The following is a 57671-nucleotide window of genomic DNA, read 5'->3' as shown; positions in this document are numbered from 1 at the left end:
TACAAAAAGCACTTTCTCGCTTAGGGTCAGAATTTGGTGAAAAACACCAAGAAGTGATTGAAGCTCTCACACGAGGAATAGTGAATAAAATTTTACATGATCCCATGGTACAATTACGGTCACAGCAAGATGTTGAAGCTAGACGTAATTGTATGAGAACTCTGCAAATGCTATTTAATTTAGATGCAGAAGAGCAGTTTAGTTAATCAAAGGGAACAGGGAACAGGGAACAGGGAACAGAAAAATCTTTATTCTGACTCCTGACTCCTGACTCCTGACTCCTAAAGTTTGAGTTTCTCTAACTGCTTAGTTTGTTCTTCGAGTCTCACTTGTAGGCGATCGCATACTAAATCACACAATTGAAATAATATCGGATCAGCTATTTCATAAATCACGCTGACTCCTTCGGGTGTTCTTTTGACAATACCCGCTTGAGTTAAAATTTTAAGATGCTTCGATACGTTTGCTTGTCCTAGTCCAGTCTCAGCTATGATTTGGGTTACATTCTTCGCTCCATTTTTTAAACAACACAACACCTGTAACCGACTGACTTCAGATAGCACTTTGAAATATTCTGCAACATGATTAAGAGCGCCCGGAAATATATCTGACATAAAAAACCACAAAAATTTTATAACTTTATGTTGACTATCTTACTATATAGCAATATAATCATTTCGTTAGGTAAATAATTCAGGTGTAAATATGTTATTTCGCCAACTTTTTGACAGAGAATCTAGTACATATACTTACTTAATTGCTGACAAGACAACAAAAGCAGCAGTTTTAGTAGATCCGGTGTTGGAACAGGTAGAACGGGATCTACAGCTAGTTCAAGAGTTAGGTTTAACACTACGCTACTGTTTAGAAACTCACATCCATGCAGATCATATCACAGGTACGGGTAAATTACGTCAACTAACTGGATGTTTGGGAGTTGTACCAGCAAATGCACCAGCGAGTTGCGCGGATCAACAAATGCAAGATGGGGAAATTTTACAATTAGATTCTATTGTAATTGAAGCGATCGCCACACCAGGACATACAGATAGTCATCTAGCTTATTTATTAAACAAAGAAAGATTATTAACCGGCGATTCTTTATTAATTCGCGGTTGTGGAAGAACCGATTTTCAAAGTGGTAATGCGGGAATTTTATTTGATGTCATTACCCAAAAAATGTTTACTCTTCCTGATGCAACTTTGGTTTATCCTGGACATGATTATAAAGGTTTTACAGTTTCAACTATTGGGGAAGAAAAGCAATATAATCCTAGATTTAAAGGACATAATCGGGACTGTTTTATTCAATTAATGAATGGGTTAAATTTACCTAATCCGCAAAAAATGATGGCTGCTGTTCCAGCAAATGAAAAGTGTGGAAATGCTATTGCAGTTTAATATTTTAGGGTATTTCTCACCCAGAGGCGCAGAGTACGCAGAGTTTTTAATGGCAGAGTTTTTAATATTTAGTAAATAGGATTTTGAGGAGTTTTGAGAAATGAATACTTCAACTAAACAGGAATTACAATTTGTTGATGCTGCTGGTGTTAAGGAGTTAATAGAAAAACAGCAAGTACATTTAATAGATGTGCGAGAAATTTCAGAATATGCAGGTGAAAATATTCCCGGTTCTCAAGTTTTACCACTTTCTCAATTTCAACCAGAAAAAATCAAATTAGTTCCTGGTAAACAAGTTGTTATTTACTGTCAATCTGGAAATAGATCCAATAAAGCAGCACAAAAATTAATTCAATCTGGGTTTGTAGATTTTTGTCAGTTACAAGGTGGAATTACTGCTTGGAAACAGTCAGGATATCCGACTCAAGTTAATAAAAATGCTCCTATTAGTATTATGCAACAAGTACAAATAGTTGCAGGTTCTTTAGTTTTTATAGGAACTGTGTTAGGTGCTTTTGTTTCTCCCTGGTTTTTAATTTTAAGCGGTTTTGTGGGTGCTGGTTTGGTATTTGCAGGGGTGACAAATACCTGTGCAATGGGTATGTTATTAGCTAAGTTACCTTATAACCAACGTGGTTAATTTTTCTTTGTAATAATTCAGGAGTCAGGAGTCAGAATATTTGTTTGTAGTAGTGAGCTACAAAAGTAAGTTTTTGTATCAATTATCAAGAATAAATCGAAAACTCTAATTCATTATTAATCCTTTATTCTGTATCCTGAATACTTACCTAAAAATTACGAATTACGAATTATTATGATGTGGATATTAGGACATATTTTAGCAACGGGAATTGGTATTAGTTTAGGTTTAATTGGTGGTGGTGGGTCGGTTTTAGCTTTACCAATTTTAGTTTATGTAATGGGAGTACCAACAAAACCTGCAATTGCTATGACTTTAGTAATTGTAGGTACTGTGAGTTTAATTGGTTTAATTCCTCATTGGAAAAAGGGAAATATTAATTTTAAAAAAGCATTTATTTTTGGTTCTGCTACTATGTTGGGTGCTTTTTTAGGGGCAAAAATTGCAGGTTTACCATTTGTTACTGATAATTTACAAATGCTGCTGTTTGCAATTATGATGCTGATAGCAGCAAGTTTAATGATTAAGAGAAGTTTGCAAAATTCCACTAAATTATCTTCAGAAGATCACTTAGAAAATATCAAAATCGAAGTTTATCAACCTCCTGTTTGTCAGTATTGTTGGTTATGGTTGTTAACTGAAGGTTTAGGTGTGGGAATATTAACAGGTTTAGTGGGAGTTGGAGGAGGTTTTGCGATTGTGCCGGCTTTAGTGATTTTGGGTAAAACACCTATGAAAGAAGCTATTGGTACTTCTTTATTAATTTTAGTTGTTAATGCAATTTCTGGTTTTTTAGGTTATTTAGGACAGGTGGATTTAGATTGGAATTTAATCGGATCTTTTGTGATTTCTGCTAGTTTGGGTAGTTTTTTTGGTGCTTATTTATCTCAATTTATTGATGGTAAAAAATTACAAAAATATTTTGGTTATTTTTTAATAGCTGTAGCGGCTTTTGTATTATTTCAAAATCAAAGTGCTTCTCCAAGAAAAAAATCAGCGTTAAATTGGCAAGATAAAGTAACTCTTCTGAATCCTGTACAAACTGCCCAGCGGCATCTATAGTAATAGAAAAAGCTGTTAGAATATTAATTGGTGATAGGTAGATAAACATCATTAAATGTAAAATATAAAGTGGACAGATCCCCGACTTCTTGGAGAAGTCGGGGATCTGGATCTTAATTAACTCCTGAGTTATTCAAAATAATGTTTCTATATCTTTCTAAATTACTACCTCTATTTTTTTATCCTTTGGGATTAGCTTGTGTTAGTTTAATAGTGGCTTTGGTAACTTTGTGGAAACGTCCAAAAATTGCCGCTGTTTGTATTTCCCTATCTTTAACTTTATTATTGGTTTGTGGTAATGCTTGGATGGCTAAAAATCTGGTGCGATCGCTAGAATGGCAAAATATCCCCATGACGGAAATACCCCAAGCTGAAGCTATTGTGGTTTTGGGTGGTGCTACTAAATCAGCGGTTTGGCCTCGTCCGACGGTTGATTTAAGTGAAGCGGGCGATCGCGTGATTTATGCGGCTCAACTCTATCGGCAAAAAAAAGCACCTCTAATTATTTTAAGTGGTGGTCGCATTGATTGGCGTGGTAGCGGTTCTCCAGAATCAGCAGATATGGCTACTATTCTTACATCTTTGGGTATACCAGCCCAAGCGATTATTCAAGAACCTGATTCTTTAAACACCTATCAAAACGCTGTTAATGTGCAGAAAATTCTCGGAGAACGAGGAATTAAAAAAGTATTGTTAGTAACTTCGGCTATGCACACACCGCGATCGCTCAAAATTTTTCAGCGCCAAAATATTGATGTTATTCCTGCACCCACTGATTTTCTCGTTAGTCGGGGTGAGTTGGAAGAATTAACCAGCACTCCCAAAGCCGCTATACTAAATTTATTCCCTGACTCTGATAACTTGAATCAATTTACCAGTGCTTTAAAAGAATATATTGGACGTTTTGTTTATGGTTTGCGGGGTTGGTTGTGAGTGACTGGTGACTGGTGACTGGGGACTGGGAAAAATTCACTAATAACCAATGACTAATAACCAATGACTAATAACTAATGACTAATAACCTATGAGTAAAGAACTACCATATATAGTCCCATCACCTCAGCCGGAAGTTGAGGAAGTGTTTGCAGTTCACCAAACAACTGTAGAATTTTACCACGAAGTTCAGACTCGTTCGGAATTTAAACGTTATTGTGAATGGTATTACACAACCGCAGCCGAAAACCGTAGAGACTTAGAAAAAATGCGCGGCGAACTCAATATTATGGGGTGGTTTTTTCGCCGCTGAGGATTTTTGATTTGATTGAGATAGATTTAGTTTAACAATGGACAATTAACAATGGACAATTACAGCAGATTCCATTGCTATGAGGTACAAATTTTAATAATAAAACTCTTGTGGGGTGGGCATCTTGCCCGCCCGTGGTGTACCTCATAACACCAGAAAGTGCTGTAAAAATGGACAATTGACAATTACTTCGCCTTACCTGGAAGTAAGAGGATTGGGAAATAGTAAATTTTTTCTTTTTTTCTTCTGGGAAGGAGAGACTTTGAAGCTTGAATGAAACAATTGTCAATTGTCAATTATCAATTATCAATTGATAACCTCTAATTCATTCTCACGTAAATGAGCTTTAAATTTTTTGCTAAACTGAACTAAAATTGGCAGGTTAGCACTGACAGGTCTGCCTTGCCATTGAGTAACAACAGCAAAAATTTCCCCTTCTGATCCTTTGATGTCAAAACCCTGACCCCGATGCTCAGGATGATGATAAACTATTACCGACTCTTTTACACGAACGCGATCGCCAATATTCATAGTATTATTTATACCTAATTTTCTTGATTACTGAATTGATTGACTTGGTTGATCTTACCATATCTTGACATTCAAGAAATATAGCTTATTGGCGCTGGGGGCAGAATTGTTGTAATTCTGGGGGAAGTTGCTGACACAACCGCCCAAAAGACTGGGGTTGAAGTTGCCACCAAGCAAATAAACCTAAACTTGTACCTCCAACCAACAAAGCTAAAAATCCGCCTAAAACTAAGACCAGTTTACCCCGATTTGCTGCTTTAACAGGAGTAGAAGCTGATTCTTCACTTAGATTCAAATCTATTAAAGCTAGGGAACTCTCTGCTAAATAATCTACTGCTGGTGCTTGCGCTTCAAAGTTTTCTGTTTCTGTGCTTGTGATCCCTACTTCCTCTGTTTCTGACGTTTCTAATACTATTGGTACAGGTGTAACAGGTACTAAATGGGCTTGGGAAGTACGGACAACCGTGAGAACAATAGATGTATTATCTTGACCGTTTTTTTCATTTGCCAATTTTACCCAGTTACGTGCTGCATCTTCCACTGTCAGTTTACCTGTTAACAGGGGAATTACATAATTCTGCCAAGATTTTTCTACCCAATCATGATCACTTAAACCATCGGAACATAATAATAAAATCCCGTCTTCTTCCAAAATAAAGCGTTTGATGGCAAATTGTAGAGATTCGGCTTCTTTTGTTCCTAATGCTTGGGTGAGTGCATGGGCGTTAGCTGTTGTGATTGCTTGACGATACAAACTTTGACCAAAACACACTTCCCTGGTTGCCATATCATCATCTATGGTTAGTAGTTGGCAATAGCTGGGAGTAATCCAATAAGCACGACTATCACCAACATTAGCTATATAAAGTTCATGAGTATTTTCTGATTCCCATCCTGTATTGGTGACTATACGTTGCGGTAATTGTATGGACATGACTAACGTGGTGGCCATGCGTTCTCTACCTTGGCGGTTTTGTTCGTCGTTGCGTGACCAGATCATATTATTTACTACCCGCAAACTAGCCGCTAGTTGTTGCTGCAACAAGTCTGGGGGGACAATTTCTGTTTGTTCGGCTACATCTTGTAACCAAGCACGGATTTGTAATTTTAAGCATTGAACTGCTAGTTGACTGGCAACTTCGCCGCCTTCATGTCCGTCAATACCATCACAAACTACTGATAGATGCTGGTTTAAATAGTTGTCTATTTTATCAGTAGTATTAGGGAAACAACTGTCCTCATTGTGTTTCATCACAAGACCTGCATCTGTAAACCCAGCAACTTTCACCATTAATGGTAATTCTGCTGCTGATGCTAGTAATAATTGATTAAGTTGATGGCTAATGGTAGTAAAATCTACTTCACCTTGGCACATCTGCTGGATGATATTACTTAAACCAGGGGCTATTTCGGCTTTTGCTACCAGTACCCATGAGTGCCAAGATTGCCCTAAGTGCTGCAAGGTAAGTGTTTCTGTTGTTTGGTATAGTTCTAGTAATTTGATACACCAACCTTGAACGAGTATGTTATTTGGTGATAGTAAGCTTGCAGCTACTCCCAGTTCTGATAAGGGTTTCCACAGTTGGAGAATTTGCCATAGCCAGTATAATTGTCTAACTGCTTTTGCTTCTTCCCATACTTCGGTAATGATGGGGTAGAGATTGCCTTTTGTATCTATAGGTGCATTTTCTAATAAGAGAATATCATTTGTGTCTTCTGTGTCTTCGGTTGTAGAAGTTGTAAATCCGTAGGGTTGGGGGATGTGTAACTTTTGTGGATATAATTTTAGGTAGGGGATAACTGCCGGTGGCAGTTCTGATGGTATTTCTGGTGGTTTTCCTGGTTGGGTATCTAGCCAAATTTGCTGTGTAATTACCTCATATCTGTCGGCAATTTTTGTTTCCGGGAGTATGTTGGCTGCGTTTGTGCCGATCGCCCACAGATAGCGGTAAACTATGGGTGTTTGGCAATTTTTACAAAGGCGATCGCCTAGATTATTAATGGGTTTTTCACAGTCGGGATTGATACAATGAATTATCCGTTCAGTAGAAATCATAAATGTATAAACTAAGGAGTTAGGAGTCAGGAGTCGTAGGGGCGAAGCGTTCGGAAAACAACCTTGGACAAAAATTAATAATTTATCACCCGAATGCTGATGCTTCCAGCACGCTTCGCGAACGCCCGTACAGGAGTCAGGAGGAAGAAGAACTAATTTCTGTACTTTGCACTTTATACTTTGCACCCTGCACCCTGCACTGAGTCAAGAGAATAGTTAAGTCAGAAATTATAAAGATTTAATAATTTTAAAAGAAGTTTAAGTATAATACTCAAAGTTTTATTTATGCTACATATTCTATTTTTGAGCTTGAGTTGTGAGTGTATAAATTATAAAGAAATTCAGGTGATTTTAGATCAAATTGGGATGTTAATTACTAGAATAGGAATCAAATATGTTTGTATGCTCTTGTTGATAGGTTTGTACTTGAAAGCAAAAATTTGGAAATCAAAAATTTCTTTCCGTAAATAGTGATGGTTGAGATGTAGTTAATCACAAAATAATATTGGGGTTAAATTTTTTGTTTTTATTGTCTGGGATGGCGTTATGCCAACTTTTACCTTAATCTGGCTGGTAGCAGGAATAATCCTGTGTTTGATGGAACTTTTGTTACCAACTGCCTTTGTAGAATTTATGATGGGAATTAGTGCCTTTGCGGTGGCGCTACTTTCTTATTTGGGTTTGAGCAGTTTATGGCTACAAGTTATTCTTTGGCTGTTGCTTTCCACGGTTTTAGTTGTGTTTTCCCGCAGGTTTTTACAACCACCAACACGCAGATCAAAAATCTCTGATGCAGTGATTGGCGAAACTTTAACAGAAATTTTACCAGGTCAGGCGGGACGGGTACTATATGAGGGTAATTCCTGGCGGGCTAGATGTGATGATGACAAACTCAGTTTAGCACCAGGGCAAAAAGTTTATGTGGTCAGTAGAGAAGGTACGACTTTGATTGTAATGCCAGAAAATATTTTATGACAGGTGACAAATGACAGGTGACAGATAAGAGTTTTCAAAGCACCGTATTTGCGGAGATTTATCAAAATGGGTCAGTTTTTATTGTTACTTGCTTTGGCTTTTGGGGGCGGTACTGTTGTCCTCAAATCAATTAGAGTGATTAATCAAGGTGATGAAGCTTTGGTGGAAAGTTTGGGTAGTTATAAGAAAAAGCTTGGTCCAGGCTTAAATATGATTAATCCTTTTTTCGATAACATTGTGTATAAGCAAACTATCCGGGAAAAGGTTTTAGATATTCCTCCTCAGCAATGTATCACCCGTGACAATGTTTCCATTACTGTTGATGCAGTGGTGTATTGGCGGATCGTGGATATGGAGAAAGCTTACTATAAGGTAGAAAATCTCCAGTCAGCGATGGTTAATTTGGTTTTAACTCAAATTCGCTCGGAAATGGGACAATTGGAGTTAGATCAGACTTTTACTGCCAGAACTCAAATTAATGAAATTCTGCTGAGAGATTTAGATATTGCTACTGATCCTTGGGGTGTAAAAGTTACACGAGTGGAATTGAGAGATATTATCCCATCTAAGGCTGTGCAAGAGTCTATGGAATTGCAAATGTCCGCAGAAAGACGGAAACGGGCAGCAATTTTAACATCTGAAGGTGATCGAGAGTCGGCGGTAAATAGTGCTAGAGGTAAAGCAGATGCTCAAATTTTGGATGCGGAAGCGCGACAAAAGGCGATAATTTTACAAGCGGAAGCGGAACAAAAAGCACTTATTTTAAAGGCGCAAGCGGAAAGACAGCAGCAGGTTTTGAAAGCACAGGCGATCGCGGAGTCAGCAGAAATTATAGCCCAAAGGATGCAAACTAACCCAGATGCACACAAAGCTTTAGAAGTTCTCTTTGCACTAGGTTATTTAGATATGGGTACAACTATTGGTAAAAGTGATAGTAGTAAGGTGGTGTTTATGGACCCTCGCACCATACCTGCTACTTTAGAAGGTATTCGTTCTATTGTCTCTGATATTCCCAATGGTTCTCATTCTTTGTTGGAGAATAGGGACTAGGTTATTATCTCATCTTGTGGGGTAGGCATCCTGCCTGCCCTGTATAATTAGCGGGCAAGATACCCGCACCACAAGAAACACTTGTATATTTTTTTATTTGTCAGTCCCTTAATAAAAACTCTTACCTGTCACCTGTCACCTGTCACCTGTCACCTACTTCCTGACATTTATTACACAGTCCGAAAAATTCTAGGGTGTGGTAAAATACTTTAAATTTATGGCTGGTTTGTAACTCGTTTTCTAGTTCATGGACTGGACATTGATGGATAGGTATGGAAAGACCACATTGTAAACAGGTGAGATGATGTTTATCTTGTTGGGTTAAACTATACAAAGCCTCACCATTAGATAAAGTTCTCACCTGTACTTTACCTTCGAGTTTCAAAGCTTCTAGGGAACGGTAAACTGTAGCTAAACCCATGCTTTGACTACAGTTACGTAATTCTATGTATATGTCTTGTGCGGAAATTCCTTGTTTGATGTTTTTCAATAGGTTTAAAATTCGCTCTTGACTGCGGGTACGTATAGCTTTCATAGTAATTTTGGCTTTTAGATTGGGACTGGAAAATAAAAATTTTTTTGTATCTTATGTGACTAGTTTAAGTTACCATATCTGATATGAGCTTTTTTGATTGGCTGGTTGATAGATTAACTTTAACCAGTCTGTGATTCTATTTTCACTCAGTTGGAACATAAAAGTTATAGGATAGCGATCGCACCATTCAGCAAAAGTTACCCCCCTCATGCAAAGGAAGTATTTAGCTAAAATTTTTGTGACTCTTCGGCCTTCAGTTCTCGATCCTGCTGGTGTCGCCGTACAAACTAGCTTAAAACAAATGGGACATGAAACCGTTGAACAAGTAAGAATTGGTAAATATATTGAATTAACCACGATTGCACCCGATGAAGCTATAGCGAATCAAGATGTGAAAAATATGTGTGAGGAACTGTTAGCAAATACTGTGATCGAAAACTATCGTTTTGACTTGATTGAAGTAGAATCTCAAACTGGTGTTTTTTAGGTAATGGGTAATTGGTAATGGGTAATTGGTAATTGGTAAAAACTTCTTTACTGTCACCTGTCACCTGTCACCTGTCACCTGTCACCTGTCACCTGTCACCTATTCCCTATTCCCTATTCCCTTATTTATGAAATTCGGTGTTTTAGTTTTTCCTGGTTCTAATTGTGACCGTGATTCCGCGTATGTGACTAGAGACTTACTCGGACAACCAACACGGATGGTTTGGCATCAAGAGACGGATATTAGTGATATAGATGTAATTATAGTCCCTGGGGGCTTTAGTTACGGTGATTATTTGCGTTGTGGGGCGATCGCTCGTTTCTCCCCTGTAATGCAGGAAGTTGTCAACCACGCACAAAAAGGTAAGTTTGTCATCGGTATTTGCAATGGATTTCAGGTATTAACTGAAGCTGGTTTGTTGCCGGGTGTGTTAACGAAAAACCGAGATTTGCATTTTATTTGCGATCGCTCTCCCTTAAAAGTTGAGCGTAATAATTTACCTTGGACTCATGGTTATACAGAGGGAGAAGTGATCACTTTACCCATTGCCCACGGAGAGGGTCGATTTTACGCTGATAAGGATACTTTAGCAGCAATTGAAGATAACGGACAAGTGGTATTTCGTTATCACGGAGAAAACCCCAACGGATCATTAAATAACATTGCAGGGATTTGCAATTTGCAAGGTAATGTGTTAGGAATGATGCCACATCCTGAACGCGCAGCAGATCAAGCATTAGGTAATACTGATGGTTTACGCTTGTTTGCGGGTTTGTTGGGGAAGGTTGCAGCTTTGATTTAGTCTTGTATTTGACAAACTCTCAAAAACATAAGGTGGTTAATTTCCACCTTATTTAAGGATTTTTACGTATTGACTTGTCAAATTTACTAGATGTATTATTTTTGATAGTATAATATTAAATCCATCAAGAAAAGCGCAGATGAACAGAATAGCAATAAATCCAGACTTAGCAAATGTGGATTATACTGATTTATTAGATAAAATACTCAGAGTATTAAAAAATCAGCAGATATTTATAATTTCTGCTGATAATAAAAGAGTTAAGGTTGATATTAATGAAGTAGTTAATGAAGTTATTAAATTAACTCCTCATAACCCATTGGGAAACCAAAAAGCAGCACGTTCAGCAACTTTGAATTTTACTCCCGGTACTGAAGTTTCATTTCGAGAGAAAATTAGACAAATTACAGGTTATATTCAATATCAATTAACATTAGCTATTCAGCAAAATCCCAATAGTAAATCAATGGATAGATTTGAATTTATCCAAAATTTACTGACAGACTTACAAACATTTCAAACAGATAGAAAACCAACTAAATTAGACTTGAGTTATGAATTTCTACCCTCTAAAAATTTACAAAAACAAAGATTAACAGTCAAAAAAGACGATAAAGCAAAACAGAAACAACTACTAAAAGCGCATAAAGTTAAAATTTCTGTAGATAAACCAAAAGATTTTTACACAGCATTATTAACCGGATTGAATAACTTTATAGACATTAACTTTTCAAGTTCTAGTGACAGAGAAGAAATAGGATTTATTTTAGAAAACCTCAAACAAAATACAAAGTCTGATATTTATCAACTACAAAACCTAGTCAACCAAGAAACACTAGGAAAACTCAAAAAACTATCACAAATTAAATATTTAGAATTTCTCCTAGAAAACATTGACGAAAAAGCTAGTTCTAAAAACTACCAAGCTAAAATATATTTACAAGACTTGATCAGGAGATTACAAATATTAGAAGATTACATTAATAACCCCAATAAAGCAGATGGAGAATATGAAGTTAGCTATGCACAAGAGAAATTTAATTTGCAAACAGTATTTTCTCGTGGTGATGCTTATGATAAATTACCAATTATTCCCTTAGTCGAGGGTTATTTAGGAGAAAGTGAACATCAACACCAAGAAAAAATAGAATTTACCTTTGGTTTAAAATTAAAATTTGATGGTAAAGTCCAAACCGATGGAGGTAAAAATGTTTTTCAAAGAAATCTTGATATTCTCCTCGCAGATCCAAATAGTGAAGAGAATATAAAAGAATTTGCAGAGAATTTGAATAACAAGAAGAACTTTGTCAACAAAGTTTTAAAAATTGCCTTTCTGTATTATTTTATATTTGCATCAACACAAGATCCAAAAGCAGCAAATTATGATCCAAGAGAAGAATTAAATTACGATCCTCTACGGAGATTTGAAAAGGATATATTATCAGTATTTAAAGGAGATGATGAAAATGCTAAGAAAGAATTACTCGGAAAGTTAAAAAAAGGTTTCGATAAATTTAAAGTCCAGAAAAAAGTAGACATATTAAAAGAAGTCTTAACTAACTTAATTAAAAGAGAAACACCATTTCCTGAAAGACAATATCCGGTACACATCTCTGTCAAAAATAGCATTTTAGAAAACGATATTGAAACAATTACGGAACGAGATACTTTATTTAAAAATACATTGCGTGGTAACTTTAAAGACTGTTTAAAATATATTCATTTAGGAAACCCAAGTACACAAACAAACATCCTTGTCACTCTACCCGCAAACATCACCATTAGCGAAATTCACTTTTTAGAAACTCCAGATGTAGAAACATTTGACATGGAATATGACATTACTTCAGGAATTAAAGTTTTACCAGCAATATTTTTAGGAATAGATAACCAACAATGTAGAAATTTTTATGAAAGCAACTTAAAAAATAGAAACTTATTAGTATTTCCCCATAGGTTGGAAGAACAAAAGCTAGAAAAGCATCAAGAATTTATTTACAAGATTGTGTATAGTTTACTAGCATATCTTTGTCTTCATGTGATTTTAGAAAGACAAATAAAAGAAGATGCAAAACCATTTATACCACTAATTAGAATACACCTCAAAGAAAAAACGGATGAAACTGCAATCATTGAAAAGTTTATAGTTGATCTAACCAAAGTATTATCTCATTTATTGAATGAAAGATATCGCTGCAATGAACAAGGGATAGTGGTTACAAACCCCAAAACAATCAGCTTTAAAATTCCTAATGTTCTCAGTTCATTATATTCCGTAGTTCCCAAAAAATTCACATTCTTACCAACGGATAATTTTAGATTTCAGGAACTTAATAAACTTGCGATCATCGTTGTTTCTAGTCGGGAAAGTGATCGTCGTTTCGGAGTAGATGAAAAAAAATCTAACTTAATAGGTGAAATTATCACCATACAAACAGAAGACAACAAAGTAAGGTTTCAACTCTTCAAAACTTTCTCAGAAAACTACGACGATCATCAAAAAATGTTTGAATATCCTACAGTTGTAGTTGATAATGTGGACAAACTTTACAAAAGAGGGTACAGACACTTTATTTATATTGCAAAAGTTCCCTACAGTAGTACATTACACATTACTCAAGCAGAAAAAGATGAAGAATTATTCTTCATGTCACAAAATGTAATTCAATCTTTGAAAAAAGAAAGACATGATATCAAAATTTACCCGATGTTTTTTGAAAAATACTATGCAGTAAAAGTGGGAAATTTTAAATCTACATCCTTATACATTCAGGATACTTTAGAGTTGACTAATTTAGCGGAGGATAGAAACAAACAATCTGTAATTTTCTTTAATTTATTTAATGGGTTACAGGTTGCTAAGGAGGTTAACTATCATGGAGTCATGTCTTATGCAACTTTATATAATATGTATGAAAGTACAATTTTAGATGATAAGGATATTTTTACAGGATTAATAGATAATGAAAGTAAGTTAAAAAATGAAATTACTCAATGTTTAACTTTGTTTCATTTCTCCCGTTATGAAAAATCTGAAAAATCAGGGAATATGCAATTAAAGTTAGATCCCTATCAAAATTTAATCGGGGATGAATCAGTTAGTGAATCTGCAAGTTTTAAACATATTCGAGATAAAACTGATTTCAATTCTCTTGCTTTTTTAACTCATGTTAAATCAATATTACTAGGTAAGGATGAATAACACTTCTCTTTCTTTACGTCTTTGCGTGAGATTTTTCTTATAAAAACGAACCGCAGAGACACAGAGTTCACAGAGAAAAGAGGTTTTTGAGGGTTTTTATAAGGAGTAAAAAATGACTGCACAAATAGCGGATGATTTGGGAAGATTGTTTGAAATGGGTTTTAATATTGGGATTTTGTCTTATATCCATAAGAATAATATTAAAAATTATTTTGGTGATTTGTATAGTCAGGAGTTGCAAAATCTCAAGTTTGCAGAAATTACAAAAAATATTGTGAAGAAGGTTGTTGGTAAGTTAGAAAGAGAAATTGCAGAAACTTGGTGTCAGTTTTTTGTACAAAAGGGTTTTTTGTGTGGGTTAAATTTCTTTCGGGAGTATCTTAAATCTCTGGGATGTCGTGAAAAAGCAAACTTGCAAAATCTGGAAGTTATTTATTTTCAATGTCGGTTTAATGGTGAAAATAGTATTGGTACTCATGAAGTTGATGAAATACAATGGTTTAAAAATGTTCTCTCTCAGTTTGAAAATGTAAATGTCACTTCTGGGGATATTCAAAATTATAAACAAGGTGGTGATTTTCTCAATGCAGATAGTTTGATGTTGTTGAAATATAAAAATAATTACCGGGTTTTATGTCTTGACTTGTCGGTGTTTTCTATTCACACTGATGAGGATTTACAAAATATTGATTATGTGGAAATTATCAGAGGTTTGTTATTACGAGATATCAATTATTTACGTTCTAAAAGTGTGTTTTCTAAGTTGCGTATTGATACCGAATCTTTGGGTTTAGATTTTTCTCCCAGTTTAAAGGAGTATTTTACCGCTTTTAAATCTAAGGATAAGGAAAGTGCTAAATTAATTCAAGCGGGTAGTTATATTTATAGTTTCTGTCAGTTTTTACAAGCAAATTCTTTTCTTCCTGATATTTCTAGGTTGGTTTGTAATGCGGTGGGATATAGCGATCGCTCTTTTAATACTATCTCTATTCCCGGAAATAATATCCAACTTTTTGAAAGTTGTCATCAAATTTATCAACAAAATTACAAAACAGAAGAAGAAATTAGCGACGCACGTTATCGCGTTTTACAAAAAATCCAAGTTAACGCATATCGCAGTTTTCAACAAGGTAAAAAACTGGTTGACTCTCTCCTCAACATTACTCCTAATACCATCAATATTTTACCACGTCATACAGAAACGATTACCGATTTTTATAACTCTGTTTCTCCCGTACCATCTGAGTTAATTTCTAGTTTAAATTTAACCGAAAATCCCAATTTTAGACAAGCGCACAACCAACTAATTAAAAGATATTTACTTTCTGAAAATACCTACATTTTCTTAACAGGAAATCCCGGAATCGGAAAAACTACCGCTATTGTTGATTTTCTCACTCAATATCAAAATGACGGGTTTCTTTTATTATACGTCAGTCCCCGGAAACAAGTCAATCTTGATATCATTGAAAAATTCAAAGATCGCAAAACTGGAAGATTAGTAAATGATCAAATTTTTGCTATTAATACTCATAGTAATTTGATTCAAGATAACTCTGGTAAACTCTCAGTTGCTTATACATCAAACAAACATGAAGAAGATTTTACTTTGGAAAATGTTGATTTTCTCAACAGTGAAAATATTGAACGAAAATCTCGACGCAAAGACAGACTGCAACAAATTACAGATGATACTTTTCAGGATATGGGAACAAAAAACAAGGGAGTTTTACAAAGTATTTGTGAAGGGTTATATTACCTCATCAAATATCAAACATCTAATCAAATTATCGCTACCGCTTCTACCCAGTCTTTGAAAAAAACAGACTATGGTGATACTTTACAACATTTAGAAAAAATCTTTCAAGACGCATACAGAAAAAGTGACGATAAAGTATTTCCTGAAAAAATGCGAAATATATCCCGTCGCATCAAACATCTATTTATTATGATAGATGAAATTACCGGAGATGAAGGAGGAGTAGAATTTTTAGAGGGAATTAGAAAAATGGTTAAAACTTATAAATTAACAAACCCAGAAAATGGTTTTAATACTAAAATCATCGTCGCAGATGCTTCTATTGTTGATAAAAATGTCATTTGTCAACATTTAGAAGATACTTCCCCCGAACCAAATAAGGTTTATTTTAGAAAAGCAGAATCAAACATTCAACCTCTATCTGTAGAAAGTTTCATATTTAAAGGTTCACCCGCTATCATTATTAATACTAACACCTATCCTGCAAAAAGTCTTACTATTAATTATCAAATAATTGTCGAATCTTGTCGTTTTACTGATAGAATTAAACTAAGAGATAAATCTGATTTAGAGAAAAAATCCCAGGAAGAAATTTTCAAAGATATTAAAATTATCTTCCAAAAATCCGATGTTGAACAATTTATAGTTTACATCCAAAATAAACCTAAATTATCAGAACTGATTGATAAAATTCAGTCAGAGTTAGGAAGAGATAACTTTGTTAAAAATACTCACTTCCTAGAAATACACGCGAATATTTCAGAATTAGAAAAACAGGAAATTAAACAACATCAAGAAAACGTCAAAGTGGTTTTCATGACTGCTTCCGGGAGTCGCGGTTTATCCTTCCCCAAAGCGAAACATATCTTAGTCGAAATTCCGAAATTTGAAATTGAAAAAAACCTGATGGAAATAATTCAGGTTATTTACAGAGGTCGGGGAAATGATATGATAGATAATCAAGATAAATACCTCACATTTTATTTAGCTGAACGTTCAGTTTATTATCAAGATGATCCAGAATTATCTATCAAAGAAAATTGCTTGAGTTTATTAAATCTTCTGTTAATTCTCAAAGCATCTATAATGACAAGAATTCAAGGTTATGGTAATATTGGTAGGAAGAATTATCTACTTATACCCATCGGTGGAAAATCAGTTTTTGCTGCGGGAGAAACCTTTTCTAGTAAAATAGAAAATCTTATTACCCAACTGAAAAAAGAATATAACCGCAATAAAAGTCACACTTCCTTAAAAGACGCATACACCAGACTAGAATTATTAATGGGTGAAGGTGATTTTTGGGTTGCTAAAAATACGGAAGAGAGTTATTTAAAGATTCGGGAAAATTTCAACAACACATTTTTAGAAGTCGCTAAAACCTTTGATAAATTATTAGATTTTACACCCTTGGAATTAGGTTATATTAGTGGAGGTTTATTAATTGTACCCAGTCAAAATATCCAAGAATCTTATCAAATGCGCTTTTTAGATATTCAAAAATATGCAAATACAGAATTATGGAATACTTTAAAAAGCATTAGTCGCAATCAAAATTACCCCGAAAGTCTCACCTCTGCGGTAAAAGATGCAATAGAATTAGTAGAAAAGTTAATCAATGCACCTGCAAAAACCCAGAATTATCTCCAAAAAAGTCAACATACAGATCAATATTACGCTTTACCATTATTTGCGTTTATTAGTGGGGAAGTGATGAAAGAATATTTTGCAAATAAACCAGAAGAACCGGAAGATCAACGTTTTAAAGATATCTTATCTATATATATTCGTTCTTTATCTCCTGTAAGTAATATTTTACCCATAGGACATAATTATCAAGAATTTCCCTTTGTGGTATTTAGAAGTTATAGTTTGGAGGAAATTAGAAATAAATTGTTTACAGAAAAATATCTGTTAAATTCTCAGGAATTAAATGTTCTTAATTTAATTCTGTCTCAAACTTAAAATTAGTAATTAGATCCCCGACTTCTTTAAAAAGTCGGAGTTCTTATTTTATTAATCTTCTTGAAATCTCCCTAATAATTCCTCACGGGATAATTGCAAAAGTAAAGGTGTAAATTCTTCCCTAGATAGGGTAATGATTTTATCAATCACTTTCTCTAACTCAGCATCAACTTTACCAAAACGTACTTGTAAAATACTTTCGGCCATCCCACGACGTTCTCTTTTTTCTCCTTCTTCTCTTCCTTGATATCTACCTTGTTGGAGTCCTTGTTGCAGTCCTTGTTGGAGTCCTTGTTGGAGTCCTTGTTGCAGTCCTTCTCTTCGCGTTTCTTCTTTAATTTGTTCTAATAATTCCTGATACATTTGTGATAATTTCATAATCAACTCCTGATCATCTTGATCAATATCCTTTTCTTTTTGCTGTCTGGCTGATAACATGGCTATTAAGTCATGTACTAATTGTATAACATTTTCTAGCTGTGGGTTATTGTTAGCTAATGCTTCTAACTCTTCCACTGCTTTTCTCTGTACCCTACCCCTACCTAATACCCTTAAAAATAAGGTTTCTGGTGTACTGGGTAACTGGTGAATAACGATAATACCTGTCCTTGATACTTCGTCTAATAAATAAACTCCTTTACCCCATGTTTGATAATCTAAACTCAGATCAATACCTCTGAATATTTCCTCTGATGCAGTAGGTGTGAATATCCATAAAAATGGTAATTGGTTTTCACTAATGCGGGTATTATTGCGTTTTGCTTGTCTTTCTAAGTTTGCATGAATATCAAATAGTTTACCCTTACAACTTCTGATTTCACTTCTATCAACGGGGTTACGAAATGGTTCAAAAACTACGGAAGTTGCATGAATTCCCATTTTTCCCAATAGTCCTAATTTTTCGATGTTTTCAGGATTTGAAGATGGGGTAAATAATACGTCTATCTGTCTTTTTTCTGAGATAATATCTTGACTGACTTCTACTTTTCCGTAGGGTGTAAATATCTCTGTTAGATATTGTTTTGCAAACTGATCATGAATAAACCGAGTCATGGAATTTTAGATTTTGGATTTGGTATTTTAGATTGATTAAAGATTGATTATAAACAATTTGATTATAATTTAATTATCTCCATTCGTTAAATTCTTCGCACACACATCAACCAACTCACAAACATCACAACCAGGAGAACGTGCTTTACAAACTGCACGACCATGATATATTAAACGAATAGACCAATTTTCCCATTCTGGTTGGGGTAATAATTTCATTAAATCTTTTTCAATATTAATAGGTTCAGTATTTTTTGTTAACCCCAATCTTTGACTTAACCGCTTGACGTGAGTATCTACAGTCACCCCTGCATTAATACCATAAGCGTGCGCTAAAACCACATTTCCAGTTTTTCTCGCAACTCCGGGAAGTTTTAATAATTCTTCCATTTTATTGGGAACAACGGAGTTAAAATCATCAACAATCATCCGACAAGCAGCTTTGATATTTTTCGCTTTATTGCGATAAAAACCCGTAGAACGGACTAATTCTTCTAATTCAAAAATATCCGCATTTGCTAAACTTTCTGCATCAGGAAACCGACTAAATAAAGCTGGAGTAACTTTATTCACTCGTTCATCTGTGCATTGTGCAGAAAGAATTGTTGCTACTAATAATTGTACAGGAGTTTGATAATTTAAAGAACAAGTCGCATCAGGATAAAGACGATGGAGACGAGAGAGAATTTCTAAAGCGCGTTGCTTTTTTGATGATTTTGATAATTTTGATAATTTTTTAGTAGTCACATCAATAATATTTGAATTTATTTTATTTGAAATTTAACTTATTTCTCGTTCCCATACTCTGTATGGGAATGAATTGTATAAGACTCTGCCTTTTTTGTCAAATAGAGGTAGAACCTCTAGATCACATTCCCAGTCTGAGACTGGGAACGAGATGATCACATTCCCAGTCTGAAACTGGAATATACAAGCTAAAATTTGCTTACAATTTCTGGAATATTTGTTGCACAAATTCTAGTTGCAGAGTTTCTTTGAAAATTAAGAAAATACCTAATCCTAAAAGTAGGACTAAACCTGTTTGCATGACACCTTCTTGAATTTTTGCTGGTAAGGGTTTACCAAGTAAACCTTCAATCAAAAGAAAAGCTAATTGTCCACCATCTAAAGCAGGGAGAGGTAAAATATTGATGATGGCTAAATTAATACTAATTATTGCTGCAAAAGATAGCAAATTTGCACTATTATCTGCTGCTAATTTAGCACCAATTTTCACAATATTCACAGGTCCTGAAACCTGACTTGCTGTTTGTTGAAAATTAGTTATTAGCTGTCCAAATCCTTTGATTGTACCAATAAATAGCTGTTGAAATCTATCAGCAGCAACGCTGAAAATTTCTATGGGATTTTGGGGACGACGATAAACAGCTTCTCCATTTGGTCCTAGTTCAATTCCTACTAAACCTTTACCATCAGCACTTTCTGTAGGAGTTAATTTTAAAGCTATTTCTTGATTTTGACGCTGAATTTTCAGGTTAAGTTGTTGATTTGGATGGGTTTGAATTTCTTTAGTCAGCAATAAGGTAGAATCTTTACTAGCAGCTAATTCCTGACCATTGACGCTGATAACAATATCACCTGCGCGAATACCAGCTTGGTAAGCTATTGATTGTTCATTAACAGGTTTGACAAGTACACCAGGTTGATATTGAAATTCTTGGGGTATACCAACAATACCTATTTGCAAAGCGAGAACAAAATAAGCAAATATTAAGTTTGCTATCACACCGGCGCTAATAACGATCGCCCGATCTAAAATAGGACGATTCCGCAATAAGTTGGGATCATTGGGAGGAATTGCGCTATCTGGATCATCGTCGGGAAAACCAACAAACCCACCCAAGGGGAAAGCGCGAATGGTGTATTCTGTCTGTGATCCTTGGTACTTTAAGAGGGTGGGACCAAAACCCAAAGAAAAGCGGTTAGCGTAGATACCTTGAGAACGTGCGGCTATAAAATGTCCTAACTCGTGTACTAAGATCAAAATAGCCAAAACTGCGATCGCTGCTAAAACTGACATAGAGCAAATAAGTCAAAATATTTCGGATATATATTTCTATTGTAGTTTGGGAATGGACTCAGAAACAAAATCTGCTGTTATTTATTGTCAATTGCAAAGAAAAGCGCGAGTTATGGTAATTTTGCTAATTTCCAGGTTTTGAGCGAAACTTGTCTGATAGCGTAGCGCAAGCCATATCAGGATATCCAGGATTTGAGGATTTACAGGATGATTCATTTATTTTTCATCCTCCCACATTGTATAATTTTCTTCAAAAACCTCCTCCCAAGTTAAAGCAGTAATTTCTGGCTTTTTCCCCATTTCATCCCTAGCATCTTGTTTAGCAGATGTAAAACACTTATCCCAAATAGACTCTAAAAACTCTCTATTAAGACTAGGCATTTCTTCCTGACTATCAGCAATTTCTCTCCTTGCTGAACGAATGGAAATTACCCAACTAGCACTGCGTTTTTCAGGTTGACATTTCCATTTAATTATATGTAACATCAATCGAGTTAATTGACTAATAACTGCCCTTTTTTCGGATCTTCCCATTGACTCTGCTAAACTCTCTAAAATCTGATCAACTTCTGCCATTTTTCCCTCCTTTAGCAATTCCTTTGCTTTTTCCACTGCTAAGTATGGTGATTGAAATACTAATTCATCCCATGTTAATGTCATTTTAAAATTCCTCTCTTTTATCAATAGGAAGTTGATCTCTAGTATTCATAAAATCATCAGAAAATTGATCTAAGCTATCAATTAAACTTTGCCACGGGTTATCTTTACTAATCAGAACAATAGGACTAACAATATCACCTAATGTTTTACCTTTACCAGCAATGGAACTAGGAGGAATGCGACATTTTTTTCTTGGTAATTTATGTTTGATAAATTGAATAAAATCTAAAACTTCTTGTTGTTTATCTGCTGGTAATTCTCGCAAGTTTTCTAAAACTGCTTGTTCAATAGTCATAGTTTTACCTTTAGGATTATAATGTAATTATATTATAGATTATAACTTTTTGTCTGAATCAGGATGTGCAGGATGTTTTTTTATATTCATCTATATTTTCATAAATTGCATTTTGTCTGAATCAGGATGTCCAGGATTTGAGGATGTACAAGATGGTTTTTTAATATTCATCTGTATTTTCAGAAGTTGCGCTAATTTTAATATCCCAGAATATCAAAATCAAATATTATCCTGTTAATCCTTTAATCCTGGTTATCCTGATTCTGACAGTTAAATTTTCATAAAAAACGGTGCATTACATTTCATTAACGCACCCTAAAAAATCAGCGTAATTTTACCACTGTCTTCAAGGGAATAGAAATAATCTGTCTTCCACTGGTTGCTTGTTTTTTTCTTAAATCAGCACAAATAGTGGCTAAATCATAATTAAATGACTTAGCTTCTTCATCTCTGATTTTCCGAATTTCTGCCAAAACTTCATCATTCATAATAAATTAATCTTTGAGAGATACTTCAAAAGAAAGTTGAGAACGATAAAAACAAACATTAAATTCCATAAAAAAATTAACTTGTCCCAAAATTAAAGGAACATTAGTTGCTTGAGTCCAAGCAAATACTAATTTTACAGGTTCAAAATCTGCTACTTTAGCTGATACAACCAGTACACGCGCTTCAAATTGAGCAAGATTACCTGTCAATTGTAAAGAGGTTGTTAAATCTTCCCAATTTGCACCAATATCTAATCCTAATTGATAAGGTAAAACATTAATAGTTGCTCCCGTATCCAGTAAACCAGTAGTCTGTAATTCTTGTCCACGATAAGTTAAAATAATTGGTAGATATGGTCTAAAACCTGCTTCTCCCAAGGAAGGATCATAAGTAGTAAATGAGTATTTATGTGTATTATTCATGATTGCTATTTTCTGCTTCTAACACTTTTAACATTATATTTGCAGCTTCAAAAGCATCATAAGGAGAGGAGACAGGATAAGACATTCCTGGTTTAATTAATTCTGATTCTTCTTGTACTAATTGAGAGGCTAAATATTGGATAATTTGTAATTTTTCAGCCCGACTTAATTTATTTAATAATGGCATTAATTCTAGCATGGTTTGATGATTGCTATAGTTAGTAGTTGATATTATATCATTTTATTAATGGTAATGGGAATTTGTCTGAATCAGGTGGTTATCGAGTTTCGACTACGCTCAACTACCGCGACCTGTACTGAGTGCAGTCGAAGTAAGTCGAGATAATGTCCAGGATTTGAGGATTTACAGGATGGTTTTTTAATATTCATCTACATTTTCAGAAATTACGCTAATTCAAATATTCCAAAATATCAAAATCAAAAATATAATCCTGTTAATCCTTTAATCCTGGTTATCCTGATTCTGACAGTGCAATATATTATAAAAATAATAAAAAATGGTGCATTAAATAAAGTTGATTAACGCACCCTAAGAGCAGTATTATTTAAAAGGAATATATTCAACGACATTCATCCATTCATCAATCTCTGAAGCTTTAGCAATAAATTCTAAATCTTGCACAAATTGACCAATTGTACCACCTATTTGATGTCCAAAAATTAATCCTGAAAACTGTTTTCCTTCTTTTTGCCAAGTTTCCGCTAAAACTCGAAAACGGATATCTTGAGTAAATAGAACTCGTTTAATTTCTGTCACTCTTTCTAATAATTTATCATCAGGAAGTTCTTGGGTTTCATCATCAAAAGCAGTTAATACATCCACACCCCGACGACGCAATTGTGATGTAATAGATTGAGGTACATGAACATCCATATATAATAAAGCAATGGTCATTTACAACAGTCCTTTTGCTTTCATTCTGTTGTAAAATGGAGATGATACTAATTCATTTTTGCTTTGTTGTACTTGTTCCCATTCTTCTTTAATTTCTTGGTCAATTTCTTCTTGGTGGTCAAAGTAATAACCCATAGTAGCATGAGCTTCAGCTTGAGTTAAATAAGGATGTTGACGACACATTTCTTCTACTGACCAACCATAAGCAAGATAATCCATCACAATTTGTGCTACTCTAATTCTGGGAAAACGCTTTAATCTTGCTGGTTGATTTTCGGTTTTTTCAATATGCGGGTAATTCAGGGTTAACATATTTTTTTATATAGCTAAGTTGCTTGAATCACTATATTTTAGTATATCATTTTTTTGTCTGAATCAGGACACCCTTCGGGATATTCTGTGAATATCAATATCAAATATTATCCTGTTAATCCTTTAATCCTGGTTATCCTGATTCAGACAGTTAAATTTTAATAAAAAACGGTGCGTTACATTTCATTAACGCACCCTACGAGATAAGCTATCTGGACACAGCAAGCTATCGCACTAATCAACCAAAACAAACCAATTCTCAATCACAATATCCTCAAAATCTTGAAAATCTGTCACATTATTTGTTACTAAAATCAAGTTATTGGAAAATGCAATACTCGCAATCTGTCCATCAATAAAAGCAGGTGTTTTACCAATTTTGGATAATCTAGCTCTTTCCTGTGCGTGCCATTTTGCAGCATTTATATCATAATCAAACACTGGTATTTTAGCAGGTATTTCCTCGATATAATCTTCTAAAAAACGTCTTTTTCCAGAGTCAGTCGGTAAACGTAAACACCCAAATAATAATTCATGAATAACTACTGAAGCTGTAGCTACTTCATCTTGATACAGATTCATTTTATCAACTACTAATTTATTTGGGATTTTTTTGTTAATTTCCGAAATAATATTAGTATCTAAAAGAAAACGAAAACTCACAGTTCTACCTCTCGTCCTGGACTGCGATCTCTAAGACTTGCAAAATCCTCATCTGTAAATTCTATACCCTCTCTTTCCATCCGTTCTCGAAATCGCAAGGTCATTTTCCAGAAATTTTCACCGTCAGAATTAAAAGTAGGTTTTTCTGCTGGTAATTTATGTTTGAGAAATTGAATAAAATCTAAAACTTCTTGTTGTTTATGTGCTGGTAATTCTCGCAAGTTTTCTAAAACTGCTTGTTCAATAGTCATAGTGTTACCTCTAGGATTATAATGTAATTATATTATATTATAGATTGTCACTTTTTGTCTGAATCAGGATGTCGAGGATTTGAGGATTTACAGGATGGTTTTTTCATATTCATCTAATTCACCATCACACTCTTCAATAGGTGTTGCTAATCCTTCTTTAATTGATTCTCTCATCCCTGGAATAGAAAGTAAATATAGAGTTTCTTGGATAGATTTCCAGTCACTTTCAGATAATAAAACTGCGTTGCTATTTTCTCCTGCAATAATAATAGGTTGATGGGATTGATTAACTGAATCAATTAAATCCTGTAGTTGCTGTTGTGCTTGATTGATTGAAATCATAATCTTTTTTTGAGATTACATGATTATTAAATAATAGCATAAAATTGAATTGTCCGAATCAGGATATCCAGGATTTGAGGATGTACAAGATGGTTTTTTAATATTCATCTGTATTTTCAGAAGTTGCATTTTGTCAGAATCAGGATATCCAGGATTTGAGGATTTACAGGATATTTTTTTAGTATTCCTCTACATTTTCAGAAGTTGCATTTTGTCAGAATCAGGATGTCCAGAATTTGAGGATTTACAGGATGGTTTTTTAATATTCATCTACATTTTCAGGAATTGCGCTAAGTCAAATATCCCAGAATATCAATATCAAATATAATCCTGTTAATCCTTTAATCCTGGTTATCCTGATTCTGACAGTTAAATTTTAATAAAAACGGTGCATTACATTTCATTAACGCACCCTACGAGATGAGCGATCACACTGTTAATCTAACAATATTTAAATCGCATTATGTATGCATTACTTATGGTATTTTTCCTTCCCAAGTAATATAACCATTGACCAGGACTTCCCTCTTGAAGCGAACCGGAATCAACAAAATTGATCTCATTTCATAATCCATCTGAATATCAGATCTACCTGTACTTGATGAACTCTGTTGCTTCAAATAGTAAAGGTTCATAACTAAAAGTCCGGCCACTGCGTTGAGAACATTCTGAAGATTTGCTTCATGATAATATTGATCTCTCTGATGTTTAACTTTATTGTATTTCTGCCACCAAGTTGGAGAGTCACAACTGCTCCAATCACTCCAAGGTGTTAAACTGAGACTATATCTTGGAATTTGTATATCAAGATTTGGCAAATTTGGGTAAGTTGCCAAAATAGTATGTTTGTAATCACAGATATTCTTTGCATTTGGATTTCCAAGATTATTAGAAAGTATCTTTGCTACTACATCAATCTCTGAACATACTGATAGATAAATTCGAGTAAACTCTATAGAATATGTATTGTAGTTATTTTCAGAAAACTCAACGTATCTTGAGAACTTATTTAAATCTTGTTCAAGTGCAAGAAAATATTGCCAATATGATGTGTCCATAAATGTTCTTAAAGAGGTGCAGTAAACTAGTATAACAAATTGGATTTGAGAAATGTGAATCTCTAAGACTGAATCTTACTTAATAAAAATTTTCAGCATTCATCTTCCCAAATATTTCTTCCATATTCATCAAGTTCACAAATCCCATAGCCTTCACGTTCATATGAATCAATTTCATTCTCTATAAAGTAAGGCTCATCATAGTTATCTTCATCACAAAAATCACCTTCTAATTCACGATATTCAAGTGGTTTATCACGGTTTAATATTGCTTTAATACTTATCTCTTCACTTTCCTCTATTTGATTATTATCTAATTTAGATTTACTATTTATAATAGGTATTAGCAAGAATAAAAAACCAACAAGAATTAGAATGAACAAAAATGCCGCCATATATTTCAATAAATGTTAAATGTGATTAAATGTGAAAAATAATCGGAATTTGGATTAACTATATCATAGTATAAAAACTTGTATTTACATTGTCTTGGTTTGTAAAAATTATTATAAAGTTACTATTATTTACATAAATTTACGTAGAGACGCACCCCCAAAAACGCCTCTACAAACCCCTAAACTACAAAACCTCCCTACCCAAATAAACCTGCAAAACCTCCGGTACTTTAATCGTCCCATCAGCTTGCTGATAATTCTCCAAAATAGCCGCCATAGTCCTTCCCACAGCTAAACCAGAACCATTTAAAGTATGTACAAACTGCGTCCCCTTCTTCCCCGCTTCCTTAAACCGAATATCCGCCCTTCTTGCTTGAAAATCCACACAATTAGAACAACTAGAAATTTCTCGATACTTCCCAGAAGATGGCAACCAAACCTCTAAATCATAGGTCTTTGTTGCCCCAAAACCTAAATCAGCAGTACATAAATTAATCACTCGATAAGGCAATTTTAAAGCCTGTAAAATTGACTCCGCACTAGCAACTAATTTCTCCAATTCCTCAAAAGAATCTTCCGGTTTTACTAACTTCACCAACTCCACTTTATTGAATTGATGCAACCGAATTAAACCCCGCATATCTCGTCCATAACTTCCCGCTTCTCGACGAAAACATGGCGTATATGCACAGTGATAAATCGGTAATTCTTCCGCGTTTAAAATTTCCCCCCGATAAAAATTTGTTACCGGAACTTCCGCAGTAGGAATTAACCACAATTCATCATCTGCACATTTAAAACTTTCTTCTGCAAACTTCGGTAATTGTCCAGTTCCCGTTAAAGAATCAGTATTAACTAACAACGGTGGACTAACTTCAATATACCCATTTTCAATATGCTTAGAAAGCATAAATTGAATTAACGCCCTTTCTAAAGCAGCACCCGCACCTATCAAACTGACAAACCGACTTTGGGCAATTTTTACCGCCCTTTCAAAATTCAAAATACCCAATTTTTCCCCAATTTCCCAATGAGGTAAAATATTCTGATTTTCCGGTTTATATTCATCTCCCCATCTTCTCACTTCTGGGTTATCATCTTCACTTGCACCGATGGGAGTAGAATCACTAGGAAGGTTAGGAAGTGCTAAAAGTAAATCTTGAATTTGCGCTTTTAACTCTTTTTCCTGGGGTTCTAATTCGCTTAATGTGATTTTAATATTATTCCCTTCTTCTTTTAAAGCAAGAATTTCCTCACTTTGTGGACTAACACCAGATTTTACCTTTTGTCCTACCAGTTTACCAATTTCATTACTCCGCGCTTGTAAATCGTTGCGTTTTCCTTCCAGTTCCCGTTGTTTTTGACTTAAATCTAATATAGGCTGAATGTCATATTTACCACTACGAGTATTCAGCTTTTCTTGTACGAGTTGGGGGTTTTCTCTAATTTGTTTAATATCCAGCATTGGTGAATTTTGTGAGTTTTTGTCAATTATACTCGATTGAGGTGATTATTCGTAGGGGTTTAGCAATGCTAAACCATTTCTTGCATCATCAATCATATCTATTATTAACACCAGTTTTATACAATAACCACACAAAATCATCAGATTAATCAAAATCCCTTTTTCATCCGCGTTTATCTGCGTTCATCTGCGTTCAAATCTCAATATAGAATGTAGGTTGGGTTGAGGAACGAAACCCAACATTTAGAGGAACGAAACCCAAAATTAATAAGATATTGATAAGATTTTGTTGGGTTGCGCTATCACTTAACCCAACCTACAAAATATGATAAACTAAAATCAAAATCAAAATCAAGAGGTTTTCAGCAATGATGACATCTGAACCAGTAATTTTAAATATCAAAAATGTCGGTTTAAGTGATGAACAATTTTTTAATCTCTGTCAAATTAATGAAGATTGGAAACTGGAAGAAACAGCTAAAGGAGAGTTAATTATTACGCCTCCAGTGGGTGCAATTAGTGGTAATAGAGAATCAGAATTTAATGCTGATGTTGCAATTTGGAATCGTCAAACTAAGCTAGGAAAAGTATTTAGTTCTTCCACTATTTTCACTTTACCTAATGGTGGTAAACGTTCTCCTGATGTCGCTTGGGTAGCTAATGAACGTTGGGATGCTTTAAGCATTGAAGAACAAGAAAAATTCCCTAAAATTTGTCCTGATTTTGTCATAGAATTACGTTCTCGTACCGATTCTTTAACTCAATTACAGGAAAAAATGCGAGAATACCTGAATAGTGGTTTACGTTTAGGTTGGTTAATTGATCCCCAAAATCAACAAGTAGAAATTTATCGTCAAAATCAACCTGTAGAAATTCTATCCTTACCGACAACTTTATCAGGAGAAGATGTTTTACCAGGATTTATTTTAGAAGTACCTAATTTTCCATGATTAATAATAGCATTTATCCCAATCACCAATCACCAATCACCCATTACCAACCTACTTTGTAATCCGATTCAATAAAAATAGTGAAGCTATAAGTCCTGAAAAATGCGCTGATACAGTATTTATATTTGCCTGTACTACAAGCATATCTAAACCGCTAATAATCCGAGTGGGGTCAAATAATTGCGTTGTTACTGCTTGTGGCGAAATTGACCTAGCAACCAGTGTACCTACAATCGCTTGCGCTCCTAACAGTGTGACTAAAATTCCACCTAAATTTACCCATAACCCTAATCTTAATACTTGCACACTTTCCAGCTTACGAGGACGGTTACTAGGATTTGAGGATTCTAATTGTTTGCCAATTGTTGTATACCTATAGGCTAAGTAAATACCCGCACCTAAAACAATTAGTCCACAAACTGCTAAAAACACACCAAAGCCTGTTCCGGGATTATTACTAGGGCTTCCTGGTCTTTGACTAAAAAAGGCAAATAATATCACTATTATACCAGAAATTACCCCTAAAACTAATTGTATCCAAAAACTAATCCAACCTGCTAGGCGAAACATTTGGGCGATCGCTCTAATATTAGAGGATGGGGTTTCAAAATTTTGTGTCATAAATCTAAATATTAAATATATTCGGTAATAGGTAATAGGTAATGGGTAATGGGTAATGGGTAATGGGTAATTAAATAATTATTCTCAGTCACCAATCACCAATTACCAGTCACTCATCACTGCTTCCCTTAACTTCCAGAATAATTGATAATGTATATGTCAGATCAAAAAGTCAAAATTAATTATGGGTAATACTATTGTGCAATCTACTTTCCTACTCACTTTACTTTTATCAGTAGGCTTATTTTTCTTTATTCGTGCTTCTACAAAAGACCGCACCGAACAAGCGCAGTTAACTTCTGAGCAAGATGAAGCTACTTTGATGAACCAACTCAAGGAGTATTTTCGCTCCCGTTCCTACCGTGTAACATCTATAGAGAAAGAAAGGAATCAGGTTAATTTTGAAGGATTTGTTAGACCTAGCTGGTTTTTAGCTATATTCTTAACTATTTTAGCCGCAGTTGGTTTTGCTTGCCTCTCTTTGGTTTTATCTCAGCTTTTTTCTAGTCACAGTCCATTTTTCTTGGTTTTAGTCCTGCTGTCACCATTAAGTGGTATATTTTATTGGCGCAAAGCAGGAAGACTTGAGAAAGTGTCACTCAAAATGGAGTCTACCCCAAATGAACAACACTCCTCAAGTATAATTACTGTCATCGCCCATCGTGATGAACTCGCTGAGTTACAAAAGGCATTACAGTTAAAAATGGTTGACTAAACTTGATTTGTTAGTCCAGGCTTGATAATCGCATCCTGATGATGAATTGCTAACTTCTGACAGACTTTTGAGGAAAGAGAACAGTAGGGAGGAAACACACCAAATCTTATATGGGTAGTTTTGCTTTTAGATACATTTAGCAATTAAAGCTCATTATATCTAAGCAAAACATATTCTTGTGTGCTTGATTTTGTTGCTACTCCCTCCTGTATGATTATCTTAGATATAAAACCATGCAATCTAAAACTGCACAGGGTTTGACAATCTAAATTGAATTAGCTCTACTGACAGTTCAGCTACAAACTTAAAAAAAATTGAATTTTTGCATAAACTGATCAATTTTGCCAGTTAATTAATGCCACAGTCAGAAGTAAGAATTAGGATTCAATGCGTAAGAGATAATTTTAGAACTTAGCGACTTGCCACAGCCACTAATTCTTGTTGACTAGCTGGAGTTTCCAACACTCTCAGACTAGGAAATAGAAAATGATTCTCTTCTACGTATTGAGCGCCAAACAGACCTTTTTCCGCCCAGAAATAACGGTCTGTAGTGTGTTCGTTGCGTTTTACAAGTAGCAAGGCAGGAGGCAAGATACCTTCAGCTTGAATGAATTTTCTCGCTGCTGTCACAGGTTTATCTTCGCCACTTTCTATGCTGTACTGAGGTACGTGTTCTAGAATCCGTCGTCCTTCCTGACGACGACGACTTTTCCGTTTGCGTCTCCTTGCCAACCTATTGTCCTCCTCTTTCAAGCTATAAGTTTGTAGTCATAGCTACAAAACCCGTCGTAATTATATAAGTTATAACTGAAAAAATCAATGGTTTTTAACCTTTTGATACAACTAAAGTCATCTGTTAGCAATTTAGAAAAATTATCAGTAGCAAAGTATCGTGTACATTACAGTATAAATCACTAGAAATTCGGAAATGTATCAAGTTTTTTGGTCTTAGGGAATAGGGAACAGGGAACAGAGAATAAATTGCTGTGTAATTCATTAGACTGGAAAACGCTATAAAATATTTAGTACAGCAGAAGGCAGGGGAGGTAGGGGGAGCAGGGGAAGATTAATAACCCAATCCCCAATCCCCAGTTACCTGCTATCAGCCGCTAGTCCATAATCCTGAGTAAGAACTAAAAATGTTAATTTCTGCTAGTTCTGATTTTATTGCTCTATGCAAAGAGCAAATATCTCTGTTAACCCAAGGACTGGGAGCGTCTTTGAGTGTTGTCTATTTAACTCAAGAATTAGTAGACACTCCCACAGGTGAGGCGCAATTAATTCCAGTGGTGGTTTACCCAGAGACAGTAAGATTAAAACAAGCCGAGGATCTGGTTCAGGGTCAAGACAACAAGCAAATAAAATTTAGTAAAATTTTGGCATTACCAGACCAGCGGGGAAAGTTATTGACAGCAGGTTCAGTTTCTGATCCTCCATCCCCGGAGTCAGAAAATACAAATACACCCCTACCAAATTTAGAAGATGAATATATATTCAGTGGTAATCAAATTGTGTTACCTCTGATTTATGAAAGTGTGATGATGGGGTTATTGGTGACAGGAAGAGAAGATCGACCTTGGAATGAATCGGAAGAAAGGGAAATTCAACGCATAGCTAAAACCTTAGCGATCGCCTGTATTTTAGATCAGCGTCAAGTTTGGTTACAACAACAATTACATCAACAACAACTTCTGCAAGAACAACAACGGGATTTATTGGATAATCTTTTACACCAGTTTCGCAACCCTTTAACAGCTATTCGCACCTTTGGGAAACTGCTGTTTAAAAGATTGCGGCCAGCAGATCCTAACCGAGATGTAGCCACCAGTATAGTTAGGGAAAGCGATCGCCTCCAAGAATTATTACAACAATTTGATCAAGTTATAGACTTAACAGATACAGATTTAACCCCCATTCCCCTGCCAGAGTCTAAACTGCCAGAATCCAAAATTGTTGTCGAGGCATCTGTACAGAAACCAGCTAACCCACCCCTATTACTGCCAGGAACAGGAGAAAATATTATTGATTGTCACTTACAAGATTTATTAGTACTATTATTAATATCGGCTCAAGCTATTGCCCAAGAAAGAAATCTAGAATTAATAGCAGATATTCCTGAAAGTTTACCATTAGTAAAAGCTAATATCAAAGCATTAAGAGAAGTATTGAGTAATATTATTGATAATGCCTTGAAATATACCCCTGCTGGCGGGAAAATTTGGATTCAAACCGGACTGCAAAAAGCTAATTTTCAAGGTTTAGCTATTAGTGATACAGGTCCTGGTATTCCTCCAGAAGACTTACAGCATTTAGGAGAAAGACATTATCGCGGTGTACAAGCACAAACAGAAATTCCTGGAACTGGTTTAGGAATTGCGATCGCCAAACAATTAATCGCACAAATGCAAGGAGAAATCGAAGTTTTCAGCCCTGCATTAAATTCAAATATTACTTCCCCAAAACATCCAGGAACTACTTTTATTATTTGGTTGCCGGAAGTAGGTGATAGATGACTGGGGACTGGGGACTGGGGACTGGGGACTGGGGACTGGGGACTGGGGACTGGGTAATCAATTTTATTTTTCCCAATCACCAATCACCAATTACCAATTACCAATTACCAATCACCAATTACCAATTACCAATCACCAATTACCAATTACCAATTACCAATCACCCATCACCACTATTGCACAGAAATTAATAGATTTTGATTAATTGTCATTTCTAAATCTGTGTTAGGTTCAATGGCAATTAAATCCACACTATTTCTACCAAAGAAAAGACCAATCAGCGCCCCAATACCAGCACCTCCGAGAACTTCTTCTGTAGCCACGGCGCGATCGCCTGTCACCGCAGATACTGCTGCTGCTGCTCCTGCTCCCAATATAGTATTTCTGATAATTGAACTGGTGCTAGTGCCTTTCCTCACAGTTTCCACTTTGGTAATCACATCAGAACTAGCACTCACATTATATTCTTGCCCTGTGGTTAAAACTAATTTTTGTGCTACAAATTGAGAACCACCTTGAGCCGGTCTAAGTTCACCTATCACCTGACTTCCCGCAGGAATCACTACTCTACCATCTTGGGTAATTACACTTTGTGATGTGGTTAAAGTTAAAGGTGCAGTTTCATCTTTAGTCACCAGAATTTTTTCAGCCCGTTCATACTTGACAGGAATCACTGTTCCTTGGGGAATGGTAACAGTTGTAACTGGTGGTGGTGTGGTTTGCAGAGCTACAATATAAGGTGAGTTAATAGTCGCAGCCTGATTAGCACTCACTAAAGCTTGGTAAATGAAAGCCGCTACTTGCGCTCTGCTTGCAGTTACACCAGGATTGAGAAATCTCACATTAGGATAGTTGACGACAATACTTCTTTCAGTGGCCGCAGCAATGGGAGTACGAGCATAGCCAGAAATACTTGCAGAATCATTGAATAATCGTAGAGTGCTTTCCACATTACCAGTAGCAGCATATTCTAAACCATTAGCCAAAGAAACTAAAACTTGTTCACGGGGAATAGCTTGGTTAGGTCTAAAAACATTGCCAGGATATCCTGATAAAAAACCAATAGAGTAAGCTTGTCTAATGGCGTTATATGCCCAAGAATTACTAGGCACATCATTAAAATTGATAGGTTGCCGTTGTGCAGACTTGCTAAAAGCTTTATTAATCATGGCTGCAAACTGCGCCCGTGTCACCGGTTCTTCTGGACGAAATGTACCATCAGGAAATCCCGCAATTACACCCCGTTGTGATAACTGTTGAATAAATTGTGATGCCCAATAATTAGATGAAACATCAGAAAAACCAGTTTGTGCTAAGGTTGGTGCAGATGTTATTAAAGGTGTTACACTGCCAACTGTGACACTCAAAGCCATGAATAAGGCTGTTTTTGATTGCAAGCGATTTAAAGTAAACATTGATTTTACTCCTGTAAAAATTATAAGAAGGAACAAGGAACAGGTAACTTTTAACAGGGGATAGGAAAAACATGAAAAGTCTTTTGCTATCTGACTTTGATAATCACTGTTTGTCCTAACCTACCTAGTAACTGCTTTATTTGTTTTTTTTGTTATCTACTCTGTTAACTACTTAGACAATTTTCACCTTAAACTGTTCCCAGTTGTTTCTTGAATTTGTAAATAGTTTTACTTTTAGGTTTATTGTCATTGATAGAAATACGAATTTAGTAACAGCAGTGAATTATGACTTTAGTCATCTACTTTAGTCATCTATTAAATATTGTTTTTAACATAAAATCAAGCGATCGCACACAATATTTGCAATGGCGATCGCTTTTTCAGCATCATAAAACTCACGACTGCAATTAAGTTAAGTCTAGTTACGAGATAGTACCAAATTAGACAAAAGTGTGATATCTAAATCCTCTTCCGTCCGCAAAACGAAAACATCAGCCTGTTTCTTCCGCAACAGCACACTTGCTAAAGCACCCGCAGCAGCACCACCAATAGGTTCTAAAGTTTCAATTTTCTTGTTACCTGTCAGTAGTGAAATCACAGTAGCTGCACCAGCACCAATAGCAGCATCAGTTAAAACCTGTCCAGTATCAGTTCCTTTGGAGATTTTTTCAGTTTCGGTGATAGTGCGAGAATTAGCATTAATCTGCTGCCGTCTTCCACTGGCAAATACTAATTCTCTAGCTACAAAGCGTACACCTTTTTTATTGTTACTGTTAGGCAGGTTCACCGGTTGTAACTCCCCTACCACCTCAGTATTAGCCGGAATCAACACATTTCTGTTACTGTCGATAATATCATTAGCTATTTTCAGCGTTAAAGGTAATCTTTCTCCAGGATTCACAATTACTTTCTCTTTTTCATAAGTCACAGGTAAGGTGACATTTGCCGGAATGGTAATGGTTCGGGGTTGGTTAATATTGAATTGTGCTTGAGCAGGAGCAAAGGTAAATAAAGGGGTGACAGCACCTGTAGTAATCGCTATTGTCATCAGTGCCGCAGTTCCAGACTGCCAACTCATAAGACTTCTCATATATGATATTTCCAATGATATGGATAGATTTGATGACGTGGGTTGACCCGGATAGTTTCTTCTATTATCAGTTATCCGTTAGTAGTTGACTGTGTTTTTCAGGGTGAGACTCAGTTTCCCAGTTACCAAGAGGACAAAAAAGATGAGTAAGTACATTATTTTTAAAGCTGAGGATGCAAGCTCTCAACAGTGGGAACAAATGCTATTAGCTCACACAGGTGCTTGTACTGATATACTTGCAGAACATTACGATGGTTCCAAAAAACCAATTCCCCAACCAGGATACAGACTAAGAGATTTTCACACAGTTGAAAAATTTATTGATCCTCAATTTCCAGGTGCGAGTACCCATAGCAGGGTAGGTGATTGGGAAGTGACAAGAGTTGAGGAATATGTACCTAATTTACCTGTGGGTGGGTTTGAATCAGTAGTGATTTGTTATTGTCACTACTCCCCTGTGGTTACTCCACTAGAACCATTACCCAGACTTCAATTTGCACAAGAATTACAGCAAGTTTAGACAGCAAATATACAACTACTGATTCCCAAAATAAACAAAACAGCCCACAAAAATCAGCATGACAGATGAGCAGCATCAACGGAGGAGCGTTGTATAAAACTTGCTAGAAGCAAAGGTAAGCGATTAGTCGAGATTATCAACACAGAAGATGAACCCCTGCCAATAATCTGTATTTTTGAGGATTACCCAAATGAGTGAAACAGCTACTCAAGTGCCTATAAATACTATTGTTCCTATGCTGAATGCAATTAGCGATCGCAACTGGCAACAATTCAAAATTTTAGAAGCTGATTTTGTACGTCAGTATGGTCTAGAAGTATGGGAAGAAGTATTTAATTTCCGTCTCAAACCAGCATTAGATCAAGATTCTGACCGTTGGTTGTTGGTTCAAAAATGCAGCCAGGGTATTAAATCAGTAAAAACCGTGGCTTAGTTGAGGCGATCACCTACCTACGGCTAGTTACCAAAGGTAAGTTCTATGGGTAATTTGGTAACAGGTGAGAAAATCCTAGTTTTAATCCTGTTCATCCTTTAATCCTGGAAATCCTGATTCTGACAATTTCCCAAACAAAAACCCGCCCTGAGGCGGGTTAAAATTTGTAGGTTTAATCAAACGCCTACATCACAACTAACTCAACTTAGAAGCTGAAGGTAGTACGCAAAGTACCTACATAAATGGTGTCATTCTTATCGTTGTGTTCAGGATTGAAGATCACCAACAAACCAGGAGTAATCAGAATGTTATCGGAAACCTTCATCTTATACAAACCTTCTAAATGGTAAGAAGTGCTAGGTTCTCCATTTACTGATGTACCAGCAACTTCGCGACCAGTAACTTTAGGAGGTTGACCAAATATTATACCCAAAGTGTTACCTTCTCTACCCAAATCTTTCAACCCTAATGTCGCTGCCCAGTACCAAATATCTGCACTTTGAGCAGGACCAGTGACAGTATTAGCAGTTGTGTAACCAGCCCAGCCGCCTAATGTAATTTTAGCACTGGGGTTAAAGGTAAACTGTAAGCCGTAGTTGTTAGATTCAACAGGAACAGCAGGATTGTTATTTACTGCTGCACTACCTGTGCCACCCAATAAGTTTACATCACCAGCAGTCTGATAAGATTGAGCATAGGTGAAACCTAGATTTAAGGCTTTATTTGGCTTGAATGCTAACTGACCAAAAATAGTGCTACTACCATCAAACAAACCTTCGCCAATAGCAGGATCAGCAGCCTGATTTCTACCTCTAGCAAAATAAGCTGCACTTAAAGTCAATGGTCCTTGAGGATTAACGTTAACAGTGATACCTGCACCATCACCAGCTAGGCGATAGATGGGGCTGAAACGTCCATAACGGGATAGCGCACCTGTACCACTGCTTCTGAAGTCAGGGTTGAAAACGTTCACGTTTTCGTTCAACTCCCCACCAACAGCGTCAATCCTGACACGGATTTTTTCACCAAAGTTGAAAGCGTAGTTGAGTTTGTCGACAGAAACACTGTTATTGGTACTGGTGGTGTCATAACCCAAGCGAGTCATATTAGTATTGGTTTCAGTATCATTCTGACCAATATTGGCAGCCTGTAAACGGGTTTGCAACACATCAGTACCCATGAAGCTGCTTTCTAAACTCAACCGCACCCGGTTGGAGAAAGTTATGTTGCTGTCTAAATTAGGATTGTTATTGGGGTTGTTGTCTTGATCAGCTTGTTTATCCCCAAAAGCCTGAGACACACTGAAAATCGCTTCCCCTCTCAGCTTGGTAGTAGTAGAAAACTGATTAGCTTCTAACTCAGCAGTACGAGCTTCTAAAGCATCTACACGACCACGCAGAGTTGCTAGTTCAGCAGAAAACTCTTCTTGTAATCGTTGCAAGGTAGCTAAATCTTCCTTGCTTACCATATCAGCGGTAGCTGTAGCAATCAATTCGTTAACTCGGTCTAAGCAAGCATTCAAACCTGCTGCAAATTCATACCGACTCAAAGCACGATTACCGCGGAAAGTACCATTAGGATAACCTGCAACACAACCGTAACGCTCAACTAATGACTGCAAAGATTGAAACGCCCAGTCAGTGGGTTGCACGTCGGAAAATTGAGAAACGGATGTTACTTGACCGATGCTATTAGCTTCTTGAGATAACTGTGCAACACTGGTTGCTTGTTGATTGACTTCGTTTGCTAAGGCACTGTTAGCAGACAGCAAGGTAGCTGCAATAACTGGACTAACTTTTAGAACATTCCAAAATAGTTTTGTCATGTTTTTACTTTCACTCACACCTAAGGAATTTTGATGATTATGATAAAATACCCGAAGTTTTCAGGGCATTTACACATAAAATTCTTTGTATTCACTATATATTATTTATGGTATCCAGCACAAGTCTCAAATTAATATTTTAAGTTAATTTTTGGAAGAAATACTGGTTAATTGGGTCTGTAAATTCAGCACAACACTGCGTCTATGACGTGATATTTTTCCTTCTTCCTCAAATTTCTGCAATAGTCGTGTAACTGTGACTCTCGTTGTGTTCAACACCTCTGATATCTCTTGATGTGTAAGATTTAAATCAATCAACTTACCCTGTTCTATATCCCGACCAAATTTTTCACTCAACCACACCAAAAATTTCCACAACTTTAGAGAAGTTGGCTTACGATGTAATATGCTTAAAAGTTCCTCTGTTTGCTGAATGTAGTGCAATAATGCCTTTATCTCTTCATGCCAGAGATGGGGCGGTATCAAAGTCGCTTCTACACTGGTCAAACACTCAATATGGTAGGGGTTGACTTTTGACAAAGGATAGCCAACTATATCTCCTAAACTCCAATAACCCAAGGTGATATATGTTCCATCTTCATTCCAAGTCAAGGTACGAACTAACCCTCGATCAATACGCCACAATACATCATTGCTGACTGGAATTATTGACCGACGAGTAAATATTTGTTGGTTTAAATGTTTGTTTTTAGGGTAGATGAGGGTTTCAGTTGTGGAAAACATCATTTTTAGTTAGATGGGTATAATAGGTATAAATTTAAATAACGTAAGTTGCTAGTTCTGCAAGAAAGGCTCTCAAATCAAAGTAAGAAGGATACGTAGACAGCAAAAAAGCAGGGAACACCATTATAATTCATTCTTTCTCCTGACTCCTGACTCCTATTCCTAACTAGCAACTTGGGTTAATAGATTTTAGATGGAAGATATTTTTACGCTATCTTGCATTGACTGTAATATTAAAAGTTTAAGAATAGGTAAGCTTTTAGTGAAATGTATGTTATTTAGGGTTTGCTGAATAAATATGAAAACTTTACAGGTAAAAAGCAAGATATATCAAGGGTTAGTAGCTAGTTACTGTTTTCTTAACCAATACTAACAAATACTCACATTTACTGAAAATTTCCTGTCATCTTTTGCTTTGTGACAGAATTACAGTAAAATCACTGTATGCTACTAGGATTCAAAACCCAACTCAAAGTTAACAAGCAACAACGACTACTACTGGCGCAACACGCAGGAGTAGCCAGACACGCTTGGAATCAAGGGTTAGCACTTTGTCAACAGGTATTATTACATAACAAACTGCAACCAGAAGAAAAAATCAAATTTCCCACAGCCATAGATTTACACAAATGGTTAGTAGCAGCCATTAAATCTACCCATCCTTGGTATTATGAAGTATCTAAATGCGCCCCTCAATACTCATTAAGATATTTGTCAGATGCTTTTAAATCTTTCTTCAAAAAAAGTAAAGGGTTTCCTAAGTTTAAGAAAAAAGGGAGAGATGATTCTTTTACCTTAGATGGTGTCATAAAAATTGACTACAGAAAGGTAAAAGTACCCGTAATTGGTTGGATAAAAACTTATGAAATTCTTCCGACTGGATATAAACCGAAATCTGTCACCATCAGTAAACAGGCTGATAAATGGTTTATCTCTTGGAAAATAGAAATAGAAACGACTCAAACCCAGAAAAATCAGGAGTTTGTAGGAGTTGATTTAGGAATAAATCATCTAGCAATATTATCAACAGGAGAAGTATTTGATGGAGTAAAAAGTTATAAAAAGTATGAGAAAAAGTTAGCAAGAATGCAATATTTGAACCGTCATAAAAAAGTAGGTTCAAATAATTATAGAAAAGCCCAAATCAAAATAGCGAGATTACACCAAAAAATAGCCAATATCAGAAAAGATACATTACACAAAATCACCACCCATATCAGCAAAAACCACGCGGTGATAGGGATAGAAGATTTGAATGTATCTGGGATGTTAGCAAATGGGAAATTATCAAAAGCTATAGCCGATATGGGCTTTTATCAATTCAGAAGGCAGCTAGAATATAAAACACAACTGTATGGTAGTAAGTTAGTAATTGTGGATAGATATTATCCGAGTAGCAAGACTGAGGGGTTGTGGAGAAAAGAAATCATCACTCTCATTATCTCAAAGAGTGTTTAAATGTGATAGTTGTGGCTTTGAGATTGACAGAGATTTAAACGCTGCGATTAATTTAAAACAAGAAGCGGTCAGATTGATCGTGTTAGCCTGTGGACTAGATAGTGCCGACACTGCTAGGGTGAAACAGGAAGAAAAAGCCGACTTTTGTTAGCATTAGTTAGCTTTTTTGTATCGGCTACAGGCTAATAAAGAAAGAAATTAGTGCAAGGGTTTTGAAGAATAGATTGGAAAAACTGTGCATTTCTAAAATCTAAAATTTTCTTCCCCATCTCCCCTGCCTCCTACCTCCTGCCTACCGTTGTCCTGTGACAATATATGCAACTCGTTGTCCAATATTAGTAGCGTGATCTGCCATTCGCTCTAAACAGCGAATTGCTAGTGTTAATAGTAGAATTGGCTCAATAATCCCTGGAACATCTCGCTGGGATGCTAACATCCGATATAAATTTTCATAAGCACTATCTACAGCATCATCCAAAAATTTGATACGCCGACCACTGACTTCATCTAAATCTGCTAAAGCTACTAAACTAGTTGCTAACATTGCTTGGGCTTGGTCAGACATCAGCGCAATCTCTGTTAAACAAGGATGAGGTGGATAAGGAAATATTTTAATGGCTATTTCCGCTAAATCCTTGGCATAATCTCCAATACGTTCTAAGTCTCGTACTAATTGCATAAAGGCACTAAAACAACGTAACTCTTGAGGTGTAGGTGCTTGCAGTGTCATCATGGATGTACAATCTGATTCTATTTGTCTATAAAAGTGGTCAATTTTTTTATCTAATCGGGGAAGTTTCTCAGCTGCGGTTAAATCGCGATTAAATAAAGCTTGATGGCTCAGGCGAAATGATTGTTCTACCAAAGCTCCCATACGCAATATATCGCGCTCTAAACGCCTAATGCTGCGTTCAGGTTCAGGTCGTTCAAAGTTGGGATTATAAAAAACAGCTTTCACATCTTTAATCTCAAAATTTTATATATTCTTAACTATAGTCTTCACTTAGTGGGTTTGCCATGACTTGAGGCAGGTGAATTTGTATCCAAGCACCACCGGTTTCGGGATGGTTCATGGCCTTGATTGTGCCACCGTGGGCTATGATAATCTGGCGGACGATGGACAAACCTAAACCACTACCAGTAATTGCGGTTTCACTACTTTCAGGCTCATGGTGTCTGGCTTTGTCTCCTCGGTAAAATCGATCAAAGACGTGGGGTAAATCTATAGGCGCAAAACCAAGACCAGAATCAATGATATTAATTTCCAATAGTTGAGATTGATGATCGTTCATCATAAATTCACTCACAGAAATCACGTTAACTTCAATGTGAATATTAGTGTGAGGGAGGGTGTATTTAATACAGTTATCTAATAAATTGACAAATACTTGGTGAATGCGGGATTTATCAGCTTGGATGCTGATGCTTTCTAAACCGGAATAAGAAAGATTAAGATTGTGATATTGCGCTAATGGCTCTAAATTTTCCCACACTGAGAAAATCAGCGATCGCACTTCCACCGTTTCCAGATGTAACAACATGGTGGAGTTAGTTTCCATTTGTGTTAGTTCTAACCAACTTTGCACCAAATTAATCAACCGGTCAACTTCCTGCATCAAACGCTTCACCCAACGATTCAAGGGCGGATCTAAACGGCTTTGCAGGGTTTCTGCTACCAGACGAATAGAAGTGAGGGGTGTTCTCAGTTCATGAGCGAGATCAGAAAAAGAGCGATCGCGCTGCTGATTCATATCTAGCAATGGTTGGCGATTTTCTAAGAATACACCTACCTGTCCTGCTGGTAAAGGTAAACTGGTAGCCTCCAAAGCCAAAGGCTTTAACTCTAACATAGCTTTAGCATGATCACGGGAAGGGTGAAAAATCCATTCTCGCACCTGCGGTTTTTGCCAATCACGGGTTTGCTCAATTAATTGATCAAGTTCATAAGACCTTACCAACTCTAACAATAAGCGCACCTGTCCAGGTTGCCACCTTTGCAGATGCAATATTTCCCGTGCTTGCTGATTACACCATAATAGTTGATTTTCCTCATCTACTTGCAAATATCCTAAAGGTGCAGAATCAAGCAGTTCTTTGTAGGTTTGCAATGACAACTGCAAATCTTGTTGCTGTTGCTTCACCATTGACATTTCCTGCCGTAAGCGGGGGAGTACAGGCAATGCTATTTTATAAGAATGGGAGTTTAAAGGCTGGATCACTCGCTCCAAATAACTATTGAGTTGAAACTGTTGCCAAAGCCAAAAACCAAGGCCGACTGCCAAACCCAGAAGAAATCCCAATAAGAACATTTGAGTCGTTAGTTGCTATTTAATTACTCAAAACTAACAACTATATGCACCAATTAGCCAAAACGATAGCCAAAACCTCTCACAGTCACAATATACTCTGGATGGCTGGGATCTTGCTCTAACTTTTCCCGTAACCAGCGGATATGCACATCTACTGTTTTGCTATCACCTAGAAAATCAGGTCCCCATACCTGATCTAACAATTGCTCCCGTGACCATACTCGACGAGCATAACTCATAAATAGTTCCAGCAAGCGGAATTCTTTTGGTGATAAATTTACCTCTTTTCCCCGCACCAACACCCGGCATTCTTGAGGATTTAAACTAATATCTTTATACTTGAGTACGGGTATTGATGGTAAATTACTTAAACGTTGCCGACGGAGCAGGGCGCGACATCTAGCCACCAGTTCCCGCATACTAAATGGCTTGGTTAAATAGTCATCTGCTCCTACTTCTAAACCCAGAACTCGGTCAGTTTCACTACCCTTAGCACTGAGAATCAAAATAGGTACTGAGTTACCTTGATGACGCAATAACCTGCAAATATCTAATCCATTAATTTGCGGTAGCATCAAGTCTAAAATTACCAAATCAAAAGCAGATTCTTCTGAATTGAATCCGCAATTTCTGAGATACTCTACAGCAGATCGGCCATCATTAGCAGTGATGACTTCATAACCTTCTTCTTCCAAAGCCATAACTAGCATTTCTCGGATGAGTTCTTCATCTTCTACTACTAGAATGCGGCTAGTTTGTCCAAGTTCCGCTTTAGCAGAATATTTAGTTAATTCAGTGGTATACATTGATAGCACAAGGTTTTGAGACTGTACTCGTCTTGATAATTGCTTAACTACTCATCATCTACATTGATTGCAGAGTAGCTATTTTGGGCTGATTGTATTGAATATCACAACTCAAATATATCATAAATCACATTTCCTCGCAATGAACAAGTATTTTCAACCACTTTGGTGATTTATTCTGGTTAATTGACATTCCCTCGACTAGAATTCGGGGTATTGGGTTTGCTGAAAAAGTTATCTGTGAAAGACCAGTGACAGGTGACAGTTTCAAGAGTTGCAGGACTTACGCAAAAGGGAACGAAAGTAGGGGTAATTCATGAATTACCCCTAGGCAAGAATAAGGTTTTCAGTCACATCTTGCGTAAGTCATAAGTTGGATAGGAACGATTTTTTCTTTAAGTAGGAATTAAATGCAAGGTTTTTCAGTTGCCACCTCATACAAGCTTGCACTTTTTGAAAGCACTTCGGCTTACTTCGACTTACTTCGACTGCGCTCAGTACAAGTCGCTCAGTACAAGTCGCTCAGTACAAGTCGCTCAGTACAAGTCAAAATAGCTAAAACCCTTTACCTGTAAAGTTTTCAGATTTATATGGCTAACGCCACGCTACGCTATCAGCAAGCCCTAAATAATGCCAGTATTTATTGCGTGGCAAGGGGTTCATCGTTTTGATAAACGCAATTTAGCATAATATGTAATGCAGAACCATCAATAATAAATAATAAATAATTGATAATTATCAATTATCAATTATCAATTATCAATTAATCTATTCTGTCTTTGGTTTTCCTAGTCCTTTTGGTGGTTGTGGTCTTTTACTTTTGGCTTTATTATTTGTTTGCGCTTTTTGGTTATTTTGATTGGAATTACTGTTTTGGTTAGACATGAGATTTATCTGTAATATTTATTTAGTGCCGATTTTATCTACATCAGCAATATCTATTATTCCCGAAATCTATCAGAGATATTACTGATGTCACCTATTTAAGCAAAGCTAGAAAAGTCCAAATTGGGTGGAATATCTTGAATACGTCCAGGACCAATGGCTTTTAAAGCTTCATTTAACAAGATATCCCCAGTATACAAAGCTTTACCCACAATTACACCTGTGACTCCTTGGGGTTCTAAAGATAATAAACTTAACAAATCGGTAACAGAACTAACACCACCAGAAGCGATGACGGGTATAGAAATTGCTGCTGCGAGTTCTCGTAATGCGTCTAAATTCGGTCCTTGTAATGTACCATCACGGTTGATGTCGGTGTAGATGATAGCTGCTGCACCTAATTCTTGCATTTGGGTAGCGAGTTGGGTAGCTAAAACTTCCGAGGTTTCTAACCAACCGCGTGTAGCAACTAAACCATTACGGGCATCTATGCCAACTATAATCTGTTGGGGAAATTCTTGACAAAGTTCTTGGACTAGCTGGGGTTGTTCGACTGCTACAGTTCCCAGGATACCCCATTGCACACCAAGATTAAATAATTGTACAACACTAGAGCGATCGCGTAAACCTCCACCAACTTCAATGGGTACTGAGACTACATTACAGATGGCTTCAATGGCTGCTAGGTTAACGATTTTACCAGCTTTTGCCCCATCTAAGTCAACTAAGTGTAATCTTGTTGCACCTTGGTCTACCCACATTTTCGCAGTTTCGGCGGGGTTTTCGCTGTATACTTGCGATTGTGCATAGTCGCCTTTATATAGGCGTACACAACGACCTTCTAATAAATCAATTGCTGGTATTACTTGCATAATTGGTGATTGGTGATTGGGTAATTAATTTTATGTTTCCCCATTATTACCTATTCCCCATTCCCACAAAAAGACTTTCTCAGCAAACCCTAAGAGGTTGTTGGAAAGTTACGCTGACGTTAACACACCCTACATTTACTGAATCTATGACTTGGCTATACTTCTCACTGGCGGCGGCTACCTTTGAATCTCTGCGAGATGTCTTTAGTAAAGTTGTGACAAATAAAGGCAATCAACCCTTAGATGAGTATTTAGTTGCCTGGGCGCTAAGGGCATTTACTCTAATTATTTATATTCCTTGGTTGTTATTATCACCTAACCCAATACCTACCATCGGGAAAGATTTTTGGTGGGCTTTGTTAGCTGATGCTACTCTATCTACTATTGGCGGCATTTTATATATGAGGGCGTTGCGTTTTGGAGATATATCTTTAACTATACCGTTAATGGGATTTTCGCCGTTATTTTTAGCGATCGCTTCTCCTTTAATTCTCAATGAGTTTCCTGCAAAATCACAACTTATAGGTATTTTATTAATCTGTTTTGGTGCATATTTTTTAAATATAAAGCCCAAGGAGAACAATTATCTCGCACCGTTAAAATCTTTGATGACTACCCAATCTTCTCAATTAATGTTAATAGTAGCTTTTCTCTGGGCTTTAACTACTTCTTTTGATAAAATTGGGGCAACAAATTCCTCGCCATTATTTTTCTCAGCTTCTCTCTATTTTTGTACAGCTATAATGACTTTGCCTATTGTAATTTTATGCTCTCCTAATTGGTTTTCTAAGTTAAAAAGTAATTTCTATAAATTGGTTTTATTAGGTAGCTTAAAAGCACTTGATATGTGGTGTCATGTGATGGCGATCGCATCTACAGTAGCAGCAAATTCCGTGGCGGTAAAACAAAGCAGTTTATTGATGACTGTAGGATATGGCTATTTCCTCTTTCATGAAAAAAATATTAAACATAGATTCTTAGGTTGTATTATTATCATTGTTGGTGTATGTGTATTAAGCATTTTTTAGAGTATTTTCTAGAGTATTTTCTAGAGCGATCGCTATTAGTGTAAGTTTCTGTGGGCATATTGCGATAAATTTTAAATTTTAAGGCGATCGCCGATTGGGTGGCTCAATGAAATGTAATGTAATGCACTTTTTTAATGCTAAACTCAGATTTTGAATTATAGTAACTAAGTATTGTTTAGATGCAGTTTGAATGGAATCCAGACAAAGCGAACTCAAACTTGAAAAAGCATGGTGTTTCATTCAAGGAAGCATCTACTGTTTTTAACGATCCTTTATCTGTGACATTTCCTGACCCAGATCACTCTTTTGGCGAGGAGCGTTACGTTATCATTGGATTATCAAGTACCAATCGTATCTTGATAGTCCCTCATACAGATCGAGTAAATCGAGTTCGGATTATTAGCGCGCGAGAGGCAACCCGAAATGAAAGGAGGTTTTATGAAGATGGAGAGTAACCACGAACTAGAAGACGACTTAAGACCTGAGTATGACTTTAGCAAGATGCAGGGTGGTGTTAGAGGGAAATATGTCGAACGCTACAAGGCAGGAACGAATGTAGTGTTACTCGATCCTGATGTTGCTCAAGCATTTCCAACAAGTGAAGCGGTTAATGAAGCACTCCGGCTGCTCATGCAAATTGCCCAAAGACAGAAGCCTAACAATGCGTTGGAGCAGACCTCTCAAACGTGATCTTTAAAAGCTAAAGGTCATCTGCGGCGAGCATCCGATTGATTACTATCTATTATTATTTTCGTAGTGAGGACTTCAGTCCTCAAAGGAGGAATAAATTCCTCACTACAGTTAACTATTCAGCTAAAAACTCTCCTAAACTTGGAACATCTACCCACATTCTAGAATCATGTGATTGATGAGATAAATCCATCAATAATTGAGAATAAACCCCTTCTTTTAAAGATGGTATAATCTCCTTTTGAGTTTCAATTCCTGTCACCCATTGATCTACAACTCTTAAAAATGAACAAATTCGACCATCAGCATAATGTTGAGGAAATAATAATTGTTGAGGAATTTCCATTTCTGTTAAACTTCCCCCAACTTGAGAACCCCAAACTTTAAACCCGTGAATATAATCTTTTTGTTCTTCACTTCCTAAAACTAATGTTCCTTTATCTCCATAAACTTCTATCCAATGGGGTCGGGGTGCATGAACTACTGCACTAATAGCAATTTGACATGGTATACCATTTGTTAATTCCAAAGATATCAAACAATTATCATCTGTATTTACTGCTTTTAATTCCCCATTTACAGGATCAATTCTTTGGGAAATAGCTGTATTAAAATAAGCATTTAATTTCCTAACTGGTCCAAATAACCAGTTAATATAATCAAAAGCATGAGAACCTAAAGAACCCAATACCCCACCACCTTGATCTTTACGAGAATACCAATTATAAGGACGGGATGTATCAGCACGAGAAGAACCTAACCAGTCAATTTTTATTAACCGAATATTTCCCACATAATTTGTATTTAACAACTGCTGAAAATATTGCCATGCAGGAATAAAGCGAAATTCAAAATCTACTGTGGCAATGACATTTTTAGTTTTGGCTAATTGATATAATTCTTTAGCTTCATTTGCGTTTAAAGTTACAGGTTTTTCTAATAACAGATGTTTACCAGCTTCTAATACCTGTTTCCCCATTTTATAATGTAAAAATGGCGGTGTGGAAATACTCACAGCGTCTACTTCTGGTAAATTGATAATTTCAGTGAAGTTATCACTAAAATGAGGAACATTATTATTTTCTGCAATGATTTTTGCTTTGTTGATATCTCGATGATAAACCGCAGTTATTTGGGTTTTGTGATGTGCTTGAAATGCGGGAATATGTACTTTTTGACCAAAACCAGTACCAACAATTGCAACCCCAATCATATTGTATCTTTGATTTATTTGCTAAATTTACCTTTTAGTATTATACTAAATATTGATACTATTAATTGTTTTAAATAAAATCCAATTTCTTAACTATGGATTTACTAGGATGAATGAAAAACAAACTATCAATCCTTGGAATTATAAACCTTGGTGGTGTCAACCTTGGTCAATTATCCTCACAGGTATCACATTAATTGGCGGTAGTTGGTTAATACTCAAACTTATATGGTTGACAATTATTGTTGCTATCCCTGTATTAAGTTGGATGGGTTTCTTTTTATTAATCTGGCCAAAATTAATGGTTGAAAGCGGCATTTTAGATCAAAAAAGTAATGAGTAATAAGTAATTATCAATTACCAATTACCCATTATCAATTACCTATTACCCAGTCCCCAGTTACCCTCCATGACTGCGGGGATCATCTTGACTATTTGTTGATACTGGGGCGGAAAATTTGGAAGTTTTACCACTCATTTGCGCGTAGGGTAGGGGAGAACCATTTACCAAAGCTTCTAAGTTGCTGGCCATGATGGAACGGGGTATGTCACCAATAGCTTCGGCTATACTTTCTCCTTGTTTACCCAAAAATACAAAGTGAGGAATACCATCTACTCGATATTTGAGCATTTCTGGCAACCATTTGTTATTATCTACATTCAGCATGACAAAGTTTAATTTGTCTGCATATTGTTGTTTGAGTTCGGCTATGTCGGGTGCCATTTTTTGGCAGACTGTACACCAATCTGCATAAAATTCTACTAAACTGGGTTTATTATTGCTAACTGCAACTTCTAAGGGTGTGGATGCAGCATCTAGTTCGGTGAGAGAAACTGAGGTTGTCTGGGTTTGCAGTCCTAAAAATAGGGCAGCACTCAGGGCGATCGCTACAATAACAATGAGGAAGTTTCTCAAACGCTTGCCCAATGTAGATTCAGGCTTGGTAGGAGCATTAAATGGTGCATCTGTACTCATAATTTATTTATTAAGACTTATTAAGCAGTTTCATCATCTAGTTTAGCAAAACTTAGTTTTTTACCCATGAAAAAACGAGTCACCCTGACTTTTCCTAAACGTGCAATTCAAATGCCTGTCACTTACCGACTGGCAAAAGATTTTAATGTTGCGGCGAATATTATCCGCGCTCAGGTGGCCCCTAATCAAATTGGTAAACTGGTAGTGGAATTATTGGGGGATATTGATCAACTAGATGCAGCTATTGAGTGGATGCGATCGCAACACATCAGTGTTTCCCATAATTTAGGTGAAATTGTCATTGATGATGATCTATGCGTTGACTGTGGTTTGTGTACTGGAGTTTGTCCAACGGAAGCTCTTTCTCTCAACCCAGATACATATCAACTTACATTTACGCGATCGCGTTGTATTGTTTGTGAACAATGTATTCCCACTTGTCCGGTACAGGCTATTTCTACCAATCTTTAAAATCTTTAAAAATGAGATTATCTGAATAATTACATATCAAATAACTAGCAGCCAATGTTGTTAAAAAGTCTATAAAATAATAGATTTCAATTTTTCGCTACTGCTATGATGCAAAAATATGATGAGATAGTGAATTGATATAACCTATGAACTTAGCCACAACACCCACAGTCAAAAGTCTAGGAAATTGTGCATATCAAGCAATCGAAAAACACTTTCACAAAACCATAAAATGGGAAAAATCAGTTAAAAAAGACGAAAATCCAGAAGCACTACACCAAATGCGTGTGGGAATGCGTCGTTTACGTACAGCAGTTAGTCGGTTTGAGCTATGTTTAAATTTACCCAAATCAGCCAGCGATAAAAATATTGGTAAAATTGCCAGAATACTAGGAAATCTCCGAGATTTGGATGTCTTAAAAGAGATACTGGAAAATAATTATAAACCACATTTACTTCCAAAGGAACAAGCATCTTTAGAGATAGCTTTTTCTACTTTAGCCAAACAACGGGAAGTTGCTTTTTCCCAGGTGCAAAAAATATTGAAAGATGAAACTTATAAATCTTTGAAAAATCATTTTCAACAATGGTTAGAAAAGCCTAGTTATCAACCATTAGCAGATTTGCCAATTCAGCAAGTGCTACCAGATTTACTGTTACCTGAAGTCAGTAAATTATTATTGCATCCAGGATGGATGGTTGGTACTCAAGTTGTAAACTCAGAAGTAGTTGTACAAAGCAACTGGACACCGGAAGAGTTAGAAAAAAATCTGAAAAATCAAGGGAAAATTCTTCATGATTTGCGAAAACAAGCTAAAAGAGTTCGCTATCAAATGGAATTATTTACTGATTTATACGGTGAAGCTTTTACCACACATATTTCACAGGTAAAAAGTATCCAAGAAATTTTGGGAATGCTGCAAGATAGCATGGTTTTAAATGAGTGGCTGGAAAATATCTTTAAGTCAGAAATTAACGAGCAAATAAGTGGTCTAATAACTTTATTAGCTGTAAATCGTTACCAATTATGGCAGCAGTGGCAACCACTACAACAGCAATATTTAAAACCAGAAACGAGACAGAATTTATATCTAACAATATTGCCATCTTTATCAATTGATAATTGATAATTGATAATTGATAATTATTAATTATTAATTATCAACTATCAACTATCAATTGTTCATTAACCTATTAATTTCTGCCAAGTTGCAGGACCAATAATACCATCAGCAGTTAAACCATTTTGCTGTTGAAATCTCTTAATTGCCGCTTCTGTATTGCGACCATAAATACCATCTGCAACAGTACCTACACGATGTTGTATATATCTCATTACTGGTCCGGTGGTTTGATTTCCTTGCACTAATCGTTTTGATAATATCTGATTAATGGCATTCCATGTAGTGCTAGTTGCCATTCCACTGGGAATAATTCCCACAATTCTTTGAAACTTCTCTACAGCAGAAGTTGTGGCAGGTCCAATAATATTATCCTCATCCAAACGCCTATTATTTCTATCAGTTATTTGCAGTCGATTTAAAGTTTGTTGCAATCTGAGAACAGAGGTATCTGTATTTTGTTCCTCATCTCCTACTATGTTTACAGGAGAAGATACCACTTTACCAGTTAACCCTGTAACAATAGCATTGGCCATTGCTTCCCCATCATAAAGTTGCATATCTTTCGCGGAATCAATAAAGCAACATTCTATGAGAATACCTGGCATATTTGTATTTCTAATCACGTACAGGTGAGAACCATTCTTGACACCGCGATTAAAAAATCCTAACTTGATAATTTCATCTAATACTGGTTGGGCGATTTTTCTCCCAGCATCACTCATAGCAAATACTTCTGTTCCATTAGCTTGCCCATTAAAGACATTAAAATGAATAGAAACAAAAACATCAACTTTGTTTCTATTAGCTATATCACAACGTCTACCCAGAGATTGACTAACTGATCTGGCACTATTTGGTGTACAAGATATTGCTTCATGACCTAAGCTTTTTAACTTAGCTATAACTTTATTTCCCACGTCCATAGTTAAGTTATCTTCAAATTTAATACCTCTTACTCCCGTATCTGGAGGACAATTATGTCCCATATCAATTCCAAATTTCATGGTGTATCCTCAACGTACTTTCAACAGAAAAGATTTAATTAAGAAAATGGGCTTGTTTGGGATTTTTTCTAGTCAAAAACCAGAATTATGATATCACATATTATAATTGCTCAAAATCGACAGCAACTAGATATTTATGTAATCACAATGTAACTTGTAAATTTCCCAATACAGTGAAAAAAGGTAAATCCATCTTAACTTCAGTTTCAATAGGCAAATGAGATATTCTACTCTTTAGGTAGATATTCCCCCATTAGTCCGCAACAATGTTTAAGATCAAAGTAAAGAAAGATTTCGTAACTGAGTGACATGAAACGTATTGTCTTAATTGCTGGTTTTGAATCGTTTAACGCTGATTTGTACCGAAAAGCGGCTTTTTTGGCTGTTTCTCGCTGTCCTGAGTTAGATATTCGCGTTTTTAGCGATCGCAATATTACCACCAACCCAGACGAGGTACAAGCCGCACTTCAAGGTGCTGATGTATTTTTTGGCAGTTTAATTTTCGATTATGACCAAGTTTTATGGTTAAGAGAACATATTGCTAACATTCCCATCCGGCTTATTTTTGAATCAGCATTAGAATTAATGAGTTTAACCCAAATAGGCGCGTTTTCTATCGGTGATAAACCTAAAGGAATGCCTAAACCTGTTAAATTCATACTCGATAAATTCAGTAATGGTAAAGAAGAAGACAAACTCGCAGGTTATATAAGTTTCTTAAAAATTGGACCAAAACTATTAAAATTCGTACCAGTACAAAAAGTCCAAGACCTCCGAAACTGGCTCATTATCTACGGTTACTGGAACGCAGGAGGAACGGAAAATGTAGCAGCTTTATTTTGGACACTTGCGGAAAAATACTTAGATTTACAAGTCGGTGATATTCCTGCACCTATCGAAACCCCCAACATGGGTTTATTACATCCCGACTATCCAGGGTATTTTACATCACCAAAAGCATATTTGGAGTGGTATGAAAAAAGGAGTCAGGAGTCAGGAGTCAGGAGTCAGGAGAAAGAAAAGAATAAAATTACCCAGTCACCAGTCCCCAGTCACCAGTCCCCAGTTATCGGAATTTTACTTTATAGAAAGCACGTCATTACAAAACAGAATTATATCCCCCAATTAATCAGAAAATTTGAAGATTCGGGTTTAATACCTTTACCAATTTTTATTAACGGAGTTGAAGGTCATGTTGCTGTGCGTGACTGGATGACAACCGACTATGAAACCCAACAAAGACAACAAGGAAATATTGAAACTCCTTCCCTTTCTTCAGCAGCAGTCAAAGTTGATGCGATCATTTCTACAATTGGGTTTCCTTTAGTTGGTGGACCTGCGGGTTCAATGGAAGCAGGAAGACAAATAGAAGTTGCAAAACGCATTTTAACTGCTAAAAATATTCCCTATATTGTCGCTGCACCTTTATTAATTCAAGATATTCATTCATGGACTCGTCAAGGAATTGGCGGTTTACAAAGTGTAGTTTTATATGCACTTCCTGAATTAGATGGGGCAATTGATACTATACCTTTAGGTGGTTTAGTTGGTGAAGATATTTATTTAGTTCCAGAAAGAGTACAAAGGTTAATTGATAGAGTTAAAAATTGGGTTTCTTTACGTCAAAAATTAGCATCAGAAAGAAAAATTGCCATAATTTTATATGGTTTTCCTCCTGGTTATGGTGCTGTAGGAACTGCTGCTTTATTAAATGTTCCTCGCAGTTTAATTAAATTACTTCATGCACTTAAAGAACAAGGTTATACAGTAGGGAAAATTCCTGAAGATGGAGAGGAATTAATTAAACAAGTAAAAGCAATAGATGAAGAAATGGAAACCTGGGAAAAAGATAAACCTTTCCCCACAGATGCTAATACTGTCAATGCTAGAAAATTAGAAAAATGGTTAGGATATCTCCGCACTTCTAAAATTGAAAAACAATGGAAATCTTTAACAGGTGCAGGAATTAAAACCTATGGCGATGAATTACATCTTGGAGGTGTAACATTAGGAAATGTTTGGATAGGTGTTCAGCCACCTTTAGGAATACAAGGCGACCCGATGCGGTTAATGTTTGAGCGAGATTTAACTCCCCATCCTCAATATGCTGCTTTTTATAAGTGGTTGCAAAATGAATTTCAAGCTGATGCAATTGTCCATTTTGGAATGCACGGAACTGTGGAATGGTTGCCTGGTTCACCTTTAGGAAATACTGGTTATTCTTGGTCGGATATTCTGTTAGGAAATCTGCCAAATTTATATATCTATGCTGCTAATAATCCTTCAGAATCAATTTTAGCTAAACGTCGTGGTTATGGGGTTTTAATTTCTCATAATGTGCCGCCTTATGGACGGGCGGGTTTATATAAGGAGTTGGTAAGTTTACGGGATTTAATAGCAGAATATCGGGAAGATCCAAAGAAGAATTATGTGCTAAAAGAAGGTATTTGTAAGAAAATTGTTGATACTGGTTTGGATGTTGATTGTCCTTTTGATGATGCGAAAAAATTGGGTATTGCTTTTACGCCGGAAAATGTCAGGATGTTTAGTGGTCATGCTTTTGATGATTATTTAATTAAGTTATATGAGTATTTGCAGGTGTTAGAAAATCGGTTGTTTTCTTCTGGTTTACATACTTTAGGTGAAGCGCCAAGTGAGGAGGAGTTAAAGGGTTATTTGGATGCTTTTTTTGGAGAAGAGAACGAACCGCAAAGACGCGAAGGACTCGAAGAAAGAAGAGAAGAAGAAGAGAAAATAATTACAAGTTTGTTGAATCAATCTACTGATGAGTTGACGAATCTTTTGCGGGGTTTAAATGGTGAGTTTATTCCTCCTGCACCGGGTGGAGATTTGTTGAGGGATGGGGCGGGTGTGTTACCTACTGGGAGAAATATTCACGCTTTAGATCCTTATAGAATGCCTTCTCCTGCTGCTTATGAAAGAGGTAGGGAAATTGCACGGAAGATTATTGATCAGCATTTAGCAGAACATCAGAAATATCCTGAAACTGTGGCGGTTTTATTGTGGGGTTTGGATGCTATTAAAACTAAGGGTGAATCTCTTGGTATTCTGTTAGAATTGGTGGGTGCTGAACCTGTTAAGGAGGGTACGGGAAGGATAGTAAGATATGATTTAAAACCTCTTTCTGATGTGGGACATCCGCGCATTGATGTGTTAGGAAATTTATCTGGTATTTTCCGTGATAGTTTTGTGAATATTATTGAATTATTGGATGATTTATTTCGACGTGCTGCGGAAGTTGATGAACCGGAAGAACAGAATTTTATTAGAAAACACGCTTTAGAATTAAAAGCGCAAGGTGTGGAAAATTCCTCAGCAAGATTGTTTTCTAACCCCTCTGGTGATTTTGGTTCTTTGGTTAATGATAGAGTGGTTGATGGTAATTGGGAAAATGGCGAGGAGTTGGGTAAAACTTGGGAAAGTCGCAATGTTTTTAGTTATGGAAGAAAGGATAAAGGACAAGCTAGGCCGGAGGTTTTGCAGACATTATTAAAAACGAGCGATCGCATTGTTCAAGAAATAGATTCTGTTGAATATGGTTTAACTGATATTCAGGAATATTACGCTAATACTGGAGGTTTAAAAAAAGCGGCTGAACAACAAAGCGGGAAAAAAGTTACAGCTAGTTTTGTGGAAAGTTTTTCTAAGGATACCACCCCTAGAAATTTAGATGATTTGTTAAGAATGGAGTACCGAACTAAGTTATTAAATCCTAAATGGGCGGAAGCAATGGCTAACCAAGGTTCTGGTGGTGCTTTTGAAATTTCCCAACGAATGACGGCTTTAATAGGTTGGGGTGGAACTGCTGATTTTCGAGATCATTGGGTTTATGAACAAGCTGCGGATACTTATGCTTTAGATGCAGAAATGGCGGAAAAGTTACGCAAAGCAAACCCGGAAGCTTTTAGAAATATTGTTAGTAGAATGTTGGAAGCACACGGGCGCGGTTTATGGAATGCTGATGGTAATAGGTTGGAAAAATTGCGTCAGTTGTATGAATTGAGTGATGAACAATTAGAAGGTGTGACAGTTTAGAAACTTAAAAACGTAGGTTGGGTTAAGCACCGCGCAACCCAACACATTTACAGTACAATTAAATTGATAAATCAAATAAAAACATTATGAAATTTATCATTACGATATTTCAAGATAAAGATGGGATGTTTATTGCTGAATGTCAAGCATGACAAAATAAATTCTTAAAAAGTATTTACAAATAATCCAATTAATAATAAGATAAAAATCTCAAATATTTTTACGTTCGTAACTCTATGTTAAAGACTATTAAATTTATTGATTTGTTTGCCGGAATTGGAGGAATGCGTTTAGGTTTAGAAAAAGCGTGTGAAAATTCAGGAATTAAAAGCGAGTGTGTTTTTACATCAGAAATAAAAACCTCAGCAATTAAAGTTTATCAAGATAATTTTAAAGAAGATAAAATTTGGGGTGATATTACAGAAATATCAACTCAGGAAATCCCTGATTTTGATATTTTACTGGGGGGTTTTCCTTGTCAACCTTTTAGTAGTGCAGGAACAAGACAAGGATTTTTAGATACTAGAGGAACGCTGTTTTTTGAAATTGAACGTATTCTCGAAGATAAATCACCTTTTGGTTTTTTATTAGAAAATGTGGAAGGTTTAGTACAACATGAACAGGGAAGAACATTAGCAACTATTATCAATCAATTAGAAAAATTAGGTTATCAGGTAAAATATAATGTTTTAAATGCCCAAAATTTTGGTATTCCTCAAGATAGAAAAAGAGTGTATATAGTGGGAACTAAAAATAATGCTATTTCTTTAACATTTTCTAAAAATGCTAAACCTAGACTATTAGATATTTTAGACACAGGTTGTCCAACTTTAAAGACTAATTTTGTGAAAAACCTCCTACAAAATTATCCTATTGAACAACTGTATGGGAAATCTATCAGAGATAAAAGAGGAGGAGAAGATAATATTCACAGTTGGGATTTAGAATTAAAAGGAAGTGTGAGTTTAGCACAAAAGGAATTATTGAACTTATTGTTAAAACAAAGAAGAAGAAAAATATGGTCTGCGAAAAAAGGGATTCACTGGATGGATGGAATACCCTTAACAGTAGATGAAATTGCTACTTTTTATCCTCATGCTAACCTAGCAGAAATGTTAGATGATTTAGCAAATAAAGGTTATTTAAAATATGAACATCCAAAAGATATTCAAGAAGTAGTGAATAAAAATGGTAACAAAGTGAAAAAACGAGAATATAGATATGATTTACCCAAAGGTTATAATATAGTAGTGGGAAAATTGAGTTTTCCTGTTAATAAAATTCTCGATCCTCAAGACATTGCACCCACATTAGTAGCGACAGATATGCAGAAATTAGCAATAGTTGATGGGGATGGTATAAGATGTTTAACCGTGAGAGAGGGGTTAAGATTGTTTGGTTTTCCTGAAGATTATCAGATTAATTTACCTATTAATAAAGCATTTGATTTATTAGGAAATACTGTAGTAGTTCCTATTGTGAGAGAAATTGCAGAAAGAATCGTTATACAAAAAATGTTATCAATTCCTAATCAAGTATATATATTAAGTAGATAATAAATAAGGTGACTTAATTATATCATCATAATGGTTTTTGACACAAGTGTTGAATCCTGCAATAAAACTTTACAATCTTGGCGTTTTACCCAGGTAAAACATTTGAAATTATAGTATCATCAATGTAAAAATTTATTGTTTATTTAAGATTTTTTTTATACTTCGCTAAAACAGCATGATCATTTCCTGTGGTAATCGTAGCGACTGTCTTGATTGTCAAGCGATCGTAAAGGAAAAATTTAAAGTCTAGGAAAAAAGTCAGAAAATAGAGGATAAAAACAAAGCAAAACAAAACAGGTAAATTATAGATGGCTATAAATTACC

The 57671-nt window shown here is 35.9% G+C and carries 61 protein-coding genes (1 of these 61 running past the window's edge); 28 read left to right on the top strand and 33 right to left on the bottom strand.

The window, feature by feature from the left end; genetic code table 11:
* On the top strand, positions 1-206 hold the 3' portion of the coding sequence (locus H6F45_RS18060; protein WP_096572047.1) for a glutamyl-tRNA reductase. It extends 1081 nt beyond the left edge of the window; 206 of the gene's 1287 nt are visible here — the last part of the coding sequence; its start codon lies off the left edge, out of view; the stop codon is at positions 204-206.
* 75 nt (positions 207-281) lie between these two features.
* Here the strand turns inward: H6F45_RS18060 and H6F45_RS18055 are convergent, their stop codons facing one another.
* A complete protein-coding gene (locus tag H6F45_RS18055; RefSeq protein ID WP_137667139.1) occupies positions 282-614 on the bottom strand; it encodes a metalloregulator ArsR/SmtB family transcription factor in 333 nt (110 codons plus the stop codon).
* A 91-nt stretch (positions 615-705) separates the two neighbouring features.
* On the opposite strand from H6F45_RS18055, the gene H6F45_RS18050 reads away from it, so the two are divergent.
* The 5 genes from H6F45_RS18050 (at position 706) to H6F45_RS18030 (ending at position 4349) form a co-directional block, all read left to right on the top strand.
* Entirely contained in the window at positions 706-1401 is a 696-nt protein-coding gene (locus H6F45_RS18050; RefSeq protein WP_190347991.1) for an MBL fold metallo-hydrolase, read from the top strand.
* Between the two features lie 100 nt (positions 1402-1501).
* On the top strand, positions 1502-2041 hold the full coding sequence (locus H6F45_RS18045; RefSeq protein ID WP_190347990.1) for a rhodanese-like domain-containing protein: 540 nt from the start codon (positions 1502-1504) through the stop codon (positions 2039-2041).
* Between the two features lie 174 nt (positions 2042-2215).
* Positions 2216-3103 (top strand): sulfite exporter TauE/SafE family protein, encoded by an 888-nt coding sequence (locus H6F45_RS18040; protein ID WP_190347989.1) that lies wholly within the window; start codon positions 2216-2218, stop codon positions 3101-3103.
* Between the two features lie 141 nt (positions 3104-3244).
* A complete protein-coding gene (locus tag H6F45_RS18035; RefSeq protein ID WP_137667136.1) occupies positions 3245-4036 on the top strand; it encodes a YdcF family protein in 792 nt (263 codons plus the stop codon).
* Positions 4037-4127: 91 nt separating this feature from the next.
* Complete coding sequence (locus tag H6F45_RS18030; RefSeq protein WP_096572041.1) at positions 4128-4349, top strand: hypothetical protein; 222 nt, start codon at positions 4128-4130, stop codon at positions 4347-4349.
* A gap of 306 nt (positions 4350-4655) precedes the next feature.
* Here the strand turns inward: H6F45_RS18030 and H6F45_RS18025 are convergent, their stop codons facing one another.
* Together H6F45_RS18025 and H6F45_RS18020 are read right to left on the bottom strand one after the other, a co-directional pair.
* A complete protein-coding gene (locus H6F45_RS18025) occupies positions 4656-4880 on the bottom strand; it encodes a ferredoxin-thioredoxin reductase variable chain (RefSeq protein ID WP_137667135.1) in 225 nt (74 codons plus the stop codon).
* 85 nt (positions 4881-4965) lie between these two features.
* Entirely contained in the window at positions 4966-6936 is a 1971-nt protein-coding gene (locus H6F45_RS18020) for a protein phosphatase 2C domain-containing protein (protein ID WP_190347988.1), read from the bottom strand.
* A 546-nt stretch (positions 6937-7482) separates the two neighbouring features.
* On the opposite strand from H6F45_RS18020, the gene H6F45_RS18015 reads away from it, so the two are divergent.
* Positions 7483-7911: an NfeD family protein gene (locus tag H6F45_RS18015; protein WP_096572038.1), complete on the top strand. Its 429-nt coding sequence runs from the start codon at positions 7483-7485 to the stop codon at positions 7909-7911.
* Between the two features lie 66 nt (positions 7912-7977).
* Positions 7978-8961 carry a stomatin-like protein gene (locus H6F45_RS18010; protein ID WP_096572037.1) on the top strand — a complete coding sequence of 328 codons (984 nt, stop codon included), beginning with the start codon at positions 7978-7980 and terminating at the stop codon, positions 8959-8961.
* Positions 8962-9103: 142 nt separating this feature from the next.
* On the opposite strand, the gene H6F45_RS18005 is transcribed toward H6F45_RS18010, so the two are convergent.
* Positions 9104-9496 (bottom strand): Fur family transcriptional regulator, encoded by a 393-nt coding sequence (locus H6F45_RS18005; RefSeq protein WP_096572036.1) that lies wholly within the window; start codon positions 9494-9496, stop codon positions 9104-9106.
* A 208-nt stretch (positions 9497-9704) separates the two neighbouring features.
* On the opposite strand from H6F45_RS18005, the gene purS reads away from it, so the two are divergent.
* The 4 genes from purS to H6F45_RS17985 all read left to right on the top strand — a co-directional run bounded on the left by purS (position 9705) and on the right by H6F45_RS17985 (position 17711).
* The gene (purS, locus tag H6F45_RS18000; protein ID WP_096572035.1) at positions 9705-9983 is read left to right on the top strand and encodes a phosphoribosylformylglycinamidine synthase subunit PurS; all 279 of its coding nucleotides are present in this window, start codon (positions 9705-9707) and stop codon (positions 9981-9983) included.
* Positions 9984-10110: 127 nt separating this feature from the next.
* Positions 10111-10785, top strand: a complete 675-nt coding sequence (purQ, locus tag H6F45_RS17995) for a phosphoribosylformylglycinamidine synthase subunit PurQ (RefSeq protein ID WP_190347994.1) — start codon at positions 10111-10113, stop codon at positions 10783-10785.
* A gap of 139 nt (positions 10786-10924) precedes the next feature.
* Complete coding sequence (locus H6F45_RS17990; RefSeq protein ID WP_190347987.1) at positions 10925-13987, top strand: hypothetical protein; 3063 nt, start codon at positions 10925-10927, stop codon at positions 13985-13987.
* 112 nt (positions 13988-14099) lie between these two features.
* Positions 14100-17711, top strand: coding sequence for a helicase (locus H6F45_RS17985; protein ID WP_190347986.1), 3612 nt, complete (start codon positions 14100-14102; stop codon positions 17709-17711).
* Between the two features lie 51 nt (positions 17712-17762).
* Here the strand turns inward: H6F45_RS17985 and H6F45_RS17980 are convergent, their stop codons facing one another.
* The 16 genes from H6F45_RS17980 to serS form a co-directional block, all read right to left on the bottom strand.
* Positions 17763-18764, bottom strand: coding sequence for a hypothetical protein (locus tag H6F45_RS17980; RefSeq protein ID WP_137667131.1), 1002 nt, complete (start codon positions 18762-18764; stop codon positions 17763-17765).
* A 69-nt stretch (positions 18765-18833) separates the two neighbouring features.
* Positions 18834-19511 (bottom strand): endonuclease III, encoded by a 678-nt coding sequence (gene nth / locus H6F45_RS17975; RefSeq protein ID WP_096572030.1) that lies wholly within the window; start codon positions 19509-19511, stop codon positions 18834-18836.
* A 199-nt stretch (positions 19512-19710) separates the two neighbouring features.
* On the bottom strand, positions 19711-20805 hold the full coding sequence (gene rseP, locus H6F45_RS17970; RefSeq protein ID WP_190347985.1) for an RIP metalloprotease RseP: 1095 nt from the start codon (positions 20803-20805) through the stop codon (positions 19711-19713).
* Between the two features lie 216 nt (positions 20806-21021).
* Positions 21022-21465 (bottom strand): DUF29 domain-containing protein, encoded by a 444-nt coding sequence (locus tag H6F45_RS17965; protein WP_190347984.1) that lies wholly within the window; start codon positions 21463-21465, stop codon positions 21022-21024.
* A 1-nt stretch (position 21466) separates the two neighbouring features.
* Positions 21467-21760: a DUF2281 domain-containing protein gene (locus H6F45_RS26645; RefSeq protein WP_242052661.1), complete on the bottom strand. Its 294-nt coding sequence runs from the start codon at positions 21758-21760 to the stop codon at positions 21467-21469.
* Between the two features lie 323 nt (positions 21761-22083).
* Positions 22084-22248 (bottom strand): hypothetical protein, encoded by a 165-nt coding sequence (locus H6F45_RS17950; protein ID WP_162501977.1) that lies wholly within the window; start codon positions 22246-22248, stop codon positions 22084-22086.
* A 6-nt stretch (positions 22249-22254) separates the two neighbouring features.
* A complete protein-coding gene (locus tag H6F45_RS17945) occupies positions 22255-22671 on the bottom strand; it encodes an aspartyl protease family protein (protein WP_137669398.1) in 417 nt (138 codons plus the stop codon).
* Positions 22664-22870 carry a hypothetical protein gene (locus H6F45_RS17940; protein ID WP_137669399.1) on the bottom strand — a complete coding sequence of 69 codons (207 nt, stop codon included), beginning with the start codon at positions 22868-22870 and terminating at the stop codon, positions 22664-22666. The genes H6F45_RS17945 and H6F45_RS17940 overlap by 8 nt, the downstream gene beginning before the upstream one ends.
* 363 nt (positions 22871-23233) lie before the next feature.
* On the bottom strand, positions 23234-23587 hold the full coding sequence (locus H6F45_RS17935; RefSeq protein ID WP_190347983.1) for a DUF5615 family PIN-like protein: 354 nt from the start codon (positions 23585-23587) through the stop codon (positions 23234-23236).
* The gene (locus H6F45_RS17930; protein WP_190347982.1) at positions 23588-23899 is read right to left on the bottom strand and encodes a DUF433 domain-containing protein; all 312 of its coding nucleotides are present in this window, start codon (positions 23897-23899) and stop codon (positions 23588-23590) included.
* A gap of 234 nt (positions 23900-24133) precedes the next feature.
* Positions 24134-24562, bottom strand: a complete 429-nt coding sequence (locus H6F45_RS17925) for a type II toxin-antitoxin system VapC family toxin (protein ID WP_137669402.1) — start codon at positions 24560-24562, stop codon at positions 24134-24136.
* The gene (locus H6F45_RS17920; protein WP_137669403.1) at positions 24559-24813 is read right to left on the bottom strand and encodes a DUF2281 domain-containing protein; all 255 of its coding nucleotides are present in this window, start codon (positions 24811-24813) and stop codon (positions 24559-24561) included. Before H6F45_RS17920 ends, H6F45_RS17925 begins: the two co-directional genes overlap by 4 nt.
* 87 nt (positions 24814-24900) lie before the next feature.
* Positions 24901-25155: a type II toxin-antitoxin system Phd/YefM family antitoxin gene (locus H6F45_RS17915; protein WP_187040218.1), complete on the bottom strand. Its 255-nt coding sequence runs from the start codon at positions 25153-25155 to the stop codon at positions 24901-24903.
* Between the two features lie 476 nt (positions 25156-25631).
* Positions 25632-26213: a hypothetical protein gene (locus tag H6F45_RS17910; RefSeq protein ID WP_190347981.1), complete on the bottom strand. Its 582-nt coding sequence runs from the start codon at positions 26211-26213 to the stop codon at positions 25632-25634.
* A gap of 92 nt (positions 26214-26305) precedes the next feature.
* Positions 26306-26608, bottom strand: a complete 303-nt coding sequence (locus tag H6F45_RS17905; RefSeq protein WP_190347980.1) for a hypothetical protein — start codon at positions 26606-26608, stop codon at positions 26306-26308.
* A gap of 184 nt (positions 26609-26792) precedes the next feature.
* Entirely contained in the window at positions 26793-28073 is a 1281-nt protein-coding gene (gene serS, locus H6F45_RS17900; RefSeq protein WP_190347979.1) for a serine--tRNA ligase, read from the bottom strand.
* Between the two features lie 371 nt (positions 28074-28444).
* On the opposite strand from serS, the gene H6F45_RS17895 reads away from it, so the two are divergent.
* Positions 28445-29023 carry a Uma2 family endonuclease gene (locus H6F45_RS17895; RefSeq protein WP_199301853.1) on the top strand — a complete coding sequence of 193 codons (579 nt, stop codon included), beginning with the start codon at positions 28445-28447 and terminating at the stop codon, positions 29021-29023.
* A 51-nt stretch (positions 29024-29074) separates the two neighbouring features.
* On the opposite strand, the gene H6F45_RS17890 is transcribed toward H6F45_RS17895, so the two are convergent.
* Positions 29075-29644, bottom strand: a complete 570-nt coding sequence (locus H6F45_RS17890) for a DUF3611 family protein (RefSeq protein ID WP_187040224.1) — start codon at positions 29642-29644, stop codon at positions 29075-29077.
* A 184-nt stretch (positions 29645-29828) separates the two neighbouring features.
* Here H6F45_RS17890 and H6F45_RS17885 point away from each other — a divergent pair, with 184 nt between their 5' ends.
* Complete coding sequence (locus H6F45_RS17885) at positions 29829-30359, top strand: cofactor assembly of complex C subunit B (protein ID WP_137668609.1); 531 nt, start codon at positions 29829-29831, stop codon at positions 30357-30359.
* A 411-nt stretch (positions 30360-30770) separates the two neighbouring features.
* Here the strand turns inward: H6F45_RS17885 and H6F45_RS17880 are convergent, their stop codons facing one another.
* Positions 30771-31091, bottom strand: coding sequence for a DUF3155 domain-containing protein (locus H6F45_RS17880; RefSeq protein WP_096572014.1), 321 nt, complete (start codon positions 31089-31091; stop codon positions 30771-30773).
* A gap of 407 nt (positions 31092-31498) precedes the next feature.
* Between H6F45_RS17880 and H6F45_RS17875 the strand changes: the two genes are divergently transcribed.
* Positions 31499-32872 (top strand): ATP-binding protein, encoded by a 1374-nt coding sequence (locus H6F45_RS17875; RefSeq protein ID WP_190347977.1) that lies wholly within the window; start codon positions 31499-31501, stop codon positions 32870-32872.
* A 173-nt stretch (positions 32873-33045) separates the two neighbouring features.
* Here the strand turns inward: H6F45_RS17875 and H6F45_RS17870 are convergent, their stop codons facing one another.
* Positions 33046-34287, bottom strand: coding sequence for an S-layer homology domain-containing protein (locus tag H6F45_RS17870; protein ID WP_190347976.1), 1242 nt, complete (start codon positions 34285-34287; stop codon positions 33046-33048).
* A gap of 285 nt (positions 34288-34572) precedes the next feature.
* On the opposite strand from H6F45_RS17870, the gene H6F45_RS27090 reads away from it, so the two are divergent.
* On the top strand, positions 34573-34698 hold the full coding sequence (locus H6F45_RS27090) for a hypothetical protein (RefSeq protein WP_255427166.1): 126 nt from the start codon (positions 34573-34575) through the stop codon (positions 34696-34698).
* A gap of 7 nt (positions 34699-34705) precedes the next feature.
* Here the strand turns inward: H6F45_RS27090 and H6F45_RS17865 are convergent, their stop codons facing one another.
* A complete protein-coding gene (locus tag H6F45_RS17865) occupies positions 34706-35377 on the bottom strand; it encodes a conjugal transfer protein TrbI (protein ID WP_190347975.1) in 672 nt (223 codons plus the stop codon).
* Positions 35378-35519: 142 nt separating this feature from the next.
* Here H6F45_RS17865 and H6F45_RS17860 point away from each other — a divergent pair, with 142 nt between their 5' ends.
* A complete protein-coding gene (locus H6F45_RS17860; protein ID WP_190347974.1) occupies positions 35520-35897 on the top strand; it encodes a hypothetical protein in 378 nt (125 codons plus the stop codon).
* Between the two features lie 190 nt (positions 35898-36087).
* Positions 36088-36330, top strand: coding sequence for a hypothetical protein (locus tag H6F45_RS17855; RefSeq protein WP_190347973.1), 243 nt, complete (start codon positions 36088-36090; stop codon positions 36328-36330).
* A 205-nt stretch (positions 36331-36535) separates the two neighbouring features.
* Here the strand turns inward: H6F45_RS17855 and H6F45_RS17850 are convergent, their stop codons facing one another.
* Positions 36536-38155, bottom strand: a complete 1620-nt coding sequence (locus H6F45_RS17850) for an iron uptake porin (protein WP_190347972.1) — start codon at positions 38153-38155, stop codon at positions 36536-36538.
* A gap of 144 nt (positions 38156-38299) precedes the next feature.
* Positions 38300-38902, bottom strand: a complete 603-nt coding sequence (locus H6F45_RS17845) for a Crp/Fnr family transcriptional regulator (protein WP_096572008.1) — start codon at positions 38900-38902, stop codon at positions 38300-38302.
* Between the two features lie 441 nt (positions 38903-39343).
* Here H6F45_RS17845 and H6F45_RS17840 point away from each other — a divergent pair, with 441 nt between their 5' ends.
* Positions 39344-40357, top strand: coding sequence for a transposase (locus H6F45_RS17840; protein WP_242052659.1), 1014 nt, complete (start codon positions 39344-39346; stop codon positions 40355-40357).
* Positions 40350-40508 (top strand): zinc ribbon domain-containing protein, encoded by a 159-nt coding sequence (locus H6F45_RS26640; protein ID WP_347237747.1) that lies wholly within the window; start codon positions 40350-40352, stop codon positions 40506-40508. Before H6F45_RS17840 ends, H6F45_RS26640 begins: the two co-directional genes overlap by 8 nt.
* Positions 40509-40649: 141 nt before the next feature.
* On the opposite strand, the gene phoU is transcribed toward H6F45_RS26640, so the two are convergent.
* The 4 genes from phoU to hisA all read right to left on the bottom strand — a co-directional run bounded on the left by phoU (position 40650) and on the right by hisA (position 45229).
* Entirely contained in the window at positions 40650-41315 is a 666-nt protein-coding gene (gene phoU, locus H6F45_RS17835) for a phosphate signaling complex protein PhoU (protein ID WP_190347971.1), read from the bottom strand.
* A 28-nt stretch (positions 41316-41343) separates the two neighbouring features.
* Positions 41344-42666 (bottom strand): PAS domain-containing sensor histidine kinase, encoded by a 1323-nt coding sequence (locus H6F45_RS17830; RefSeq protein WP_137666397.1) that lies wholly within the window; start codon positions 42664-42666, stop codon positions 41344-41346.
* Between the two features lie 53 nt (positions 42667-42719).
* Complete coding sequence (locus H6F45_RS17825; protein WP_190347970.1) at positions 42720-43472, bottom strand: response regulator transcription factor; 753 nt, start codon at positions 43470-43472, stop codon at positions 42720-42722.
* A gap of 983 nt (positions 43473-44455) precedes the next feature.
* A complete protein-coding gene (gene hisA / locus H6F45_RS17820) occupies positions 44456-45229 on the bottom strand; it encodes a 1-(5-phosphoribosyl)-5-[(5-phosphoribosylamino)methylideneamino]imidazole-4-carboxamide isomerase (protein WP_187040865.1) in 774 nt (257 codons plus the stop codon).
* 5 nt (positions 45230-45234) lie between these two features.
* On the opposite strand from hisA, the gene H6F45_RS17815 reads away from it, so the two are divergent.
* The 3 genes from H6F45_RS17815 to H6F45_RS17805 all read left to right on the top strand — a co-directional run bounded on the left by H6F45_RS17815 (position 45235) and on the right by H6F45_RS17805 (position 46947).
* Positions 45235-46257 carry a DMT family transporter gene (locus H6F45_RS17815; protein WP_096572003.1) on the top strand — a complete coding sequence of 341 codons (1023 nt, stop codon included), beginning with the start codon at positions 45235-45237 and terminating at the stop codon, positions 46255-46257.
* 179 nt (positions 46258-46436) lie between these two features.
* On the top strand, positions 46437-46712 hold the full coding sequence (locus H6F45_RS17810; RefSeq protein ID WP_096572002.1) for a BrnT family toxin: 276 nt from the start codon (positions 46437-46439) through the stop codon (positions 46710-46712).
* Complete coding sequence (locus H6F45_RS17805) at positions 46696-46947, top strand: hypothetical protein (RefSeq protein WP_190347993.1); 252 nt, start codon at positions 46696-46698, stop codon at positions 46945-46947. The genes H6F45_RS17810 and H6F45_RS17805 overlap by 17 nt, the downstream gene beginning before the upstream one ends.
* 115 nt (positions 46948-47062) lie before the next feature.
* On the opposite strand, the gene H6F45_RS17800 is transcribed toward H6F45_RS17805, so the two are convergent.
* Positions 47063-48160 carry a Gfo/Idh/MocA family oxidoreductase gene (locus H6F45_RS17800; protein ID WP_190347968.1) on the bottom strand — a complete coding sequence of 366 codons (1098 nt, stop codon included), beginning with the start codon at positions 48158-48160 and terminating at the stop codon, positions 47063-47065.
* A gap of 109 nt (positions 48161-48269) precedes the next feature.
* On the opposite strand from H6F45_RS17800, the gene H6F45_RS17795 reads away from it, so the two are divergent.
* Entirely contained in the window at positions 48270-48503 is a 234-nt protein-coding gene (locus tag H6F45_RS17795; RefSeq protein ID WP_137666404.1) for a DUF6737 family protein, read from the top strand.
* Between the two features lie 57 nt (positions 48504-48560).
* Here H6F45_RS17795 and H6F45_RS17790 read toward each other — a convergent pair whose 3' ends face one another.
* On the bottom strand, positions 48561-49136 hold the full coding sequence (locus tag H6F45_RS17790) for a thioredoxin family protein (protein WP_096571998.1): 576 nt from the start codon (positions 49134-49136) through the stop codon (positions 48561-48563).
* 66 nt (positions 49137-49202) lie between these two features.
* Here H6F45_RS17790 and H6F45_RS17785 point away from each other — a divergent pair, with 66 nt between their 5' ends.
* Positions 49203-49607, top strand: a complete 405-nt coding sequence (locus H6F45_RS17785; RefSeq protein WP_096571997.1) for an NIL domain-containing protein — start codon at positions 49203-49205, stop codon at positions 49605-49607.
* A gap of 146 nt (positions 49608-49753) precedes the next feature.
* Positions 49754-50734, top strand: coding sequence for a CHAD domain-containing protein (locus H6F45_RS17780; RefSeq protein WP_137666406.1), 981 nt, complete (start codon positions 49754-49756; stop codon positions 50732-50734).
* 59 nt (positions 50735-50793) lie between these two features.
* On the opposite strand, the gene H6F45_RS17775 is transcribed toward H6F45_RS17780, so the two are convergent.
* Entirely contained in the window at positions 50794-51735 is a 942-nt protein-coding gene (locus H6F45_RS17775) for an N-acetylmuramoyl-L-alanine amidase (protein ID WP_137666407.1), read from the bottom strand.
* Between the two features lie 309 nt (positions 51736-52044).
* On the opposite strand from H6F45_RS17775, the gene bchH reads away from it, so the two are divergent.
* Positions 52045-55791 (top strand): magnesium chelatase subunit H, encoded by a 3747-nt coding sequence (gene bchH / locus H6F45_RS17770; protein ID WP_190347967.1) that lies wholly within the window; start codon positions 52045-52047, stop codon positions 55789-55791.
* A 236-nt stretch (positions 55792-56027) separates the two neighbouring features.
* A complete protein-coding gene (gene dcm / locus H6F45_RS17765; protein ID WP_190347966.1) occupies positions 56028-57347 on the top strand; it encodes a DNA (cytosine-5-)-methyltransferase in 1320 nt (439 codons plus the stop codon).
* Positions 57348-57671 lie beyond the last annotated feature (324 nt).

The organism is Sphaerospermopsis sp. FACHB-1194 (assembly GCF_014696235.1).
GTDB lineage: Bacteria > Cyanobacteriota > Cyanobacteriia > Cyanobacteriales > Nostocaceae > Sphaerospermopsis > Sphaerospermopsis kisseleviana.
This window is presented reverse-complemented; position numbering and strand designations above follow the sequence as displayed.

What these genes read in the sequence shown, in the direction of transcription:
- H6F45_RS18040 (WP_190347989.1), top strand. Translation starts at nt 2,216, where the DNA reads ATGATGTGGATATTAGGACATATTTTAGCAACGGGAATTGGTATTAGT.
- H6F45_RS18045 (WP_190347990.1), top strand. Translation starts at nt 1,502, where the DNA reads ATGAATACTTCAACTAAACAGGAATTACAATTTGTTGATGCTGCTGGT.
- H6F45_RS17870 (WP_190347976.1), bottom strand. Translation starts at nt 34,287, where the DNA reads ATGTTTACTTTAAATCGCTTGCAATCAAAAACAGCCTTATTCATGGCT.
- H6F45_RS18010 (WP_096572037.1), top strand. Translation starts at nt 7,978, where the DNA reads ATGGGTCAGTTTTTATTGTTACTTGCTTTGGCTTTTGGGGGCGGTACT.
- H6F45_RS17935 (WP_190347983.1), bottom strand. Translation starts at nt 23,587, where the DNA reads ATGACCATTGCTTTATTATATATGGATGTTCATGTACCTCAATCTATT.
- H6F45_RS17910 (WP_190347981.1), bottom strand. Translation starts at nt 26,213, where the DNA reads ATGGACACATCATATTGGCAATATTTTCTTGCACTTGAACAAGATTTA.
- H6F45_RS17800 (WP_190347968.1), bottom strand. Translation starts at nt 48,160, where the DNA reads ATGATTGGGGTTGCAATTGTTGGTACTGGTTTTGGTCAAAAAGTACAT.
- H6F45_RS17885 (WP_137668609.1), top strand. Translation starts at nt 29,829, where the DNA reads ATGGGTAATACTATTGTGCAATCTACTTTCCTACTCACTTTACTTTTA.
- H6F45_RS18025 (WP_137667135.1), bottom strand. Translation starts at nt 4,880, where the DNA reads ATGAATATTGGCGATCGCGTTCGTGTAAAAGAGTCGGTAATAGTTTAT.
- H6F45_RS17830 (WP_137666397.1), bottom strand. Translation starts at nt 42,666, where the DNA reads ATGTTCTTATTGGGATTTCTTCTGGGTTTGGCAGTCGGCCTTGGTTTT.
- H6F45_RS17780 (WP_137666406.1), top strand. Translation starts at nt 49,754, where the DNA reads ATGAACTTAGCCACAACACCCACAGTCAAAAGTCTAGGAAATTGTGCA.
- H6F45_RS18020 (WP_190347988.1), bottom strand. Translation starts at nt 6,936, where the DNA reads ATGATTTCTACTGAACGGATAATTCATTGTATCAATCCCGACTGTGAA.
- H6F45_RS17840 (WP_242052659.1), top strand. Translation starts at nt 39,344, where the DNA reads ATGCTACTAGGATTCAAAACCCAACTCAAAGTTAACAAGCAACAACGA.
- H6F45_RS17790 (WP_096571998.1), bottom strand. Translation starts at nt 49,136, where the DNA reads ATGAGTACAGATGCACCATTTAATGCTCCTACCAAGCCTGAATCTACA.
- dcm (WP_190347966.1), top strand. Translation starts at nt 56,028, where the DNA reads ATGTTAAAGACTATTAAATTTATTGATTTGTTTGCCGGAATTGGAGGA.
- H6F45_RS26645 (WP_242052661.1), bottom strand. Translation starts at nt 21,760, where the DNA reads ATGACTATTGAACAAGCAGTTTTAGAAAACTTGCGAGAATTACCAGCA.
- H6F45_RS17915 (WP_187040218.1), bottom strand. Translation starts at nt 25,155, where the DNA reads ATGATTTCAATCAATCAAGCACAACAGCAACTACAGGATTTAATTGAT.
- H6F45_RS18035 (WP_137667136.1), top strand. Translation starts at nt 3,245, where the DNA reads ATGTTTCTATATCTTTCTAAATTACTACCTCTATTTTTTTATCCTTTG.
- H6F45_RS17850 (WP_190347972.1), bottom strand. Translation starts at nt 38,155, where the DNA reads ATGACAAAACTATTTTGGAATGTTCTAAAAGTTAGTCCAGTTATTGCA.
- H6F45_RS17965 (WP_190347984.1), bottom strand. Translation starts at nt 21,465, where the DNA reads ATGACATTAACATGGGATGAATTAGTATTTCAATCACCATACTTAGCA.
- H6F45_RS17905 (WP_190347980.1), bottom strand. Translation starts at nt 26,608, where the DNA reads ATGGCGGCATTTTTGTTCATTCTAATTCTTGTTGGTTTTTTATTCTTG.
- H6F45_RS17990 (WP_190347987.1), top strand. Translation starts at nt 10,925, where the DNA reads ATGAACAGAATAGCAATAAATCCAGACTTAGCAAATGTGGATTATACT.
- H6F45_RS17775 (WP_137666407.1), bottom strand. Translation starts at nt 51,735, where the DNA reads ATGAAATTTGGAATTGATATGGGACATAATTGTCCTCCAGATACGGGA.
- H6F45_RS17855 (WP_190347973.1), top strand. Translation starts at nt 36,088, where the DNA reads ATGAGTGAAACAGCTACTCAAGTGCCTATAAATACTATTGTTCCTATG.
- H6F45_RS18050 (WP_190347991.1), top strand. Translation starts at nt 706, where the DNA reads ATGTTATTTCGCCAACTTTTTGACAGAGAATCTAGTACATATACTTAC.
- H6F45_RS17860 (WP_190347974.1), top strand. Translation starts at nt 35,520, where the DNA reads ATGAGTAAGTACATTATTTTTAAAGCTGAGGATGCAAGCTCTCAACAG.
- H6F45_RS18005 (WP_096572036.1), bottom strand. Translation starts at nt 9,496, where the DNA reads ATGAAAGCTATACGTACCCGCAGTCAAGAGCGAATTTTAAACCTATTG.
- H6F45_RS17890 (WP_187040224.1), bottom strand. Translation starts at nt 29,644, where the DNA reads ATGACACAAAATTTTGAAACCCCATCCTCTAATATTAGAGCGATCGCC.
- H6F45_RS27090 (WP_255427166.1), top strand. Translation starts at nt 34,573, where the DNA reads ATGACTTTAGTCATCTACTTTAGTCATCTATTAAATATTGTTTTTAAC.
- H6F45_RS17985 (WP_190347986.1), top strand. Translation starts at nt 14,100, where the DNA reads ATGACTGCACAAATAGCGGATGATTTGGGAAGATTGTTTGAAATGGGT.
- H6F45_RS17810 (WP_096572002.1), top strand. Translation starts at nt 46,437, where the DNA reads ATGCAGTTTGAATGGAATCCAGACAAAGCGAACTCAAACTTGAAAAAG.
- H6F45_RS17920 (WP_137669403.1), bottom strand. Translation starts at nt 24,813, where the DNA reads ATGACTATTGAACAAGCAGTTTTAGAAAACTTGCGAGAATTACCAGCA.
- H6F45_RS17945 (WP_137669398.1), bottom strand. Translation starts at nt 22,671, where the DNA reads ATGAATAATACACATAAATACTCATTTACTACTTATGATCCTTCCTTG.
- H6F45_RS17825 (WP_190347970.1), bottom strand. Translation starts at nt 43,472, where the DNA reads ATGTATACCACTGAATTAACTAAATATTCTGCTAAAGCGGAACTTGGA.
- H6F45_RS17845 (WP_096572008.1), bottom strand. Translation starts at nt 38,902, where the DNA reads ATGATGTTTTCCACAACTGAAACCCTCATCTACCCTAAAAACAAACAT.
- H6F45_RS17930 (WP_190347982.1), bottom strand. Translation starts at nt 23,899, where the DNA reads ATGTTAACCCTGAATTACCCGCATATTGAAAAAACCGAAAATCAACCA.
- bchH (WP_190347967.1), top strand. Translation starts at nt 52,045, where the DNA reads ATGAAACGTATTGTCTTAATTGCTGGTTTTGAATCGTTTAACGCTGAT.
- H6F45_RS17875 (WP_190347977.1), top strand. Translation starts at nt 31,499, where the DNA reads ATGTTAATTTCTGCTAGTTCTGATTTTATTGCTCTATGCAAAGAGCAA.
- H6F45_RS17785 (WP_096571997.1), top strand. Translation starts at nt 49,203, where the DNA reads ATGAAAAAACGAGTCACCCTGACTTTTCCTAAACGTGCAATTCAAATG.
- H6F45_RS17895 (WP_199301853.1), top strand. Translation starts at nt 28,445, where the DNA reads ATGACATCTGAACCAGTAATTTTAAATATCAAAAATGTCGGTTTAAGT.
- H6F45_RS17940 (WP_137669399.1), bottom strand. Translation starts at nt 22,870, where the DNA reads ATGCTAGAATTAATGCCATTATTAAATAAATTAAGTCGGGCTGAAAAA.
- purS (WP_096572035.1), top strand. Translation starts at nt 9,705, where the DNA reads ATGCAAAGGAAGTATTTAGCTAAAATTTTTGTGACTCTTCGGCCTTCA.
- hisA (WP_187040865.1), bottom strand. Translation starts at nt 45,229, where the DNA reads ATGCAAGTAATACCAGCAATTGATTTATTAGAAGGTCGTTGTGTACGC.
- purQ (WP_190347994.1), top strand. Translation starts at nt 10,111, where the DNA reads ATGAAATTCGGTGTTTTAGTTTTTCCTGGTTCTAATTGTGACCGTGAT.
- H6F45_RS17865 (WP_190347975.1), bottom strand. Translation starts at nt 35,377, where the DNA reads ATGAGAAGTCTTATGAGTTGGCAGTCTGGAACTGCGGCACTGATGACA.
- H6F45_RS18030 (WP_096572041.1), top strand. Translation starts at nt 4,128, where the DNA reads ATGAGTAAAGAACTACCATATATAGTCCCATCACCTCAGCCGGAAGTT.
- serS (WP_190347979.1), bottom strand. Translation starts at nt 28,073, where the DNA reads ATGCTGGATATTAAACAAATTAGAGAAAACCCCCAACTCGTACAAGAA.
- H6F45_RS18055 (WP_137667139.1), bottom strand. Translation starts at nt 614, where the DNA reads ATGTCAGATATATTTCCGGGCGCTCTTAATCATGTTGCAGAATATTTC.
- H6F45_RS18015 (WP_096572038.1), top strand. Translation starts at nt 7,483, where the DNA reads ATGCCAACTTTTACCTTAATCTGGCTGGTAGCAGGAATAATCCTGTGT.
- rseP (WP_190347985.1), bottom strand. Translation starts at nt 20,805, where the DNA reads ATGTCAGTTTTAGCAGCGATCGCAGTTTTGGCTATTTTGATCTTAGTA.
- H6F45_RS17980 (WP_137667131.1), bottom strand. Translation starts at nt 18,764, where the DNA reads ATGACTCGGTTTATTCATGATCAGTTTGCAAAACAATATCTAACAGAG.
- H6F45_RS17950 (WP_162501977.1), bottom strand. Translation starts at nt 22,248, where the DNA reads ATGAATGATGAAGTTTTGGCAGAAATTCGGAAAATCAGAGATGAAGAA.
- H6F45_RS17805 (WP_190347993.1), top strand. Translation starts at nt 46,696, where the DNA reads ATGAAGATGGAGAGTAACCACGAACTAGAAGACGACTTAAGACCTGAG.
- H6F45_RS17795 (WP_137666404.1), top strand. Translation starts at nt 48,270, where the DNA reads ATGAATGAAAAACAAACTATCAATCCTTGGAATTATAAACCTTGGTGG.